General features: G+C 68.2%; 35 protein-coding genes (2 of these 35 running past the window's edge). 13 read left to right on the forward strand and 22 right to left on the reverse strand.

The window, feature by feature from the left end; translation table 11 throughout:
• Positions 1-1,023: the 5' portion of a DUF885 domain-containing protein gene (locus AC07OA_RS11750; RefSeq protein ID WP_494663986.1), read on the reverse strand. It extends 804 nt beyond the left edge of the window; the window shows 1,023 of its 1,827 coding nt (coding positions 1-1,023); its start codon is at positions 1,021-1,023; the stop codon falls past the left edge of the window.
• 95 nt (positions 1,024-1,118) lie between these two features.
• On the opposite strand from AC07OA_RS11750, the gene AC07OA_RS11755 reads away from it, so the two are divergent.
• Positions 1,119-1,688, forward strand: coding sequence for a Uma2 family endonuclease (locus AC07OA_RS11755; RefSeq protein ID WP_494663987.1), 570 nt, complete (start codon positions 1,119-1,121; stop codon positions 1,686-1,688).
• Between the two features lie 174 nt (positions 1,689-1,862).
• Here AC07OA_RS11755 and metH read toward each other — a convergent pair whose 3' ends face one another.
• The 7 genes from metH to AC07OA_RS11790 all read right to left on the reverse strand — a co-directional run bounded on the left by metH (position 1,863) and on the right by AC07OA_RS11790 (position 9,367).
• Positions 1,863-4,532, reverse strand: a complete 2,670-nt coding sequence (gene metH / locus AC07OA_RS11760; protein ID WP_494663988.1) for a methionine synthase — start codon at positions 4,530-4,532, stop codon at positions 1,863-1,865.
• Positions 4,532-5,524, reverse strand: coding sequence for a D-alanine--D-alanine ligase family protein (locus AC07OA_RS11765; RefSeq protein WP_494663989.1), 993 nt, complete (start codon positions 5,522-5,524; stop codon positions 4,532-4,534). The genes metH and AC07OA_RS11765 overlap by 1 nt, the downstream gene beginning before the upstream one ends.
• Before the next feature lie 5 nt (positions 5,525-5,529).
• A complete protein-coding gene (locus tag AC07OA_RS11770) occupies positions 5,530-6,606 on the reverse strand; it encodes a homocysteine S-methyltransferase family protein (RefSeq protein ID WP_494663990.1) in 1,077 nt (358 codons plus the stop codon).
• A complete protein-coding gene (gene metF / locus AC07OA_RS11775; RefSeq protein WP_494663991.1) occupies positions 6,603-7,547 on the reverse strand; it encodes a methylenetetrahydrofolate reductase [NAD(P)H] in 945 nt (314 codons plus the stop codon). Before metF ends, AC07OA_RS11770 begins: the two co-directional genes overlap by 4 nt.
• Entirely contained in the window at positions 7,544-8,521 is a 978-nt protein-coding gene (locus AC07OA_RS11780) for an ArsR/SmtB family transcription factor (RefSeq protein WP_494663992.1), read from the reverse strand. The genes metF and AC07OA_RS11780 overlap by 4 nt, the downstream gene beginning before the upstream one ends.
• A 98-nt stretch (positions 8,522-8,619) precedes the next feature.
• Positions 8,620-8,994, reverse strand: coding sequence for a VOC family protein (locus tag AC07OA_RS11785; protein ID WP_494663993.1), 375 nt, complete (start codon positions 8,992-8,994; stop codon positions 8,620-8,622).
• 1 nt (position 8,995) lies between these two features.
• Positions 8,996-9,367 (reverse strand): winged helix-turn-helix transcriptional regulator, encoded by a 372-nt coding sequence (locus AC07OA_RS11790; RefSeq protein WP_494663994.1) that lies wholly within the window; start codon positions 9,365-9,367, stop codon positions 8,996-8,998.
• A gap of 31 nt (positions 9,368-9,398) precedes the next feature.
• Here AC07OA_RS11790 and AC07OA_RS11795 point away from each other — a divergent pair, with 31 nt between their 5' ends.
• Complete coding sequence (locus tag AC07OA_RS11795; protein WP_494663995.1) at positions 9,399-9,953, forward strand: carboxymuconolactone decarboxylase family protein; 555 nt, start codon at positions 9,399-9,401, stop codon at positions 9,951-9,953.
• Here AC07OA_RS11795 and AC07OA_RS11800 read toward each other — a convergent pair.
• The gene (locus AC07OA_RS11800; protein ID WP_494663996.1) at positions 9,950-10,909 is read right to left on the reverse strand and encodes a 2-hydroxyacid dehydrogenase; all 960 of its coding nucleotides are present in this window, start codon (positions 10,907-10,909) and stop codon (positions 9,950-9,952) included. The genes AC07OA_RS11795 and AC07OA_RS11800 overlap by 4 nt on opposite strands.
• A gap of 217 nt (positions 10,910-11,126) precedes the next feature.
• Between AC07OA_RS11800 and AC07OA_RS11805 the strand changes: the two genes are divergently transcribed.
• Positions 11,127-11,537 (forward strand): hypothetical protein, encoded by a 411-nt coding sequence (locus tag AC07OA_RS11805; protein ID WP_494663997.1) that lies wholly within the window; start codon positions 11,127-11,129, stop codon positions 11,535-11,537.
• Positions 11,538-11,577: 40 nt separating this feature from the next.
• Here AC07OA_RS11805 and AC07OA_RS11810 read toward each other — a convergent pair whose 3' ends face one another.
• Both AC07OA_RS11810 and ettA read right to left on the reverse strand, forming a co-directional pair.
• Entirely contained in the window at positions 11,578-15,360 is a 3,783-nt protein-coding gene (locus AC07OA_RS11810; protein WP_494663998.1) for a beta strand repeat-containing protein, read from the reverse strand.
• Positions 15,361-15,433: 73 nt separating this feature from the next.
• Positions 15,434-17,101, reverse strand: a complete 1,668-nt coding sequence (gene ettA / locus AC07OA_RS11815) for an energy-dependent translational throttle protein EttA (protein ID WP_494663999.1) — start codon at positions 17,099-17,101, stop codon at positions 15,434-15,436.
• A 240-nt stretch (positions 17,102-17,341) separates the two neighbouring features.
• Between ettA and AC07OA_RS11820 the strand changes: the two genes are divergently transcribed.
• The gene (locus AC07OA_RS11820) at positions 17,342-19,723 is read left to right on the forward strand and encodes a TonB-dependent receptor (RefSeq protein WP_494664000.1); all 2,382 of its coding nucleotides are present in this window, start codon (positions 17,342-17,344) and stop codon (positions 19,721-19,723) included.
• A 94-nt stretch (positions 19,724-19,817) separates the two neighbouring features.
• On the opposite strand, the gene AC07OA_RS11825 is transcribed toward AC07OA_RS11820, so the two are convergent.
• From AC07OA_RS11825 to AC07OA_RS11855, 7 genes are all read right to left on the reverse strand, one after another.
• Positions 19,818-23,453 carry a hypothetical protein gene (locus AC07OA_RS11825; protein WP_494664001.1) on the reverse strand — a complete coding sequence of 1,212 codons (3,636 nt, stop codon included), beginning with the start codon at positions 23,451-23,453 and terminating at the stop codon, positions 19,818-19,820.
• Positions 23,454-23,560: 107 nt separating this feature from the next.
• Positions 23,561-26,902, reverse strand: a complete 3,342-nt coding sequence (locus AC07OA_RS11830; protein WP_494664002.1) for a beta strand repeat-containing protein — start codon at positions 26,900-26,902, stop codon at positions 23,561-23,563.
• Between the two features lie 134 nt (positions 26,903-27,036).
• Entirely contained in the window at positions 27,037-31,260 is a 4,224-nt protein-coding gene (locus AC07OA_RS11835) for a beta strand repeat-containing protein (RefSeq protein WP_494664003.1), read from the reverse strand.
• Between the two features lie 104 nt (positions 31,261-31,364).
• Positions 31,365-36,218 carry a beta strand repeat-containing protein gene (locus AC07OA_RS11840; protein WP_494664004.1) on the reverse strand — a complete coding sequence of 1,618 codons (4,854 nt, stop codon included), beginning with the start codon at positions 36,216-36,218 and terminating at the stop codon, positions 31,365-31,367.
• A 129-nt stretch (positions 36,219-36,347) separates the two neighbouring features.
• Positions 36,348-38,459, reverse strand: coding sequence for a calcium-binding protein (locus AC07OA_RS11845; RefSeq protein ID WP_494664005.1), 2,112 nt, complete (start codon positions 38,457-38,459; stop codon positions 36,348-36,350).
• Between the two features lie 368 nt (positions 38,460-38,827).
• A complete protein-coding gene (locus tag AC07OA_RS11850; protein ID WP_494664006.1) occupies positions 38,828-42,385 on the reverse strand; it encodes a M64 family metallopeptidase in 3,558 nt (1,185 codons plus the stop codon).
• Between the two features lie 116 nt (positions 42,386-42,501).
• Positions 42,502-44,931 carry a M10 family metallopeptidase C-terminal domain-containing protein gene (locus tag AC07OA_RS11855; RefSeq protein WP_494664007.1) on the reverse strand — a complete coding sequence of 810 codons (2,430 nt, stop codon included), beginning with the start codon at positions 44,929-44,931 and terminating at the stop codon, positions 42,502-42,504.
• 158 nt (positions 44,932-45,089) lie between these two features.
• Between AC07OA_RS11855 and AC07OA_RS11860 the strand changes: the two genes are divergently transcribed.
• From AC07OA_RS11860 to AC07OA_RS11900, 9 genes are all read left to right on the forward strand, one after another.
• Positions 45,090-47,306, forward strand: a complete 2,217-nt coding sequence (locus AC07OA_RS11860) for a S9 family peptidase (RefSeq protein ID WP_494664008.1) — start codon at positions 45,090-45,092, stop codon at positions 47,304-47,306.
• 101 nt (positions 47,307-47,407) lie between these two features.
• Entirely contained in the window at positions 47,408-48,061 is a 654-nt protein-coding gene (locus tag AC07OA_RS11865; protein ID WP_494664009.1) for a TetR/AcrR family transcriptional regulator, read from the forward strand.
• Positions 48,058-48,567 (forward strand): hypothetical protein, encoded by a 510-nt coding sequence (locus AC07OA_RS11870; protein ID WP_494664010.1) that lies wholly within the window; start codon positions 48,058-48,060, stop codon positions 48,565-48,567. The genes AC07OA_RS11865 and AC07OA_RS11870 overlap by 4 nt, the downstream gene beginning before the upstream one ends.
• Positions 48,568-48,659: 92 nt before the next feature.
• Complete coding sequence (locus tag AC07OA_RS11875) at positions 48,660-49,841, forward strand: hypothetical protein (protein WP_494664011.1); 1,182 nt, start codon at positions 48,660-48,662, stop codon at positions 49,839-49,841.
• Positions 49,842-49,845: 4 nt separating this feature from the next.
• Entirely contained in the window at positions 49,846-51,045 is a 1,200-nt protein-coding gene (locus AC07OA_RS11880; protein ID WP_494664012.1) for a sulfotransferase family protein, read from the forward strand.
• Positions 51,042-52,043: a zinc-dependent alcohol dehydrogenase gene (locus AC07OA_RS11885; RefSeq protein ID WP_494664013.1), complete on the forward strand. Its 1,002-nt coding sequence runs from the start codon at positions 51,042-51,044 to the stop codon at positions 52,041-52,043. The genes AC07OA_RS11880 and AC07OA_RS11885 overlap by 4 nt, the downstream gene beginning before the upstream one ends.
• 31 nt (positions 52,044-52,074) lie before the next feature.
• Positions 52,075-52,482 carry a nuclear transport factor 2 family protein gene (locus tag AC07OA_RS11890; RefSeq protein ID WP_494664014.1) on the forward strand — a complete coding sequence of 136 codons (408 nt, stop codon included), beginning with the start codon at positions 52,075-52,077 and terminating at the stop codon, positions 52,480-52,482.
• 78 nt (positions 52,483-52,560) lie between these two features.
• Entirely contained in the window at positions 52,561-53,343 is a 783-nt protein-coding gene (locus AC07OA_RS11895) for an acyl-CoA thioesterase (RefSeq protein ID WP_494664015.1), read from the forward strand.
• Positions 53,344-53,368: 25 nt separating this feature from the next.
• Positions 53,369-54,973 (forward strand): amidase, encoded by a 1,605-nt coding sequence (locus AC07OA_RS11900; protein ID WP_494664016.1) that lies wholly within the window; start codon positions 53,369-53,371, stop codon positions 54,971-54,973.
• Positions 54,974-55,012: 39 nt separating this feature from the next.
• Here AC07OA_RS11900 and AC07OA_RS11905 read toward each other — a convergent pair whose 3' ends face one another.
• The 4 genes in view from AC07OA_RS11905 to AC07OA_RS11920 are tightly spaced (each overlapping or abutting the next) and all read right to left on the reverse strand, a layout consistent with a single transcriptional unit that may run on beyond the window.
• A complete protein-coding gene (locus AC07OA_RS11905; RefSeq protein WP_494664017.1) occupies positions 55,013-55,177 on the reverse strand; it encodes a hypothetical protein in 165 nt (54 codons plus the stop codon).
• Complete coding sequence (locus AC07OA_RS11910) at positions 55,171-55,731, reverse strand: hypothetical protein (RefSeq protein WP_494664018.1); 561 nt, start codon at positions 55,729-55,731, stop codon at positions 55,171-55,173. The genes AC07OA_RS11905 and AC07OA_RS11910 overlap by 7 nt, the downstream gene beginning before the upstream one ends.
• Positions 55,728-57,236 (reverse strand): right-handed parallel beta-helix repeat-containing protein, encoded by a 1,509-nt coding sequence (locus AC07OA_RS11915; protein WP_494664019.1) that lies wholly within the window; start codon positions 57,234-57,236, stop codon positions 55,728-55,730. Before AC07OA_RS11915 ends, AC07OA_RS11910 begins: the two co-directional genes overlap by 4 nt.
• On the reverse strand, positions 57,233-57,671 hold the final stretch of the coding sequence (locus AC07OA_RS11920) for a tetratricopeptide repeat protein (RefSeq protein ID WP_494664020.1). Its footprint extends 1,070 nt past the window's final position; the window shows 439 of its 1,509 coding nt (coding positions 1,071-1,509); the start codon falls outside the window, past its right edge; it ends in the stop codon at positions 57,233-57,235. The genes AC07OA_RS11915 and AC07OA_RS11920 overlap by 4 nt, the downstream gene beginning before the upstream one ends.

Here is a 57,671-nt window from a genome sequence, read left to right on the forward strand (position 1 = left end):
GCCCAGCGCCTTCATCCGCGCCCCGACGCTGCCCTGGGTCAGGCCCTGGGCCTTCAGCAGGGTGTCCATGCGGGCGAACAGCGCCTTCAGCTGCTCCTGGCCGTGGGCATGGACCTCGTCGGGCGTCATGCGGCTGGTGGTGCCGGCCCGCAGCGCCCAGGCGTAGTAGGCTTCGCCCTGGGGCAGCTTCCAGGCGCCGGCGTCGGAAGTGGCCTTGGCGCGATGGGCCTGGAGCTCGGCGATCTGGCGGTCCATGGCCGGGGCGATCTTGCCCTCGACGATGGCCGTGGCGCGGCGGACGTGGTCGCCGGACATGCCGTTGGTCTTCTTGGCCAAGCCCGCGACCAGGCCCCAATCGGCGACCGGCTGGGCGCGCGCGCCCTTCTGCTGCTTGAGGGTCTTGTCCAGCAGGAAGTCTGGCGCGATCACGCCCAGGGCGCCATCGTGCTTGAGGCGCGCGGTCTCGCCGTCGAGCTGTGCGGCGTAGAGCTCCAGTCGGTGCAGATAGGCCTCGACGTCGGCGGCGCCCGCGATGGCGTGCTGGCTGTCCAGGAAGTCCGGCGTTTCGACGAAGGCGCCGGTGTTCTGGGCCACCACATAGGGCGCGTTGCGATAGGACCACTGGTTGCTGAGGCCGATGGCGTCGCCATAGGGGAAGTCGAAGCCCTCGACGGCCAGGGCGTGGGCGGTCTGGACGACGCCCAGGTCCAGCACGGCGGCGGGGCTGAGGGTCTTGCGGTCCACCGCCTTCATCTTGGCCAGTCGCGCCTTGGCGGTGGCGGCGAGTTTCGCGCGGCCTTCCAGCGAGCGGTCGGTCAGCGAGGCCTTCAGCCCGGCGCGAGCGTCCTTGTCCAAGCCCAGGGCCGAGGCGTTCTCGGGATATTCCCGCATCAGGTCCTCGGCCACCTGGGCCAGCATGGCCTCGATGGCGGCGTCGCCGGAAGCGGTGGCCCGGGCGCTCCCACCGAACGCGGCGGCGGCCGCGCCGAGGGCTAGGACGTCACGACGATTGAACTGGCTCACGCTGGATCTCCCGGATTCGGGAGAAGTGGTAGCGCATAAGACCAGGGCGCACACGCCCCTCCCCGCTCCTCGGCGCCCGTGGTAGGATCGAAGCCATGAACGCACCCGTTCGCCCCCCGCCCGACCTTCCCCGCCGGCTGTTCACCACGCAGGACGTGTTCCGCATGGTCGAGGCCGGGGTGATGCAGTCGGACGAGAACGTCGAGTTGATCGAAGGTGAGCTCGTTCTGATGGCGGCCAAGAAGAACGATCACGAGATCGCCAAGAACGCCCTCAACGAATGGCTGGTGAAGGGGAAGCCGGACGATCAGCGCGTGGGCGTCGAGACCACGCTCTATCTGGCCGAGATGCTCTTCGTCGAACCCGACCTGATGCTGTATCCGCGCCACTTGAAGCCGGAGGAGCTGTCAGGCGGCGACCTCTCGCTGCTGATCGAAGTCAGCGACGACACCCTCTCGCGGGACCTGGGCCTGAAGGCCGGGCTCTATGCCGACCACGGCGTGCGCGACTATTGGGTCGTGGACGTCGAAAAGCGGCGAGTGATCGTCCACCGCGACCCGTCCGACGAGCGCTTCCGCTCCGTGCAGACCTACCCCGCCGACGCCGAGATCGCTCCGCTGCTGATGCCGGAGCTGCGGATGCGGCTGGTTGACTTGCTGGACTAACCCTTCTCCCCTTGCGGGAGAAGGTGTCGGTCGAAGACCGACGGATGAGGGGTCGCACAAACGAAGACCGCCACCACCGGCCCTTCGGCTGATCGCGGCGGTTCTGTTCTTCAACCCCTCACCCGACCTCCTTCGGAGGCCACCCTCTCCCGCAAGGGGAGAGGGATCAGGATGCTAAGCCGCTTCGCCTCGCGCCCGGGCGGCCGGGTCGTAGTTGAGGATCGGCGACAGCCACTTCTCGGCCAGGGCGGTGTCCCAGCCCTTGCGGCGGGCGTAGTCCTCGACCTGGTCCAGATCGACCTTGCCGACGCCGAAATAGTGGCTCTGCGGGTGGCTGAAATAGAGGCCCGAGACCGCCGCGCCGGGGCTCATGGCGTAGCTCTCGGTCAGGATCATGCCGGTGGCGGCTTCCGCGTCCAGCAGCTTGAACAGCGTGCCCTTCTCGGTGTGGTCGGGCTGGGCGGGATAGCCGGGGGCCGGGCGGATGCCCTGGTACTTCTCGGCGATCATCACATCGACGTCGCGCGACTCGTCGGGCGCGTAGCCCCACAGCTCCACGCGGGCCTTGTAGTGCAGCCACTCGGCGAAGGCTTCGGCCAGGCGGTCGGCCAGGGCCGAGGCCATGATGGCGCTGTAGTCGTCGCCGGCGTCCTTGAACTTTTTGACGATCTCGTCCTCGCCATGGCCGGCGGTGACGGCGAAACCGCCCATGTAGTCGGCGCCCTGCCCCACCGGCGCGACGAAGTCGGCCAGGGCCAGGTTGGCCTTGCCCTCGGACTTGTCCATCTGCTGGCGCAGGGTGAACAGGCGCGACAACTCGGTCGTGCGAGTTTCATCCGTATAGAGAACGATGTCGTCGCCGTCGGCCTGGGCCGGCCAGAAGCCGATCACGCCCTTGGCCCCGAACCACTTCTCGGCCACCACCTTGTCGAGCATCTGGCGGGCTTCGCGATAGAGATCGGTGGCGGCCTCGCCGACTACGTCGTCCTCCAGGATCTGCGGGAAGCGGCCGATCAGCTCCCAGCTGGCGAAGAACGGCGACCAGTCGATGAACGGGACCAGTTCCTCCAGCGACGGCTCGAACGCGCGCGTGCCGATGAAGGCCGGCTTGGGCGGCGTGTAGCCGGCCCAGTCGATGGCGTACTTGCGCTTGCGGGCCTCGCCGATGGCGGTGCGGGCCTTGACCGTCTGGCCGCGCGCGTACTGCTCGCGCACTTTAACGTATTCGGCGCGGGTCTCGCCGATCACCCGGTCGCGCTCGGTGGCCGACAGCAGGTTGGAGACCACGCCCACCGCCCGGCTGGCGTCCAGCACATAGGTGGTGGGACCGGCGCGATAGGCCGGCTCGATCTTGACCGCCGTGTGGGTGCGGCTGGTGGTGGCGCCGCCGATCAGCAGCGGCATGGTGAAGCCCTGGCGTTCCATCTCGGCGGCCACGAACACCATCTCGTCCAGCGAGGGCGTGATCAGGCCAGACAGGCCGATCATGTCGACGTTGTGCTTGCGCGCCTCGTCCAGGATGCGGTCGGCCGGGACCATCACGCCCAGGTCGATGACCTCGTAGTTGTTACACTGCAGCACGACGCCGACGATGTTCTTGCCGATGTCGTGGACGTCGCCCTTGACGGTGGCCATCAGGATCTTGCCGGCCTGCTCGCGCGGCTTGCCGGCCTTCTCGGCCTCCATGAAGGGCTCGAGCCAGGCCACGGCCTGCTTCATCACGCGGGCCGACTTCACCACCTGGGGCAGGAACATCTTGCCCGAGCCGAACAGGTCGCCGACCACGTTCATGCCGTCCATCAGGTGGCCTTCGATCACGTGCAGCGGGCGCTCGACCGACAGGCGGGCTTCCTCCGTGTCCTGATCGATATATTCGGTGATGCCGTTGACCAGGGCGTGGGTGATGCGCTCGTTCACCGTGCCATTGCGCCATTCCAGGTTGGCGGTCTGGACCTGGCTCTTGTCGCCCTTGTAGCGCGGGGCCATGTCGACCAGGCGCTCGGTGTTGGAGACGTTGGTGCGCTGCGGGCGGTTGAGGATCACGTCCTCGACGGCCTCGCGCAGCTCGGCGTCCAAGGTGTCGTAGACCGGCAGGTCGCCGGCGTTGACGATGCCCATGTCCATGCCCGCCTCGATGGCGTGGTACAGGAACACCGAGTGGATGGCCCGGCGCACCGGCTCGTTGCCGCGGAAGCTGAACGAGACGTTCGACACCCCGCCCGAGATCCGGGCGTAGGGGCAGCGCTTCTTGATCTCGCGCGTGCCCTCGATGAAGTCGACGGCGTAGTTGTCGTGCTCCTCGATCCCGGTCGCCACGGCGAAGATGTTGGGGTCGAAGATGATGTCTTCCGGCGGGAAGCCCACCTTGTCGACCAGGATGTTGTAGGCCTTCTCACAGATCTCGATCTTGCGGGCGGCGGTGTCGGCCTGGCCGACCTCGTCGAAGGCCATGACCACCACGGCCGCGCCGTAGCGCAGGCACAGCTTGGCCTGCTCGATGAACTTGTCCTCGCCCTCCTTCATGGAGATCGAGTTGACGATGGCCTTGCCCTGCACGCACTTCAGGCCGGCCTCGATCACCTCCCACTTGGAGCTGTCGATCATCACCGGCACCCGCGCGATGTCGGGCTCGGCCGCCATCAGGTTCAGGAAGGTGATCATGGCCTGCTTGGAGTCCAGCAGGCCCTCGTCCATGTTCACGTCGATGACCTGGGCGCCGGCCTCCACCTGCTGGCGGGCGACGGACAGGGCTTCGGTGTAGTTCCCCTCGACGATCAGCTTCTTGAACTTGGCCGATCCGGTGACGTTGGTGCGCTCACCGATGTTGACGAAGACGGGACGCATCAGACGACTTCCTTGGCCCGCGCCACGGCGAGGGCGATCTGGCCATCGAGGAAGTCGCGGAACGCGATCCCCTGGGCCTTCAACGATTTGGGATAGAGCGAGGCGGCGGTCATGCCCGGCAGGGTGTTGATCTCCAGGAAGATCGGGCCGTTGGGCGTGACGATGAAGTCGCTGCGCGAATAGCCACCGGCGCCCACGGTCTTGTGGGCCTTGAGGGCGGCCTCCTGCATGGCGGCGTTGATCTCGGGCGCGAAGGTGGCGGGGCAAATCTCTTCGGTCGTCTTGGCTAGATACTTGCCCACATAGTCGAAGGCGCCGTCGGCCGGGCGGATCTCGACGGGCGGCAGGGCGAACACCTTGCCGTCCTGCTCCAGCACCCCACAGGTGGCCTCGTCGCCGGCCACGAAGGGCTCGATCACATAGGCCTCGCGGGCGGCGGCGGCGTTCAGCTGTTCCAGCTCGGCCGGGCCGTTGACGAAGATCAGGCCATAGCTCGACCCATCGGCCACCGGCTTGGCGACCAGCTTGCCGTATTTCGCCAGGGCGGCCTCGGCGTCGGCCAGCTCGACGGTCGAAGGCGCGACAACGCCGGCCTTGGCCACGGCGGCCTTGGTGGCGATCTTGTCGAAGGCCAGGCGGCTGGACTTGGAGTCCGAGCCGGTGAAGGCCACGCCGCGCGCCTCGCACAGGGCCGCCAGGTCACCGTTCTCGGCCGCGCCGCCGTGCATGCCCAGGAACAGCACACGGTCTTCCGCCTTGGCCTTGTCCAGCGCCGCTTCGATGCCGCCGATGGCCGCGCCTTCGGTGGGCAGGTCGATCTCGAACGGCCGCTCGTGGGCCTGCAGCACGGCGTCGCTGGCCACATAGACCTGGTCGTCCGGCGCCCAGAACCACAGGTCGGCCTCCGGCAGTGCCGTGGCCAGGGCCTTGGCGCTGGCCACCGAGACCAGGCGCTCGCGGCTCATACCGCCGAAGAGGATGGTGGTGCGCATGTGTCTCAAGCCAGCTCGAACGGTTCCAGGCCCGCCAGGCGCATGGCCTTCGGACGCTCGGGGATGGCGCGGGGTTTAACATCCCGCACCTCGTCGGCCACGTGCTTGATGTGGTCCGGCGTGGTGCCGCAGCAGCCGCCCAGGATGTTGACGATGCCGTCCTTGGCCCACTCGTGCAGCTGGTGGCCGGTCTGGTGCGGCTCCTCGTCGTACTCGCCCATGGCGTTGGGCAGGCCGGCGTTGGGATAGGCGGCGACCAGGGTGTCGGCGATGCGCGCCATCTCGGCGATGTGCGGGCGCATCAGGTCGGCCCCCAGGGCGCAGTTGAAGCCCACGGCGAACGGCTTGCAGTGCTTGATGCTGTTCCAGAAGGCCTCGGCCGTCTGGCCCGACAGGGTGCGGCCCGAGCGGTCGGTGATGGTGCCGCTGATCCAGATCGGCAGCTCCTCGTGGCCCTCGTCGCGCAGGTCCATGATCGCCTTGATCGCGGCCTTGCAGTTCAGGGTGTCGGTAATGGTCTCGATCAGGAAGAGGTCCACGCCCCCCTCGTAGAGCGCCGAAACCTGCTCGCGATAGGCCTGGTAGACCTGGTCGAAGGTCACCTTGCGCGCGCCCGGGTCGTTCACGTCCGACGACATCGACAGCATCACGTTCAGCGGCCCGATCGAGCCGGCGACGAAGCGCGGCTTTTCGGGATGCTCGGCCAGCCAGCGGTCGGCCACTTCCCGGCCAATGCGGGCGCCCTCGTAGTTGATGTCGCGCACGGTGGCGGCGTCCAGGCCGTAGTCGGCCTGGGCGATGGTGGTGCCCGAGAAGGTGTTGGTCTCGGAGATGTCGGCGCCGGCGGCGAAATAGGCGTCGTGCAGCTCGGCCACCAGGTCCGGCCGCGTCAGGCACAGGATGTCGTTGTTGCCCTTCATCTGGCCGTCGTAGTCGGCGAAGCGCTGGGCGCGGTAGTCCGCCTCGGTCAGCTTCTTCTTCTGGAACATCACGCCCCAGGAGCCGTCCAGGATCAGGATCCGCTCCTTGGCGGCGGCCTTGAGGGCGGCGATGCGGCCGGCTCGGGTGGAAAGATCGGTCATGCCGCGGCCTCCGAAGGCGCCGGGGCGGCCTCGCGCACGCCCAGCACGCGGCAGATGGCGTAGACGAGGTCGGCCCGGTTGAGAGTGTAGAAATGGAAGTCCGAGAAGCCCTGCTCCTGCAGCTTGGCGCACATCTCGGCGGCCACCGAGCAGGCCAGCAGCCGGCGGGTGTCGGCGTCGTCGTCCAGGCCGTCGAAAATGTTGGCCAGCCAGCCGGGCACCGCCGTCTGACAGGCAGCCGACATCTTCACCAGGCCCTTGAAGTTGGTCACCGGCATGATGCCCGGCACGATCGGGATGGTGATGCCGGCGGAGCGCACCTTGTCGACGAAGCGCAGGAAGGCGTCGGTGTCGAAGAAGAACTGGCTGATGGCCAGGGTGGCCCCGGCGTCGACCTTGGCCTTCAGCACCTCGACGTCATGGTCCAGCGACGGGCTCTCGGGATGCTTCTCGGGATAGACCCCGACCAGCACCTCGAACGGCGCGATGCCGCGGATGGCCGAGGTCAGTTCGGTGGCGTTCTTGTAGCCGTCCTCGCGCGGCACGTAGACGCCGCCGATGCCGCCCTCGCCCGGAGGCGGGTCGCCGCGCAGGGAGACGATGTGGCGAACGCCCGTCTCCCAATACTCGCGGATCACCTCGTCCACCTCGTCGCGGCTGGCGCCGACGCAGGTCAGGTGGGCGGCGGGCTTCAGGGTGGTCTCTTCCAGGATGCGTTTGACGGTCCGGTGCGTGCGCTCGCGCGTCGAGCCGCCGGCGCCGTAGGTCACCGAGACGAAGGCCGGGTCCAGCGGGGCCAGGCGCTTGATCGCCGCCCACAGGTTCTCTTCCATCGCTTCGGTCTTGGGCGGGAAGAACTCGAACGAGACGCGCGGGCGGTCGGTGCGCTCGCCGGCCCGGGCGACCGGGCCGATGACGCGGCGGGGAGTTTGGACGCTCATGCGGCGCTTCTTTCGACTTTGCGGACGGCGGGTCGACGCGCCGTCCAGATCTTCACGGTAAGCCCCTCGGCCGAGGTCGGCGGCAGGGCGATGTTGCTGTCCAGGACCAGGCCGGCGGCCTCGATCCAGGGGACGATCTCGGCGTCGGCGAACCCCAGGCGACGGTGCTGGTGGCTCTCGCGCAGGAACTCGTGGTCGTGCGGGGCGAAGTCGGCGATCAGCAGCATGCCGCCGTCGGCCACCAGCCGCGCGGCCTCGGCCACGGCAGCGGCGGGATCGCCCAGATAGTGCAGCACCTGGTGCACGGTCACCAGGTCGGCGCAGCCGCCCGGCAGGCCAGTGGCGAAGATGTCGCCGTGGCGCAGTTCGCAGTGAACCAGGCCCGCCTTGGCCACCTCGTCGCGGGCGATGTTCAGCATCTGTTGCGACAGGTCCAGGCCCAGGGCCGTCCCGACGCGGCGGCCGAGAAGCGTCAGCATGCGGCCGGCGCCCGCGCCCAGGTCGACCATCTCGTCGAAAGGCCCCTCGCCCGCCGCCTCCAGGATGGCGGCCTCGACCTCGGCCTCGTCGACATAGAGCGAGCGGATCTCGTTCCAGCGCGCGGCGTTGCGGGCGAAATAGGCCTGGGCGCCGGCGGTGCGCTCGGCGCGGACCAGGGCCAATTTCTCGATGTCGGCGCGCGCGACGGGGTCCTCGGGATCGATGAGGTCCAGGGCACGGCCGATCACGCCTCGCCCCGGCGACTTCTGCGCCAGGCGGTAGAACACCCAGGCCCCGTCGGGGAAGCGCTCGACCAGTCCGGCCTCGGCCAGCAGCTTCAGGTGACGCGACACGCGCGGCTGGCTCTGGTCGAGGATCCGGCACAGCTCCAGCACCGAAAGTTCCTCGGTGGCCAGCAGGGCCAGCACCCGCAACCGGGTCGATTCCCCGGCCGCGCGCAGCAGATCCACTACCTGTTCGGACGACACCTTCATAAGGGATATAAAGATATCTTTATGTCCGATTTGGCAAGCTGTTTTCGCGTCGCGGGACCGGTCGCATCCCGGCCGCCCCCACGGCAGGAAGAGGCAAACTATGCCTCGGAGGCGGCCTCGCCGGGCTCCCAAAGCTCGATCTTGACCCCGGCGGGATCGATCAGCCAGGCAAACCGCCCCATTTCGTCGTCCTGACGTCCCGTGGGCTCGACGCCCTGCGCCGCCGCCTTGGCCAGCAGGCCGTCCAGGTCCTCGACGACGAAGTTGATCATGAACGCCGCCTGCGACGGTTCGAAATAGCCGGTATCGGCGTCGAACGGCGACCAGTTCGTCCCGCCCACCGTGGTAGGCTCGAACGCCACCCCGCCCCAGGGCGTGATCTCGAAGCCCAGCACCCGGCCGTACCAGTCACGGACGGCGGCGGGATCGGCCGCCTTGAAGAACACCCCGCCCAGACCCAGCACCTTGGCCATGTCAGCCCTCTTTCCCTTCGCCCAGGTCCGCCGCCCAGGCCTCGGACCAGATCATGAGCGGCCACAGGGCCTGGATCAACTCGGCGCCGCGCGGGGTCAGGCGGTAGCCGCCATTCGCGGCCACCACGCCAGCCGACCGGAGCTCGCCCAGGCGGGCGTTCAGCGTGCCCGGCGGCAGTTCGGCGGCCGCCTGCAGGGCGCGGAAGGTCAGGGCCGCCTCGCCCCGCAGCTCCCACAGGATCCGCAGCGCCCCGCGCCGCCCCAGCAGGTCCAGCGCCGCCATGACCGGCCGGCCGGTCGTGGAGCCGCGCACCGGCGCACCGGGCAGCGGCGCGGTTGCTTCAATTTTTGTAGCGGACTCGGATTTCGCCATGTTACAGATTCTGTAGCACGAGGAGATCGCCATGTCCGCTCACGCCGCCCCGCGCATCGCGCCCGCCCAGCCGCCCTACCCGGCCGCCGTCCAGGCCACGCTCGACCAGTTGAAGACCCCCGGCGACCAGCCGCTGTCGCTGTTTCGCACCCTGGCCCGCGACGCGCGGCTGTTCGCGCGCTTCACCGGCGGCGGCCTGCTCGACCCCGGCCATCTGACCCTGGCCGAGCGCGAGATCGTCATCCATCGGGTCTGCGCCCTGAACGGCGCGGCCTACGAGTGGAGCGTGCACGCCGCGCTCTTCGCCCAGGCGGCGGGCCTGGACAGCGAGCGCCTGGCCGCCACCACGACGCCGGGCGTCGCCGCCTGCTGGACCCAGCGCGAGGCCCTGCTGATCGCCTTCTGCGACGCGGTCAACGCCAAGGCCAACATCGACGACGCCCTGTGGGCGCGGCTGGCAGAGGCCTTCGACGAGGAGGCGCGGATCGAGCTGATGATGCTGGCCGGCTTCTACCGCACGGTCAGCCTGCTGGTGAACGGCCTGAGGCTAGAGCCGGAGGCTTTCGCCGCGCCGTACCCCGGCTAGCCATCCACCGGCGAGGCCAGGGTCTCGCCCTTGAAGAACCGCCGCAGGTTCTCGATCGTCAGCCCGACCATGGCCGGGATGCTGTCCAGGGTGGCGCCGGCCGTGTGCGGGGTCAGCACGGTGTGCGGCACGCCGGCCCAGCGCGAGGCCGGGGTCGGCTCGTGGTCGAAGACGTCCAGCCCCGCCATGCCCAGGCGTCCGTCCTTGAGGGCGGCGATCAGGGCGTCCTCGTCGACCAGCGAGCCGCGCGCCACATTGACCAGCAGGCCCTGCGGCCCGAGGGCCTCGATCACCGCCTGGTCGATCATGTGCCGGTTGCCGGCGTCGGGCCGGGCGCAGACCACCAGGATGTCGCTGTCGCGGGCCAGGTCCAGCAGGCTCTTGGCGCGGGGCCGCTCGGTCTCCTTGGGGCGCGGGGCCCACCACGAGACCTTCAGCTCGAAGGCGTCCAGCCGGCGGGCCACCGCCTCGCCGATATGGCCCAGGCCCACGATCCCGGCCTTGCGACCGCGCAGCCCGTGGCGGGGGCTCATCCGCTCCATGCTGGTCCAGTGGCCGCCGCGCAGCTTCTGGTCGCCCTCGACGATACCGCGCCAGGCGGCCAGCAGCAGGCCCACCGCATGGTCGGCGACGTCGGCGGCGTTCAGCCCCGTGGAATGGGTCACCGCGATGCCGTGCTGCTTGCACCACGGCACGTCGACGCCGTCATAGCCGACGCTGACGCAGGCGATCAGGCCCAGGCGCGGCATCTCCGACAGCAGGTCCTTGGCCAGCACCATTTCGCCGGCATGGACGATGGCCCGCACCTGTCGCCCCGGACCGTCCAGGAAGGCCAGCCGGTCGGGATAGTCCCACAGGCGATGCACCTGGTAGGCGGCCTCCAGCATCGGCTGCAGGGGCATCAGCATCTCGTGGGAGAGAACGATATGGGGCTTGTCGGCGGGCGTCTGTGGCATGCGTTCCTCTATCCGGAGATGGGTCCGTCTCAACGCGACGCAAGCTACTCCAGTTGCGGCCGAGCGCCACCGCCAACCGCTTGTGAATAACGCCTTAGTGTCGTCGTTCGCTGCGCCCAGATGGTCGATGGGACGGCCAAGCTGTGAACCGTGGCCACGCCGAGGGGTTTTGCTGAGCGACGCGCCCGCGTGGACGCGCCTTTCCGGAGGACTCCCCATGATGATCAGAACGCTCGCCGCCGGCGTCGCGCTGGCCGTGCTCGTGTCCGGCGTCGCCTCGGCCGCGCCCGAGGCCAAGCCCCTGCCCGGCGCACCCAAGCAGCCGATCCCCTACAGCCAGCTGGACGCCTATCTGAAGGCCTCGCCCAAGGCCCGGGCCAGCAAGGACTGGTGGAGCGGCTCGGCCTCGACCGGCACGTCGACCGACACCTCGGCCACCCTGCCGGCCACAGCGCCCTCCAGCGACACCGCGGTGAACCCGCCGGCCGCCTCGACCACCATGCCGTCCGACAGCGGCGTCAGCCCGCCCGCCACCCCGCCGGTCCTGCCGGAAGGCTCCAACCCGGCCCCGGGCTCGAACCTCCCCGGCTCGGCCGCCACGCCGGGCGCGCCGGTCGAGCAGAAGTAGACGGACGCCGCGCCCTCGTCCCCGGGGGCGCGGCGTCCAATCAGTTCCAGATCAGCGACGTTCCCTGGGTGGTGACGTGCGAGGCGATCACCCCGTCCAGCAGGATGTCGTCGCCGTTGGAAAACGCCACCACGGTGCTCCCGCCCTGCTGGGTCACCGTCCAGGTCACGCCCGTGCCGGCGAAGGCCGACAGGTTCAGGACGTCGTGGTCGCCATTGGCCCCGAAGTCGGTGATGCGGTCATGGCCGCTGCCCGGACCGAACACGAAGGTGTCCACGCCCGCCCCGCCGGTCAGCAGGTCGTTGCCGCCGCCGCCGGTGATCGTGTTGGCGAGGCCATTGCCGATGAGGACATTGGCCTGGGCGTTGCCGGTGGCGCTAACCGCGGTTCCGAGCAGGACGAGCTGCTCCAGGTTCGCCGACAGGGCGTAGCTGACCGAGCTGGCGACGCTTTCGAAGCCTTCGCCCGCCAGTTCGACGATCACGTCGTTGACGTTGTCGACCCAGTAGGCGTCGTTGCCGACGCCACCGATCATGGTGTCGGCGCCAGCCTCGCCGGCCAGGACGTCGTCGCCGCCCAGGCCGTAGAGGGTGTTGTCCAGGGCGTTGCCGTTCAGGATGTTGGCGCTGGCGCTGCCGGTGGCCGTCAAGGCCACGTCGCCCACGAGCTTCAGCTGCTCGATATTGTCGGCCAGGGTGTAGCTGACGAACGAGGCCACCGTGTCGAAGCCCTGCTCCGACAGTTCCAGGACGGTGTCGCCGACATTGTCCACCCAATAAGCGTCGTCGCCCAGGCCGCCGATCAGCAGATCGGCCCCGGCCTGGCCGTCGAGCACGTTGCTGAGCTCGTTGCCGGTGATGATGTTGGCCAGGGCGTTGCCGACCCCGTTGGCCGCCGAGCCCAGCAGGACCAACTGCTCGACATTGGCCGTCAGGGTGTAGCTGACGAAGGCCGCGACGCTGTCGTAACCCTCGCCGGCCAGCTCGGTGACCACGTCGGTGGTCGAACCCACCCAGTAGGCGTCGTCGCCCCGGCCGCCGATCATGGTGTCCAGACCGCCGTTGCCGACCATGACGTCGTTGCCGTCCAGGCCCGTCAGGATGTTGTTGGAGGCGTTGCCGATCAGCATGTTGGCCTCGGCGCCGCCCGTGGCGTTGGCCGCCGTGCCCACCAGGATCAGCTGCTCGATATTGCCCGACAGTACATAGCTGACCGCCGAGGCGACGGTGTCGAAACCCTCGCCGGCCAGTTCGGTGACCACGTCGCCGGCGTTGTCGACCCAGTAGGAGTCGTCGCCGCCCCCGCCCACCATGGTGTCGGCCCCACCCTCGCCGCTGAGGATGTCGTTGCCATCCAGCCCATAGAGCGTGTTGGCCAGGCCGTTGCCGGTCAGTTGGTTGGCGCCGGCGTTGCCGGTCCCGGTCGTCGCCGCGCCGATCAGGGTCAGCTTCTCCAGCGCCACCCACAGGGTGTAGTTGGCCGAGGCGGCCACGCTGTCGTAGCCCTCGCCGGACAGCTCGACGATGATGTCGTTGGTGTTGTCGACCCAGTAGGCGTCGTTCCCGCCGCCGCCGTACATCCAGTCGACGCCCGCGCCACCGTCCAGGACGTCGTCGCCGTCGCCGCCGTACAGTCGGTCCGACCCGCCCAGACCGTTCAGCGCGTCGTTGGCGCCGCTGCCGGTCAGTTGTTCCCCATTGGCCGTGCCGTTCAGAGTCACGGCGACATAGGTCGGCGCCGATGCGGGCGCGACGGCCACCGGATTAGCGGAGCCGGAGAAGCGGATGAACTCGACATTGTAGAGGGTGACGATCTGGCCATACTGCGTCGTGACCGTGGTCGCGCCATTCGCATCCGTCGCCACGACATAGCTTGCCGCCGGCTCCGAGAAGATAGCGACGTCGCTCCCGGTCCCGCCGTCCATCGTCAGGCTGCCAAGCCCGTAGTAGAGCTGGTCGTCGCCCTCGCCGCCGAGCAGCAGGTCGCCGCCGTCTCCGTAGAGCTTGTCGTTGCCCGCGCCGCCCACCAGCAGGTCGGAGTTGTAGCGGCTGCTGGTCAGCACGTCGTCGAAGGCGCTGCCGTAGACGCCGCTGATGGACTCCAGGATGTCTATCCCCTGGCCGGTGTCCTGCGCCACGCCCGGCCGGGACAGATCCACCGTCACCGCATTGGTCGCATCCCGATAATCGGCGATTTCGCCGCCGGCGATATAGACGCCGCCCGCCATCCGAGTCGCCGCGCTGGTCCAACCGTAGCCGTGCAGCCAATCGTTGCCCGCCCCGCCCGACAGGATGTCCTTACCCTCGGAGCCGCCGTACAGGTTGTCATTGCCCGCGCCACCGACGAGGATGTCGTCTTCACTGCTCCCTTGCAGCAGGTCGTCGCCGTCACCGCCGATATAGACGTGGTTGAAGCTGTCACCCCACAGCCCGACGCCCGCCGGTTTCCCGTAGTAGCTCGCGAAACCCAGATTGTTGGTCGTGAAGGCGGCGGCGTCCGCGTCCAGGAAGGTGACCAGGGTGGTCCACCCGTTAGGCCCGATGGCGCCGTCGGAATCCACCTGCAGCAGGACGTCGTCGCCGGACTGCACCAGACGCGCAAAGCTCAGCTGGAAGGGGTTGTAGTACATCAATCCCCAGTAGTTCAGCAGCGCGCCGAACTCGATGATGTCGCCGTCCCAGCCGGTCGTGAAATCGGTAATGGTGATGTCCGGCGCCTCGTTCAGGCGCCCGGGCAGCCAGATTCTGTCGGTGCCGGCGCCCGTCGTGATGGTCACATGCTCACCGGCGTTATTCAGGCGAATATCGTCACCGCCCGCGCCGGCGTCGATCTGGACGTAGGCATAGCTGTTGGCGCTGAGGATGATGCCGTCGCTTCCATCGCCACCATCCAGCCGGATGTGCTCGACGACCGAACTGTTGTTGCGATAGAGGCTGATACTGTCGCTGCCGTCTCCGCCCTGCAGCCAGTCATCGCCGCCGTCGAGGTCGGCGATCCTATCGTTCCCCGCCCCGCCAGACACGACGTCGGCCCCACGCTGGCCTTCCAGGGCGTCGTCGCCATCGCCGCCATCTAGACGATCGTCGCCATCACCGCCGCGCAACGTATCGGCGCCGCCCAGACCATTGATGATGTCGTCGCCAATGCCGCCGTTCAGGGTGTCGTCGTTCGCCGTACCGGTCAGCGTGCTCCCGGGCACCCCGCCGCCCGCGGGATTGAAACCGCCGAAGTTGTAGGCCGTCAGGCTGGTCGCGGTCGTGTTCTCGAAGACGAGCAGCTGGACGTAGTCGTTGCCGCCGCCGTTGTAGTCGATCTGCAGGACGGCGTCGGCGCCGTCCTGAACCACGCGCAGGTGGCCGCTCGAGAACGGATTGCCGCCGCCCCAGTTCTGGAGCCAGATGTTGAACATCTGCCCCCAGGAGATGACGTCGCCGCCCGCGCCGGCGGTGAAATCGGTGATCGTCAGCGATCCCGGCCAGGTCGGGTTGTAGCCGCCCAGCAGGATGGTGTCCGAACCGGTTCCCGTGGTGATCAGGGTTTCGCCGGAGGTCGCCCTGATCACGAACCGGTCGTTGCCCGCGCCGCCGTCTAGAAGGGCGTAAGAGCCATCGTTGGTCGCGGTATAGTAGATGATGTCGTCGCCGGCCTCGCCGTACACCGCCACGCCATCGACAGGCATGTCCAGGAGCCGGTTGACGGTGAGGGTATCAGCCCCACCGCCACCTTTCAGGATGTCGAAGCCGCCCGAGGAGTCCTCGATCTGGTCGTTGCCGTCTCCGCCCACCAGAACGTCGGAGCCGGATGTCCCCAAAATCAACGCCACGCGCTTTCCCCCAAAGCGAACACAACCTTAGGAAGGGTTCGCATGGGGGAAGCGGGTTGTCCAGCGGCCCCGCTTAGCGGGCGAACTTCTGGAACTTGATGCGCTTGGGGATGAGGCTGTCGGCGCCCAGGCGGCGCTTCTTGTCTTCCTCGTACATCTCGAAGTTACCCTCGAACCATTCGACGTGGCTGTCGCCTTCGAAGGCCAGGATGTGGGTCGCCAGGCGGTCCAGGAACCAGCGATCGTGGCTGATGACCACGGCGCAGCCGGCGAACTCTTCCAGGGCCTCTTCCAGGGCCTGCAAGGTTTCGATGTCCAGGTCGTTGGTCGGTTCGTCGAGCAGCAGCAGGTTGCCGCCGGTGGCCAGGGTCTTGGCCAGGTGGACGCGGTTGCGCTCACCGCCCGACAGCAGGCCGACCTTCTTCTGCTGGTCGCCGCCCTTGAAGTTGAAGCTGCCGACATAGGCGCGGCTGTTAATCTCGCGCTTGCCGACGATCATGATGTCGGTGCCGCCGCTGATCTCCTGCCAGATGGTCTTGTTCGGATCCAGGGCGTCGCGCGACTGATCGACGTACGAGAGCTTCACCGTCTCGCCGACCTTCACGGTGCCGGCGTCGGGTTGCTCGCGGCCGGTGATCAGCTTGAACAGGGTCGACTTGCCGGCGCCGTTCGGACCAATGACGCCGACGATGCCGTTGGGCGGCAGCTTGAACGACAGGTCCTTGAACAGCACCTTGTCGCCGTACTCCTTCTCCAGGCCGGTGACTTCCAGGACCACGTTGCCCAGGCGCGGGCCGGGCGGGATCTGGATGTGGGCCTGGGTCTGGGCGGCGCGGGCGTTCTCCTGCGCGGCGACCATTTCCTCGTACGAGGCCAGACGGGCCTTCGACTTGGACTGACGGGCCTTGGGCGAGCTGCGGACCCATTCCAGTTCGCGGGTCAGGGCGCGCTGGCGAGCCTCGGACTCCGACTGCTCCTGGACGACGCGCTTCTGCTTCTGCTCCAGCCAGCCGGAGTAGTTGCCCTCGTAGGGGATGCCCTTGCCGCGATCCAGCTCAAGCGTCCACTTGGTGACCTGATCCAGGAAGTAGCGGTCGTGGGTGACCAGGATGACGCAGCCCGGGAACTCTTCCAGGTGATGCTGCAGCCAGGCCACGGACTCGGCGTCCAGGTGGTTGGTCGGTTCGTCCAGCAGCAGGATGTCGGGCTTGCTCAGCAGCAAGCGGGCCAGGGCGATGCGGCGCTTCTCGCCGCCCGACAGGCTTTCGATGTTGGCGTCGTTGGGCGGGCAACGCAGGGCGTCGATGGCCATCTCGACCTTGGAGTCGATGTCCCACAGGTCGCGGGCGTCGATGATCTCCTGGAGCTTGGTCATCTCCTCCATCAGCTCGTCGGAATATTCCACGCCGAGCTGGTTGGCCGCCGCGTTGTAGCGGTCGAAGATCTGCTTGTCCTCGCAGTCGGCGATGACGTTGCCCCAGACGTCGAGCGTGGGATCCAGCACCGGCTCCTGCGGCAGGTACCCGCGCTTGATGCCTTCGGCGGCCTTGGCCTCGCCCGAGAATTCCTTGTCGATCCCGGCCATCACCTTGAGCAGGGTGGACTTACCCGAACCGTTGACGCCGACCACGCCGATCTTGGCGTCGGAATAGAACGACAGCCAGATGTTCTCGAAGACCTTCTTGCCGCCGGGATAGGCCTTGGTCAGGCCTTGCATCTGGAAAATATATTGCTGAGCCATGGCGGGCGTCGGCCTCTTCGTATCGGGATCGGGGGTCGGGCGCTCAGATAGCCTTCGGGACGGGATTCCGCAATGTTCCCCTGCCCGGCGAGCCGCGACAGGCTGTCATGGCTTCGTCGCCGTTCCGTCGACCAGCCGACACGGAACTGTCGGCGCGCTGTCGTCGAGCGCTGTTACCCGAGCTTTCCAAGCCGGCGCCGCTTCCTCCCCTTTTGAGCGCCGGCGTGGGGATACCTGATCATGAAACGACACCTCATGCTGGGCGGCGCCGCGTGCGCTCTGCTCCTGGCCACGCCGCTGATGGCCATGGCCGCCGAAACCGCCGCCACGCCCGCCCCCGCCGACGCCGCCCCGGCCGCCGACTCCACCGAGGTCGAGGCGATCATCGTGCTGGGCCAAGGCCAGAGCCGCCAGGTCCAGACCATCAGCACCACCCAGATCGAGACCCTGGCCGCCGGCTCCAGCCCGCTGCGCGCGGTCGAGAAGCTGCCGGGCGTCAGCTTCCAGTCGGCCGACGCCTTCGGCGCCTACGAGTGGTCGACCCGGATCGCCATCCGCGGCTTCGACCAGAGCCGCCTGGGCTTCACCCTGGACGGCGTGCCGCTGGGCGACATGAGCTACGGCAACTACAACGGCCTGCACGTCAGCCGCGCCGTCACCAGCGAGGACCTGGGCCGCGTCGAGCTGGCGCAAGGCGCCGGCGCCCTGTCGGTGGCCTCGACCTCGAACCTCGGCGGCACGCTGCAGTTCTTCACGCGCGACCCGTCCAAGGAATTCCACGTCCAGACCAACGCCACGGCCGGCTCGGACAACATGTACCGGGTGTTCGGCCGTCTCGACACCGGCGCCATCGAGGGCCTGGGCGGCCTGCGCGCCTACGTCTCGGCCGTCGACCAGAAGGCCGACAAGTGGAAGGGCGGCAGCGAGCAGAAGCAGCGCCAGTTCGACGCCAAGGTCGTGCTGCCGCTGGGCGACACCGGTTCGCTGACCGCGTTCTACAACCACTCCGAACGCCGCGAGCAGGACTACCAGGACATGTCGTTCGACATGATCAAGCGCCTGGGCCGCGACTGGGACAACTTCCAGCCCGACTGGAACAAGGCCATCGGCGTGGCCACGGTGCTGAACAACCCGGCCTACTACGCCGGCCCAACCCCGGTCCTCAGCGGCGGCTACTGGACCGGCGTGGGCACCAACCCCTACGCCCAGTACGGTGTGGCCACTCCGGACGACGCCTATTACGCCGGCGCCGGCATCCGTGACGACGACATCTACGCCGTCACCTTCAAGCACGACCTGGGCGAGACGGCCCGGTTCGACCTGACCGGCTACGGTCACAAGAACCAGGGTCAGGGCCTGTGGTACACGCCCTACACCGTCAGCCCCGGCTACGGCACGGCCGGCTCGAACGCCGCCCCGCTGTCGATCCGCACCACCGAGTACGACATCGACCGCAAGGGCCTGATCGGCAACATCTATGTCGACCTGGGCAGCCACGCGATCAGCGCCGGCTTCTGGACGGAAGACAACGACTTCCACCAGGCCCGCCGCTTCTACGCCGAGACCATCTCGGCCCCGTCGCGCGATCCGCTGGACTTCCAGTCGAACCCGTTCGCCACCTCGTGGGAATACAAGTTCAACACCAAGACCACGACCGGCTACGTGCAGGACGTGTGGACGGTGACCGACGCCCTGAAGGTGAACTTCGGCTTCAAGGCCCTGAAGGTCGAGAACGAGATCAAGTCGATCGTCGGCACCGTGAACGGCAAGATCCAGTCCAAGGACAGCTTCCTGCCGCAGGTCGGCGCGGTCTATGACCTGAACAACGGCTTCGAGCTGTTCGCCGGCTACACCGAGAACATGGCCGCCTACGTCTCGGCCGCCACCTCGGGTCCGTTCGCCTCGCAGAACCAGTCGGTGGTCGACTACATCCGCGACAACCTGCAGCCGGAAACCTCCAAGACCATCGAAGGCGGCGTCCGCTTCAAGAACGCCCGCTTCCAGGGCGTGGCGGCGATCTATCACGTCGACTTCGAGAACCGCCTGGACAGCGCCAGCACGGCTCCGCCGATCCTGGGCCTGCCGGCCGTGCTGTCGAACGTCGGCGCGGTCGAGACCAAGGGCATCGAGCTGGCCGGCCAGTTCCGCGTGACCGACGCCTGGTCGCTGTACGGCTCCTACGCCTACAACGACTCCACCTACAAGGACGACGTCCCCGGCGCCGGCGGTACGGTGGCCATGCACACCGAAGGCAAGGACGTGGTGTTCACGCCCAAGAACCTGTTCAAGGCCTCGCTCGGCTACGACCAGGGAACCGGCTTCTTCGGCAATCTGGGCGTCAGCTACACCAGCTCGCGCTGGTACACGTTCGAGAACGACGGCGGCAAGGTCGACGGCTTCACCGTCGCCGACCTGACGGTGGGCTACCGCTTCGACGGCGGCGACAACGCCTGGCTGCGCGGCCTGGAGATCCAGGGCAACGTCACCAACCTGACGGACGAGGACTACATCTCGACCGTGGGCTCGGGCGGCGCGGCCAAGGCCGACCCGACCGGCCAGGCCATGACCCTGCTGCCGGGCGCCCCCCGCCAGGCCTATGTGACGATCCGCAAGACGTTCTAAGTCCTGCCCCCGCGCTCGGTCATGCCGGGCGCGGGAAGGTCCGCGATCACGAGAGGCCGCCGTTTCGCGAAAGCGGGACGGCGGCCTTTTCGCGTCAGGCCCAGATCAGCGACGCGCCTTGCGTGGTGACGTGCGAGGCGATCACCCCGTCCAGCAGGATGTCGTCGCCGTTCGAGAAGGCCACCAGGGTGTCGGAGCCCTGCTGGGTGACGGTCCAGGTCACGCCCGTGCCGGTGAAGGCCGACAGGTTCAGTACGTCGTGGTCGCCGCCAGCCCCGAAGTCGGTGATGCGGTCGTGGCCGCTGCCCGGACCGAACACGAAGGTGTCAGCCCCCGCCCCGCCGGTCAGCAGGTCGTTGCCGCCGCCGCCGGTGATCGTGTTGGCCAGGCCGTTGCCGATCAGCACGTTGGCCTGGGCGTTGCCCGTGGCGCTGACTGCGGTTCCGAGCAGGACGAGCTGTTCCAGATTGGCCGACAGGGTGTAACTCACCGAAGACGCCACGCTCTCGAACCCTTCACCCGCCAGTTCGACGATGACGTCGTTGACGTTGTCGACCCAGTAGGCGTCGTTGCCGATCCCGCCGATCATGGTGTCGGCGCCCGCCTCGCCCGCCAGGACGTCGTCGCCGCCCAGGCCGTAGAGCGTGTTGTCCAGGGCGTTGCCGTTCAGGATGTTGGCGCTGGCGCTGCCCGTCGCGGTCAGGGCCACGGTCCCGACCAGCTTCAGCTGCTCGATATTGTCGGCCAGGGTGTAGCTGACATAGGAGGCCACCGTGTCGAAACCCTGCCCCGCCAGCTCGACCACCACGTCATTGACGTTGTCGACCCAGTAGGCGTCGTCGCCCAAACCCCCGACCAGACGGTCGGCGCCACCGGCCCCGTCCAACACGTTGTTGAGCGCGTTGCCGGTGATGACGTTGGCCTGGGCGTTGCCGGCCCCGTAGGTGGCCGCGCCCAGCACGAACAGCTGCTCGATGTCGGCGCTCAGGGTGTAGTTGGCGAAGGCCGCGACGCTGTCATAGCCCTCTCCGGCCAGCTCGGTGATCACGTCGCCGCTGCTGTCGACCCAGTAGGCGTCGTTGCCGGCGCCGCCGATCATGATGTCCGCGCCGCCCTCGCCGCTCAGCACGTCGTCGCCGTCCAGGCCGTAGAGGGTGTTGGTGATGGCGTTGCCGATCAGCATGTTGCCGGTCGCGTTGCCGATCGCCGTCTGCGCCGACCCCACCAGGATCAGCTGCTCGATATTGGCCGACAGGGTATAGCTGACGAACGAGGCGACGGTGTCGAAGCCCTCGCCGGTCAGTTCGGTCACCACGTCGCCGGCGTCATCGACCCAGAAGGCGTCGTCGCCGCGTCCGCCCACCAGGGTGTCGGCCCCGTATCCGCCGTCCAGGATGTCGGCGCCGTCCAAGCCGTAGAGGGTGTTGTTTCCGGCGTTGCCGACCAGGGTGTTGTCGGCCGCGTTACCCATGCCAGTGATCGCCCCGCCCACCAGGATCAGGTTCTCGAGATTGGCCCCCAGGGTGTAGTCGAAATAGGCGTTGACCGTGTCGACGCCTTGGCCGGCCTCCTCGGCGACCACGGTCAGGGCGCCCGCGACCCAGTAGGTGTCGTCGCCCGTCTGGCCCAGCAGTTGGTCCCGACCGCTGCCGTCCCAGAGGATATCGTCTCCGGCGCCGCCCTCCAGCCAGTCGTCGCCCGCGCCACCGAACATCTGGTCAGCGCCATCGCCGCCGTACATGACGTCCGCGCCGGCCTCGCCGTAGAGGATGTCGTCGCCGGCCCAACCCCAGACGCCGTCGTCGCCGTCGCCGGCCCGGATCACGTTGACGCCGTCGGTCCCCACCAGCCCGTCGCGGAAAGCGCTGCCGACGATGTTCTCGAGGCCGCTCAGGGTGGCCGAGAATAGCCCGGTGGCGCTGGAGGCCCCGCCCTGTTGCAGGTTGACGGTCACGCCTTCGATCGCGTCGGCGAAGGTGACGGTGTCGACGCCGTCGCCGCCGCTCAGCGTGTCGCGGCCCAGGCCGCCGTTCAGCACGTCGTCGCCGCCTCGGCCTTCCAGAACATCGTCGCCGCCTAGGCCGCTCAGCGTGTCGTTGGCGACGCCGCCGATCAGGTGGTTGGCCTGGGCGTCGCCCACCAGGGTCCGGGGCGCGAGGCTCAGCAGGACGATGCTGGGTCGCAGCGCCTCGACCTGGACGTTCTTCACGCGGATGCTGTCGAGCGCCGACAGCTGGATCACCACGTCGGCGCCGTCCTGAACCAGGCCCAGGATCTCGGAATAGCCATGGTCGTCGTCGCTGAGGTCGATCTTGTCCTGGCCGACGACAAAGTCCTCGATCACGTCGTGGCCGTTGCCTTGGATGAACCAGAACACGTCCGCGCCCGCGCCGCCCGTCAGGCTGTCGGCGCCTTGGCCGCCGTCCAGGATGTCGGCGCCGGCGCCGCCGTTCAATTGGTCCGTGCCGTCCTCGCCGACCAGATAGTCGTCGCCGTCCTTGCCGCTGATCTGGTCGTCGCCGCTGCCCCCCAGGATCAGGTTGGCCTGGGCGTCGCCGGTCAGGGTGTCGTTGAACGCGGAGCCGAGCAGACCCTCGATGCTCAGCAGCGCCGTCGAGGCCTGGCCGCCGATCGATTGAGCGGTGGTCTTCTCCAGAGTGATCGTCACGGCGGCGGTGGCGAACCGGTAGTCGACCATGTCGTAGCCGGCGCCGCCGACGAACGTCGCCGCGCCGCTCCCCGCCATGAAGGTGTCGTCGCCGGCTTCGCCGTAGAAGCTCTCGACACCGTTCCCGGCCAGGATCAGGTCGTCGCCCTCGCCGCCCATGACGGCCTGCACCGTATGGCCGCCGCGACCGTCATAGAAGTCGTTGTGGTCGCCCAGCTCGATCAGCCCGTCGATCGTGCCGGAATTGACCAGCACGTCGTCGCCCCGGCCCAGGAAGATCCGCCCGGTGATCGTCCCCGAGTTCTCGACCGTGCTGGCCTGGCTCTCGGGCGAATTGTCGTTGTTGTTCTCGCGGAGCGCGTAGTCGCCGCGGATCGTGCCGGAATTGACGATGTGGGTGTCGCCCATGCCGAAGAAGGCGATGGCGGTGGCGTAGGACGTGGTGGTGTCGGTGTCTTCGGCGACGATCTGGCCGGTATTGATCACCGTTCCATTGCCGTTGGGTAGCGAGATCGCGTAGGCGCCGCTGCCCTTGCCTTCGGAATAGGCGTAGACCAAGCCGCTGTTCACCACCTCGCCGCCATTGGCCAGATAGAGGCCGAAGGTGCTGCCGCCGGCGCGCGCGGTGATCTGTCCGCTGTTGTCCACCAGCGGACCGTCGCCGTCGAGACGGGGGCGCCAGGTTTCGAACGCGATCGCCTGGCTCTTGGCCTCGACGGTGATCGAGCCGGTGTTGATCAGGCTGGGCGACCAGGAATTGGCGCGAATGACATAGGCGTCGCCGCCCATCGCACTCACATATATCGAGCCGTGGTTCTCGATCTTGTCGCCGGTCCAGAATCTGTGGGTGGCCACGCTGATCAGCTCGATCGTGCTGTAGACCGCCACCGGCGCGACGAACCGCAGGTCGCCGTAGTTGATCAAGTTGATGGGCGCCGCCGAGTGCGGATCGCTGTACGGCGGCGTCATCAGGAACGCCTTGTTGCCGTTGTATTCGTCGCTGTACGTGAGCTCGAGGGGGCCGGCCGGAATGGTCGTGTTCTTGTCGACCAGGATACTCATGAATCTTCCCCCAAACGCCACGGTACGCGAGCTTGACCGTTCTAGCGACGCCGTGACGGGCGCGCCAGATACAACCTTCGGCATTCATGATCCGCGACGCGGGCCGATCAGTTCCAGATCAGCGACGTCCCCTGGGTGGTGACGTGCGAAGCGGTGACGCCGTCCAGCAGGATGTCGTCGCCGTTCGAGAAGGCCACCAGGGTGTTTGACCCCTGCTGGGTCACCGTCCAGGTAACCCCCGTGCCGGTGAAGGCCGACAGGTTCAGCACGTCGTGCGCCCCGCCCGAACCGAAGTCGGTGACCCGGTCGTGGCCGCTGCCCGGCCCGAACACGAAGGTGTCCGCGCCCGCTCCGCCGGTCAGGACGTCGTTGCCGCCGCCGCCGGTGATGGTGTTGTCCAGGCCATTGCCGATCAGGACGTTGGCCTGGGCGTTGCCGGTGGCGCTGACAGCGGTCCCGAGCAAGACCAGTTGCTCCAGGTTCGCCGACAAGGTGTAGCTGACCGACGAGGCCACGCTCTCGAAGCCCTCGCCCGCGTTCTCGACGATGACGTCGCCGGTGTTGTCGACCCAGTAGGCGTCGTTGCCGATCCCGCCGATCATCGTGTCGGCTCCAGCCTCGCCGGCCAGGACGTCGTCGCCGCCCAGGCCGTAGAGGGTGTTGTCCAACCCGTTGCCGTTCAGGATGTTGCTGCTGGCGCTGCCGGTAGCCGTGACAGCCACGGTCCCGACCAGTTTCAGCTGCTCGATATTGTCGGCCAGGGTGAAGCTGACGAACGAGGCGACGGTGTCGAAGCCCTGCCCGGCCAGCTCGACCACCACGTCGCCCGCGTTATCGACCCAATAGGCGTCGTCGCCCAGGCCGCCGGCCAGGCGGTCGGCGCCGGCCTGGCCATCCAGCACGTTGCTCAGCTCGTTGCCGGTGATGATGTTGGCCTCGGCGTTGCCGATGCCGTTGCGGGCGGTTCCCAGCAGGGTCAGCTGCTCGATATTGGCCGCCAGCGTCAGATCGACGAAGCTGGCCACGCTGTCGAAGCCCTCGCCCGCGGCCTCCACCAGCACGTCGGTGGTCGCCCCCACCCAATAGGCGTCGTTGCCCGCGCCGCCGATCATGGTGTCCAGGCCGCCGTTGCCGGCCATGACGTCGTTGCCGTCCAGGCCGGTCAGCACGTTGCTCGACGCGTTGCCGATCAGCATGTTGCCGTCCTTGTTGCCGGTGGCGTTGGCCGCCGCGCCCACAAGGACCAGTTGCTCGAGATTGGCGCTCAGGGTGTAGCTGACCGACGAGGCCACCGTGTCGAAGCCTTGGCCCGAGACCTCGATGACCACGTCGCCGGCATTGTCGACCCAGTAGGCGTCGTCGCCGAAACCGCCCACCAGGGTGTCGGCCCCTGCCCCGCCGTCCAGGGTGTTGCCCAGGGCGTTGCCCGTGATCCGGTTGTCGCCGGCGTTGCCCACGCCATAGGCCGCGCCGCCATACAGGAACAGCTGCTCGAGATTGGCGCCCAGGGTGTAGCTGATCGCCGAAACGACGGTGTCGCTGCCCTCGCCCGCCAGCTCGGTGACCACGTCGCCGGCGTTGTCGACCCAGTAGGCGTCGTCGCCCAGGCCGCCGATCAGGGTGTCGGCGCCGAAGCCGCCGTCCAAGGTGTCGTCGCCGACGCCGCCCTCCAGGCGGTTGTTCTGGCTGTTGCCGACGATGGTGTTGTTGAGGGCGTTGCCCTTGCCGTTCAGCGCGCTGCCCAGCAGGGTCAGGTTCTCGACCTCCGACCCCAGCATGTAGTCGATGCTGGACCTGACCGTATCGACGCCTTGGGCGCCCAGCTCGACCACCAGGTCGTTGGTGCTGTCGACGACGTAGATGTCGTTGCCCAGGCCGCCTTCCATGCGGTCGGCGCCCGCGCCGCCGTCCAGTTCGTCGTCGCCTGCATAGCCGAGCAGCGTATCGGCCCCGCCCGCGCCGAAGATCACGTCCGAGCCGTCGGCGCCGACGATCACATTGGCTCGGTCGTCGCCCGTCAGCAGGTCGTCATACCCCGAGCCGATCAAGTTCTCGAAATTGCTGATGGTGTCGACGCCGCCGCCGCCGGTGTTCTGGGCGAAGGTGTTGGCCAAGCTGACCGTCACGCCCACGCCGTTGTACAGCATGTTGTAGCTGAGGGTGTCGCCGGGCCCTTGCCAGACCTGCGAGCCGACCGAGCTCTCGCCGGTGGTTCCGCCGTCGATCACGTCGGCGCCGGCGCCCGAATAGATGGTGTCGTTGCCGCCGCCGCCGGAAATCTGGGCGCTGCCCAGGCCGCTGGAGCGGATGACGTCGTCCCCCTCGCCGCCGCTCATCACGGCGCTGACGTCGGCATAGCTGCCCAGCAACTCCAGGAAGTCGTCGCCGGCGTCGCCGTTGAAGATGTAGTGCTCGCCGTGGTTGGCCGTTCCGAGGACTCGCAGCGAGTCCTTGCCGTCTCCGCCGGAGAGGGTGTCGCTGCCGTAGCCCCGGATCTGAATGAGGTCGTCGCCGGCCCCGCCCTGCAGTGTGTCGTCGCCCAGGCCGCCGTCCAGAACGTCGGCTCCGTCGCCGCCCTGGAGCAGATCGTTACCCACCGTGCCGAACAGGTGATCGGTATCGACGCCGCCGGTCAGGGTGATCCCCGCCGCGTTGGCGCCGCCCAAGGGGTCGATGCCGTTGAAGGAAGCCGCCGTCAGGGCGCTGGACTGAACGCCGATCAGCCGGCTGATGGTGGCGTAGCCGTCGTAACCCGGCAACGGCTGGCTGACCTTGACCTGCACCAGGGTGTCGGCGCCGGACTGCACTAGGCGCACCAGCCCCGCGGCGAAGGGATTGGAGGTTCCGTTCCATCCCAGGCCCAGCAGCGTCGGGGCGAGGTCGAGGCGATCCGAGGACGCGCCCGTGATCTGGAAGTCGGTGATCGTGCCGACCGAGCCGGTCACCGTTTCGACCTGGTCCAGCCGGACGAAGTCGTGCCCCGCGCCCAGGGTGATCTCCGCGTTGGCGCGAAGCAGATCCACGACGTCGTCGCCCGTACCGGCGCTGACCGTGACTTGCCCCCGCGTCGCCCCCACCGAGATCCGGTCCGACCCGGTCCCCAGATCGACCAGGAAATTGGTCGCGCCGGTATTGCTGAACAGCACGACGTCGTCGCCGCCGTCGCCGCCATAGATCTGGATCAGGTTGGAGTTGGTGTCGCTGCTGGCCCAGATCGTGTCGTCGCCGGCGCCGCCATAGGCGCTGTCGTCGCCGCCGTACTGGAGCTGCAGGAAATCGGCGCCGCCGTCGCCGTTGAGTACATCGTTGCCGGCGTCGCCCGAGATGTTGTCGGCGCCGTCGCCACCGCTCAGGGTGTCGTTGCCGTCCTTGCCCGAGATGTAGTCGATATCCGCGCCGCCAACGAGCACGTCGTTCCCCGACGTCCCGTTGATAGTATTGATCGGCATAGTCCCAACGCCCCCAACCCCGGGTTCGCCTCACTGACGGCGAACACCAAACCTTTTCGCAACTCTAGGCGGCGACGCGGCCCTCGGCAATCCGGCGTCGCGCGAAAGGCGACCGACGTTCGCCGAGGCCGCGATCAGTTCCAGATCAGCGAGGTTCCCTGGGTGGTGACGTGCGAGGCGATCACCCCGTCCAGAAGGATGTCGTCGCCGTTGGAGAAGGCCACCACGGTGCTCCCGCCCTGCTGGGTCACCGTCCAGGTCACGCCCGTGCCGCCGAAGGCCGACAGGTTCAGGACGTCGTGGTCGCCGTTGGCGCCGAAGTCGGTGATCCGGTCGTGGCTGCTGCCCGGACCGAACACGAAGGTGTCCACGCCCGCCCCGCCGGTCAGCAGATCGTTGCCGCCACCGCCGGTGATGGTGTTGGCCAAGCCATTGCCGATCAGCACATTGGCCTGGGCGTTGCCCGTGGCGTTGGCCGCCGTGCCCACCAGCACCAGCTGCTCCAGGTTGGCCGACAGGGTGTAGCTGACCGACGAGGCCACGCTCTCGAAGCCTTCGCCCGCCAGTTCGATGATGACGTCATTGACGTTGTCGACCCAGTAGGCGTCGTTGCCGATACCACCGATCATGGTGTCGGCCCCCGCCTCCCCGGCCAGGACGTCGTCGCCGCCCAGGCCGTAGAGCGTGTTGTCCAGGGCGTTGCCGTTGAGGATGTTGCTGCTGGCGCTGCCGGTAGCCGTCAGGGCCACGTCGCCCACCAGCTTCAGCTGCTCGATATTGTCGGCCAGGGTGTAGCTGACGAACGAGGCGACGGTGTCGAAGCCCTGCCCCGCCAGCTCGACCACCACGTCGCCCGTGTTGTCCACCCAGTAGGCGTCGTCGCCCAGGCCGCCGACCAGGCGGTCGGCGCCGGCCTGGCCGTCCAGAATGTTGTTGAGGTCATTGCCGGTGATGACATTGGCGTCGGCGTTGCCCGTACCGTTGGCGGCCGAGCCCAGCAGGTACAGTTGCTCGACATTGGCCGTGAGCGTGTAGCTGACGAAGGCCGCGACGCTGTCATAGCCCTCGTTCGCCAGCTCGGTGACGACATCCGTGGTCGAGCCCACCCAGTAGGCGTCGTCGCCCCGGCCGCCGATCATCGTATCGAGCCCGCCGTTGCCGACCATGACGTCGGCGCCGTCCAGACCCGTCAGCACGTTGTTCGACGCGTTGCCGATCAGCATGTTGGCCTCGGCGCTGCCGGTGGCGTTGGCCGCCGTGCCGACCAGGATCAGCTGCTCGACATTGGCGCTCAGGGTGTAGCTGACCGAGCTGGCCACCGTGTCGAAGCCCTCGCCGGCGTTCTCCACCACCACGTCGCCGACATTGTCGACCCAATAGGCGTCGCCGCCCTGGCCGCCGGCCATGGTGTCTGCCCCGCCCTCGCCGCTGAGGGTGTCGTTCCCGTCCAGGCCGCAGAGGGTGTTGGCCAGGCCGTTGCCAACCAGGATGTTGTCGGTCGAACCGCCCGTCCCGACCAGCGCCCCGCCGATCAGGATCAGCTGCTCGACATTGGCCGACAGGGCGTAGTCGACAGAGCTGGCGACCGTGTCGAAGCCTTTGCCCGCCGCCTCGACGATCACCGCGCGGCTGTCGCTCACCCAGTAGGCGTCGTTGCCCGCCCCGCCGGCCAGGCGGTCCGCGCCCAGGCCGCCGGTGATGGTGTCGTCGCCGGCCCCGCCGTCGAGGAGGTCGTCGCCCGCGCCGCCGAACAGTTGGTCGACGCCGTCGCCGCCATAGACCCAGCCCTTCTGGACGCCCAGCCGGCCGTCGAACACGTCCGCGCCGCCGCCCATCTCGACCACCCCGTCGATCGTACCGCTGTTGTCGATGCGGTCCACGCCGGCGGCCAGCTCGATCCGCCCTTGGATCAGGTTGCTGTTGATGAGGTGGAAGCTGGGAGTGTAGGAGGCGCTATAGACCCCTGACTTGATGTGCAGGGCCACAGGCGCCGAAATCGTCCCTGTATTGGTCAGGGTGACGGAAGAATTGTATTCGATCCAGATCGCCGTCGCCGCGCCGGTGGCGCTGGTTGCGCCGGTCCCCGGGCCGCTTGCCAGGATCACGCCCGAATTGAAGTATTCGACCGCGTTACGATCATCCTGCGATGTGATCGACACCGTGACGACCGTGGGAAGTCCCCTGTAGTCGACACTGCCGACATTCGGGTCGAAGGCGTCGGAACGGACATCGATCAAGCCGCTGTTGTTGAACGCCGTGGAGAGCGCCCACAAGGCGACACCGCGCGCCGATCCCATCGCGGCCCGCACGACGATGCTGCCCTGGTTATCGACCGAGCCCAAGGATGCGCCCACGGCGCCGGTCGCGCCATAGACCGTGATGTCTCCAAAATTGTTCAGTCGGGCGTCCGAAATCACGTTCACGCCGTAGGCGAAGCCGGCGTGGTCCTCGACATAGATTTCGCCGTGATTGATCACGGTCCGGAAGTTGTTGAAGGGGCCGCCGACGGCCGCGGTGGAGCCGAGGACATTGGACCCGGCTTCGCGGATGCTGACCAAGGCGCCGTAGTTGGTGACGTCGATCAGCGCGTAGGACGTGATCACCGAACTGCCCGTCGCCGAGACCCAGGTCTCCTCGGGGTTCACCGTGATCGGCTGGGTGAGCTCGTACCCGTCGAGCACCAGGACGTTGCCGGTGAAATCGAGCCCCGCCGCTGCGCCTGGAACCGGCGCGGGCGCACCGCTGACCGCGTCCAGCCCACCGCCGGTAGCAGTGGAATTGGTCGCCACCACGCCGGCGCCTGACACCAGCACGGTGCGGCCGTCCAGGGCGTAGCTGTGATAGACCACGCCGTCGACCGTCTGGTCGGCGCCGGCGATCCAGGCGCCCACCAGCTCGACCCGGTCGGTGGCCGCCGTGGTCACCAGCAGCTGCTTCTCGCCGCCGGTCAGGGCGACGATGTCGACCGAACGCACGATCAGCGACTGGCCGCCGCCCATCACCACGCGCTCGATCTCCTTCAGCGCGCCGGCCTGCAGGATGGTCGCGAGATCCAGGCTCCGACCGCCACTCGGCAGGACCAGGGTGTCGAAACCCGCCCCGCCGTCGATCAGCGAGAAGCCGAAGTCGCCGGCCTCGATCCGGTCGTCGCCGAAGCCGCCGAACGCCTGGTCGCCGCCCTGGGTGACGATGCGGTCGTTGCCGTACTCGCCATAGAGACCGTCATTGCCGGCGCCGCCGATCAGGACGTCGTCGTTGCCCCCGCCCATCAGCAGATCGTCGCCGCCGTTGCCCTCCAGGCGGTCGGCGCCGTCGTCGCCGGCCACGACGTCACGGCCCGCCGAACCCAGGAAGGTGTCGTCGCCCCACCCCAGGTCGACGACGCCATCGATCGTGCCCGTGCGGGTGTCGACGCTGTCGGCGCCCTCCTCCATGTAGATGTCGCCGACGATGGTCCCCTTGTTGACCAGCACGTCGTCGCCGCGGTCGAGATAGATCAGGCCCTCGATCCGGCCGGTGGCCTCGTTGGTGACCAGTTCGACGCTCGACTGGGCCGTCGTGGCGTTGAAGTCCGCCGCGATGGCGATGTCGGCCTTGATCAGGCCCGAGTTGCCGACCGTGATGGGCCGGGAATTGTGCGCCAGGTAAAGCGCGATCGAAGGCGCGTCGCCCACGCTGCGCGCCTCGATGCGGCCGGCGTTGTCGACCCCCGTCGCGGCCGGACCGTCGCCGCCCATATAGACCGCGATCACCGTCGTCTTGCCCTCGACCAGGATCGAGGCGTCGGCGCCGTTCGTCACGAACCCGCCGTTGAACAACATGTATCCGATCGCCAGGCCGTTCAGCGACTGCACGGCGACGAGGCCGTTGTTCACGTAGTCGGTCGAGGTCCAGCTCCGCAGAAAGGTGGCGCCGCCCTGCCCGTCGGCTCGGACATAGATCGAACCGTTGTTGTCGATCTTGGTGTCGGTAAAACCGACCGTCGCGGTGGTGACGGCCGCCCCGGTCTCAAGCACCATCACACCATTGTTGATGGCGCTAGTCACATAGCCCCACCGGCCGATCGAGTTCAGGGTGGAGACGTCGGTGGTGACCGTGCTCCAGATGACTCCGTTGTTGATCAACGGACCCAGATTATTCTGGAAGTCGCCCATGAACAGGTAGGCCAAGTCCACGGCATAGAGATATTGGCCGGTCGCCACGGTGTAGGAAAATGGCTGAACGACCGGCACGGTCATGTTCGGCGCGCCGGGCGGCGACCCCGGCGAGGGGATGATGCTGTCCACCGGCGCGGCGGCCGACTGGGCGGGACGCGCGTGCGGCGCGGGCGCGCCCTGGCTGTAGTCGACGATACGCATGTTTCCCCCAACGCTCGGGGAATCCGCGAACACCCCTAACTCAACCTTGCCGACACCCTAGAGAACGAACAGGGCGAGGTGAAGCTTCCTCGCCCTGGCCGCGATCAGTTCCAGATCAGCGACGTTCCCTGCGTGGTCACGTGCGCGACCGTCACCGCGTCCAGCAGGATGCTGTCGCCGTTGGTGAAGGCCACCAGGGTGTTGGAGCCTTGCTGGGTCACCGTCCAGGTCACGCCCGTGCCGCTGTAGGCCGAGAGGTTCAGGACGTCGTGCGCGCCGCCCAGGCCGAAGTCGGTGACCCGGTCCTGGCCCGAGCCGGGACCGAACACGAAGGTGTCGGTCCCCGCGCCGCCGGTCAGCACGTCGGCGCCGCCGCCGCCGGTGATCACGTTGTCCACGGCGTTGCCGGTGATGGCGTTGGCCTGGGCGTTGCCCGTGGCGTTGGCCGCCGTGCCCACCAGCACCAGCTGCTCCAGGTTGGCCGAGAGGGTGTAGCTGACCGAGGAGGCCACGCTTTCGAAGCCCTCGCCGGCGTTCTCGGTGATGACGTCGCCGGTGTTGTCCACCCAGTAGGCGTCGTTGCCGGTTCCACCGATCATGGTGTCGGCTCCGCCCTCGCCGGCCAGGACATCGTCGCCGCCCAGGCCGTAGAGGGTGTTGTTCAGGCCGTTGCCGTTGACGATGTTGGCCGTGCCGTTGCCGGTGCCCGTCAAGGCGACCGTGCCGACCAGCTTCAGCTGCTCGACATTGTCGGACAGGGTGTAGCTGACGAACGAGGCGACGGTGTCGAAGCCCTGGCCCGCCAGCTCGACGACCACGTCGCCGGTGTTGTCCACCCAGTAGGCGTCGTCGCCCGCCCCGCCGACCAGCCGGTCCGCGCCCGCCTGGCCGTCCAGGACGTTGCTCAGGGCGTTGCCGGTGATCACGTTGGCCAGGGCGTTGCCCGTGCCGTTGGCCGCCGAGCCCAGCAGGGTCAGCTGATCCACGTTGGCCGACAGGGTGTAGCTGACGAAGGCCGCGACACTGTCATAGCCCTGGTTCAGACCCTCGGTGATGACGTCACCGGTGTTGTCCACCCAATAGGCGTCGTTGCCCGCGCCGCCGATCATGGTGTCGGCCCCGCCCTCGCCGCTCAGCGTGTCGTTGCCGTCGAGGCCCGTCAGGACGTTGTTCGAGGCGTTGCCGATCAGCATGTTGGCGTCGTTGTTGCCGGTGGCGTTGGCCGCCGTGCCCACCAGGATCAACTGCTCGGTATTGGCCGACAGGGTGTAGCTGACATACGAGGCGATGGTGTCGAAGCCCTGGCCGGCCAGCTCGGTGACCACGTCGCCGGTGTTGTCCACCCAGTAGGCGTCGTCGCCCAGCCCCCCGGCCATGATGTCGGCCCCGGCTTGGCCGTTCAGGGTGTTGCCCAGGGCGTTGCCGGTCAGGCGGTTGTCCTGGCCGTTGCCGATGGCGTTGGTCGCCGACCCGACCAGCACCAGCTGCTCCAGGTTGGCGCCGAGGGTGTAGTTGATCGCCGAGGCCACGGTGTCGTAGCCCTGCCCCGCCAGCTCGGTGACCGTATCGCCGGCGTTGTCGACCCAGTAGGCGTCGTCGCCCAGGCCGCCGGTCATGGTGTCGCCGCCCTCGTTGCCGTTCAGGGTGTCGTTGCCGTCGTTGCCGGTCAGCGTGTCGTTGCCGAGGCCCCCCAGCAGGGTGTCGGCCGCGCTCCCGCCCTTGAGGGTGTCGTTGTACTGGCTGCCGATCACGCGCTCGATGGCGATGAAGTGGTCGGACCCGTTGCCGGTGGCGAAGCCGTAGGCCATCTCGACCGTCACCGCGCCGGTGGCGTTCTGGTACGACAGGGTGTCGTTGCCGGCCCCGCCGAAGATGGTGTCGTCGCCGGCGCCGCTGATGAAGGTGTCGTCGCCGACCCCGCCGTCCAGAACCATGCCGTGCGTGGTCGTCGCGCCGCCCTGCACGCCGTGGGTGATGGAGACATTCAGCGTATAGGTGTCGCCCGCGGTGAGGGTCGAGCCGGTGTAGGGACCAACGGCGATGTAGTAGGTGCCTGCCGTGTTGAAGGCGTAGCTCAGATAGCTGTCGCGGCTGCTGGTGCTGCCCGGATCACCGTCGCCGTCGTCGTCGGACGCGATCTGTGTGCCGGCGCTGTTGTACAGCCGCACGACGCTGTCGAAGCCCGAGGTGCCGTCGATGTCGAACACCCCGACGTCGCCCGCCTGCACCGTGAAGCTGTAGTACTCCATGCCGCCGCCGTTGGCCGTGCCCTTGACCGTGGAGTGCGGGATCGAGGAGGAGCTGTCGATGTTGGCGTTGGCCACGAGGTCGAACGTGCCGTTCAGCGCCACGGCGGTGGCCGTGGAGATGTTGGCCGTCGCGGCCGCCTTGACGACGTCGGGCGCCGAAACGGTGGTATAGATGCCGGCCACGAAGGTGTCGTTGCCGAACCCGCCCCGCGCCTCTTCCAAGTTGGCCAGGGTGTCGTGGCCGATCGAGGCGCCGTCGGCGACGCCGGTCAGGAAGTTGACCGTAACGCCCTGGAACTCCTGCGAGAAGTCCAGCAAGTCGATGCCGTCGCCGCCATTGATCGCGTCGTCGCCCAGGCCACCGGTCAGGGTGTCGTCGCCGCCGTCGCCGAAGACCTGGTCCGAGCCGCCGTTGCCGTCGATATAGTCGTTGCCCGCGCCGCCATGGATGACGTCATTGCCGCCCACCGCCGTGGTCGTCTGGGCGATCGTCAGCGTGGTCTGGACGGTGATCGGCGTGGCGCCGGTCGAGATCACGCGCGCGGCGACCACGTCGGAGGCCGTCGTCGACAGCCCGGTCAGGTCGGCGTTGAACTGCAGGCCGAACGGCGTGGAGATCAGGGCCGAGGCCGGAATGGTCTTCACCACGGTCCCGTTCAGCAGGATCTCGACCCGCGCGACCAGCGTCGGATCGATCGTGGGCGCCACTAGGCCGGCGGTCAGTTGGGACGGGGTCAGGACTCGCTCGGCGGTGTTGTTGGACAGGCCGTCGTCCACCAGGTCCAGCGCCGGTAGCGAGGCGCCGTTGCCCAGGCCCAGCGCCCGGATCGTGGCGTTGTACGAGTTCAGCAGGATGCTGACCTCGTCGTTATAGGCCCCGCCGTTGGGCGCGCCGTCCGAGATGAAGAACACGTAGTTCGAGCCAGTCGGGCTCTGCTGCAGGGCATCGGCGGCCACCTGCAGGCCGAGATCGTAGTAGGTGCTACCGCCGACCTGCAGCGAGCGTAGCGACTCGACAACGTCGACCACGCCGTCGCTGTCGGCGTCTTCCCCGGCCTGGCCGGTGTAGACCAGGCTGCTGCTGTCGTCGAAGATCACCAGGTTGACGCGGGTGCTGCCCAGACCGGCGGCGATCAGCGACTGGTTCAGGGCCGTGTAGCTGGCGATGGCCCCGTCCAGCAGCGTGTTGGCGTCGCCGTCGCCGTTCAGGTCGGGCACCGTCTCGCTGCCCGAGAAGCTGTCGGACATCGAGCCGGAGACGTCGATCACATAGACGATGTTCAGCGAGGTCGAGGTGGGCGCCTGCGAGCCCACATAGCCGATGACCGAGGTCGAGCTGTCGGGATCGAAGCGCGCGCCGGTCAGGCTGATGGCGATCGGATGTCCGCCGACGGAACCGGTGGCGGTCGAGCTCTGGCTAGGCGAGAAGGGCTCGTCGCCATAGAGGACGTCGTTGCCGTCCTCGCCGTTGATGGTGTCGCCGCCGGCCCCGCCCAGGGCGGTGTCGTTGCCGGCGCCCATGTTGAGGGTGTCCGTGCCGCCGGCGCCGTTGAAGGTGTTGCTCCCGGCCGAGCCCGTCAGGGTGTCGGCGCCCTCGCCGCCGTAGATGTTCTCGATCTCGTAGAGCGTGTCCGTGCCGATGCCGGCGCCGGTGGCCGAGCCGGTGGAGGTGGCCAGGGTGGCGGTGATGGCCGCCGTCTCGCCCAGATACCAGGCCCAGTCCGAACCGTTGTCGCCGTCGAGGGTGTCGTTGCCCAGCCCGCCGGTCAGGTAGTCCTCGTTGTCGCCGCCGTAGAGGTTGTCATTGCCGGCGCCGCCCTGCAGGCGGTCCGCCCCTTCCTCGCCGTAGAGGGTGTCGCCGGCGTCGCCGCCATCGATGACGTCGTCGCCTTCGTTGCCATAGATAGTGTCGTTGCCGCCCAAGCCGGAGAGGGAGTCGTTGAACAGGCCCCCGTACAGGGTCTCGCCGTTAGCCGTGCCCGAATAGGTGTAGCCCGTCGTCAGATCGACGACCGTCCCGTCGGCGAAGCGGAGCTTTTCGATGACCGAGTCACGATCGGAGTGCTGGTCGGAAATGGTGATCGAGGTGTTGGTCGGGATGTAGACGACTGAAAGGCTGCTGCTGTTGATCTGGAGGCGGATGTCGCTGGGATTGATGCCCGCCCCAAAGAGCAGGGTGTCGATGCCGCCGTCGCTGCCGTCGTAGATGCTGTCGGCGCCGTCGCCGATGTTCCAGACATAGATGTCGTCGCCGCCATTGCCGCGCAGGTTGTCGTTGCCGATCCCGCCGGTGATCGTGTCGGCGCCGGCGCCGCCGCGCAGGGTGTCGGCCCCGCCTCCGCCGTTGAGCTTGATCGCCTGGGTCGCCGTAAGAGTTGCGGCGTCGTAGGTGTCGTTGAAGGCGCTGCCGATGAACACTTCGGGGGAGTCGTAACCCAGGTTGCTGCCCAGGTAGGTCGACGTCCAGTTGATGCCTACCGTCGCCGCGCTGGTGTCCAGCGTGTCGTAGCCGACGCCCAGGATGATGGTCAGGCTGTCGCCGACGTTGACGGTCGTGACCTTGACGATGTCGTCGCCCGCGCCCGCATCGACTTGGTCGCTGCCCCCCGACAGGTTGATGACGTCATTCCCGCCCAAGGCGTTGATGATGTCGGCGGACGTGGAGTCGTTGATGGTCTCGGCGGAATCCGTCCCGGTGATCGTAGGCACGCTGCACCCCCTCGGCGTGGTTAACGGTTCCGAGGATACAAGCAGAGGTGAAGCTCAACCTAAAGCGATTTCACCAAAGAATCTTCCACCTTAAGGACTCGCCCGCTCTCGACGGGCGAGTCGCCTAAATCAGGCCCACACCAAGTTGTCTGCGCCCTGGGTGAGCCCGCCGATCATGACGTTTTCAAGAAGGACGCTGTCGCCGTTGGTGAAGGAAACCAGGGTGTCGGCGCCCTGCTGGGCGGCGCTCCAGGTCACGCCCGTGCCGGTGAAGGCCGACAGATCCAGCACGTCGTGCGCGCCGCCGCCGCCGAAGTCGGTGATGCGGTCATGGCCGTCGCCGGCGCGGAACACGAAGCGGTCAGCCCCAGCGCCGCCCGCCAGCAGGTCGTCGCCGCCGCCGCCGGTGATCGTGTTGTCCAGGCCGTTGCCCACGATGACGTTGCCCTGGGCGTTGCCCGTGGCGGCGGTCGCCGTGCCCAGCAGGACCAGCTGTTCGAGGTTGGCCGACAGGGTGTAGCTGACCGAAGAGGCCACGCTCTCGAACCCTTCGCCGGCGTTCTCGACGATCACGTCGCCTATGTTGTCGACCCAGTAGGCGTCGTTGCCGATGCCGCCGATCATGGTGTCGGCCCCGCCTTCCCCGGCCAGGACGTCGTCGCCGCCCAGACCGTACAGCGTGTTGTCGAGCCCGTTGCCATTCAGGATGTTGGCGCTGGCGCTGCCGGTTGCCGTCAGGGCCACGGTCCCGACCAGCTTCAGCTGCTCGATATTGTCGGCCAGGGTGTAGCTGACGAACGAGGCGATGGTGTCGAAGCCCTGCCCCGCCAGTTCCACGACGGTGTCGCCGATGTCGTCCACCCAGTAGGCGTCGTCGCCCAGACCGCCGACCAGGCGATCCCCGCCGCCCTGGCCGTCCAGGACGTTGTTCAGCTCGTTGCCCGTCAGGGTGTTGGCGCCGGCGTTGCCCGCCCCGTAGGTGGCCGCTCCCAGCAGGAACAGCTGCTCGACATTGGCGCTCAGGGTGTAGTCGACCGAGCTGGCCACGCTCTCGAAGCCTTCGTTCGCATTCTCGACGATCTGGTCGCCGGTGTTGTCCACCCAATAGGCGTCGTTGCCGATCCCGCCGATCATGGTGTCGGCCCCGCCCTCGCCGCTCAGCACGTCGTCGCCGCCCAGGCCGTAGAGGGTGTTGTTCAGGCCGTTGCCGTTGAGGATGTTGGCGCTGGCGCTGCCCGTCGCGGTCAGGGCCACGGTCCCGACCAGCTTCAGCTGCTCGATGTTGTCGCTCAGGGTGTAGCTGACGAACGAGGCGACGGTGTCGAAGCCTTCGCCGGCGTACTCGGTGACCACGTCGCCGATATTGTCCACCCAGTAGGCGTCGTTGCCCAGGCCGCCATACAGCTCGTCGGCGCCCTCGCCGCCGTCCAGGACGTCGTCGCCGTAGCCGCTGTCGAAGAAGTTGGCGGCGGCGTCGCCGGTCAGATGGTCGCCGTAGTCCGAGCCGTACAGCCCCTCGACATTGCTGATCCGATCCAGGCCCAGCCCGGTGTTCTGCGCGACGGCGGTGACCCGCAGGTCGATGTTCAGGCCGACGTCGGCCAGCGAATAGTCGACATAGTCGATGCCCGCCCCGCCATCGATGATGTCGTCGCCGGGACCGCCGTCCAGCAGGTCGTCGCCCGCGTCGCCATAGATCCTGTCGTTGCCCTCGGCCCCGGCCAGCAGGTCGTCGCCGCCGCCGCCGTGCAGTTCGTCGGCCGAGCCGCCGGCCAGCAGGAAGTCGTCGAGGCCGCCGCCGAACACCGTCGACATGGCGTTGCCCAGATAGATCAGTTCGACGTTGCTGATGTTGAACGCGCCGGCCTGGGCGCCTTGGTCGAGATAGATCGTCCGGTTGAAGTCGTAATATTCGAAGTTGACGATATCCACGCCGTCGCCGCCGTTGATCGTGGCGGTGAAGGCGATGTTGGTGGCCTCCTCGATCTCGAAGAGATCGTCGCCGATGCCCCCGTCGACGGTGTCGCCCGCCCCGACCAGGATCTGGTCGTCGCCGGCGCCGCCATAGACCATGTCGGCCCCCGACTCGCCCCAGAGCAGGTCGTCGCCGTCGTCGCCATAGATGGTGTCGGCGCCGCCGTAGCCGACGATCAGGTCGTCGCCGGCGTTGCCGTGGATCGTGTCGGCGAAAGCCGTCCCGGTCAGGGTGTCGGCGCCGCTCGTGCCGTTCTGGATCGCCATCGTCTTCCCCCTCTGAAACTCAAACCGTACTGGCCCCGTCGCTAGGCGAGTCGCCGGGGCTTGTGAAAATCAGTCGTCGATCACGACCATGCGGATGTCTTGAAGGCAGTCCTGGTCCGACCGTGGTCGGGCGACGCCGCGCGGGCCGCGGTCGGATCGAAACCGACCGCTTCGCCAGGCTCGATGGCAAGCGTGCAACCGACAAGCGCGCACTTAGAACTCATGTCACCCCCGACACCTTAAGCTGCATCACACAATTTCAAGCAGAAGGACAGAGCTCAGCGACATGATAGCGATAGTAATTCGCTTTCGACGCGCGGCGATGGAGAAGTTCCACGTGATTTCGCCCCTGACGTGTGGAGAACTATCTACATCCAGACCAACCACTGGCCTTGCTGGACCACGTGACTGGCCAGCACCGCGTCGAGCAGGACATTGTCGCCGTTGCTGAACGAGACCAGGGTGTCGGCGCCCTGCTGGGCGACGCTCCAGGTGGTGCCCGTTCCGCTGAAGGCCGACAGGTCCAAAACGTCGTGCGCGCCCCCGGCGCCGAAGTCGGTGATGCGGTCCTTGCCGGATCCCGCCCCGAACACGAAGCGATCGACGCCGGCGCCGCCGGTCATCACGTCGTTGCCGCCCAGGCCGGTGATCACGTTGTCCACGGCGTCGCCGACGAGAATGTTGGCCAAGGCGTTGCCGGTGGCGTTGGCCGCCGTGCCCAGCAGCACCAGCTGCTCCAGATTGGCCGACAGGGTGTAGCTGACCGAAGAGGCCACGCTCTCGAACCCTTCGCCCGCGTTCTCGACGATCACGTCGCCGGTGTTGTCCACCCAGTAGGCGTCGTTGCCGATGCTTCCGATCATGGTGTCGGCGCCCGCCTCGCCGGCCAGGACGTCGTCGCCGCCCAGGCCGTAGAGGGTGTTGTTCAGGGCGTTGCCGTTGAGGATGTTGGCCGTCGTGTTGCCGGTCGCGGTCAGGGCGACCGCGCCGACCAGCTTCAGTTGCTCGATATTGGCCGCCAGGGTGTAGCTGACGAACGAGGCCACCGTGTCGAAGCCCTGGCTCGCCAGCTCCACGACCACGTCGTTGACGTTGTCGACCCAGTAGGCGTCGTCGCCCAGGCCGCCCACCAGGCGGTCGGCGCCGGCCTGACCGTCCAGCACATTGTTGAGGTCGTTGCCGGTCAGGATGTTGCCGACCGCGTTGCCGATCGCATTGGCCGCCGCGCCCAGCAGGGTCAGCTGCTCGATATTGGCGCTCAGGGTGTAGCTGACGAAGGCCGCGACGCTGTCATAGCCCTCGTTCGCTAGCTCGGTGATCACGTCGCCGGCGTTGTCCACCCAGTAGGCGTCGTTGCCCGTCCCACCGACCATGGTGTCGGCGCCGCCCTCGCCGCTGAGCACGTCATTGCCCTCGAGGCCGGTCAGGGTGTTCGCCCCCGTCGTGCCGATCAGCATGTTGCCGTCGGCGTTGCCCGTGCCCGTCACGGCCGAGCCCGTCAGCTTCAGTTGCTCGACATTGGCGCTCAGGGTGTAGCTGACCGAGGACGCCACGGTGTCGAAGCCCTCGCCGGCCAGTTCGACCACCACGTCGCCGGCGGCGTCGACCCAGTAGGCGTCGTCGCCCTGGCCGCCGCGCATCGTGTCGGCGCCGCCCCCGCCGTTGATGGTGTTGCTCGCCGCGTCGCCGGTCAGGGTGTCGGCGAAGGCGCCGCCGATCAGGTTCTCGAAGCGGATCAGGCTGTCGCTGCCGGCCCCGCCGGTGTTCTGCACGCCGGTCAGGTTCAGATTGACCGTCACCCCGGCCGTCGCGGCGGCGTAGCTGACCGTGTCGATCCCCGCCCCGCCGTCCAGCACGTCGTTGCCGACCGAGGCGTAGACCAGGTCGACGGCGACACCGCCGGTCAGGGTCGAGCCCGAGGCGCTGGCCCGCAGGATCGCGTGCTGCAGGTCCACGGTCCAGGTCACCGTCTGCTGCAGGTCGCTGCGGTCGCCGCGCACCCAGTCGGTGGTGTCGGCGGCCAGCACGGTCACCTGGTGCGTGCCCGAGGCGATGTTGAAGTCGGTCAGCTTCAGATTGGCGCCGCCGCCCGACAGGCTCGCGCCGTCAACCGACCAGGTCAGGTTGATGATCGTGGGGTCGATCACGGTCACGGAGATGGCGGTCGGATCGACCAGGGTAGAGGTGTTGGCCGTGAAGTGGTCGATCGGATCGACCAGGGCGTAGAAGCGGTGGATGAACTCCTCGCGCGCCACGGCGTCGAACGGCTGGCCGTTGGAGCGCATCTTGGAATTCAGAGATGGCCGATAGATGCCGTGATCGGCGTAGTTCCCGCCTTCATAGGCGCCGATCACCCCGACGCCGGGCTGGTCGTAGCCGAGCCACTCGGCCCATTTGGCGGCGGTCGAATCCTTGGTCAGGTTGGCCGAGGTCGGCTCGCTGCCGGTGTAGACCGAGTCCGGCTCGTCGCCGTTGAGATAGTCGTACTCGTCGCCCAGCCAGCCGAAGGCGTGGCCGATCTCGTGGACGGCCACGTCGTTGGAGAAGCTGTTACCGGCCGCGTAGACCGCGTAGCGACCGAAGCTGGCCGCGCCGCCGTAGCGGTCGCTGTTGACCGCAACGAACACCATGTCGGCCGTGATGCCCAAGGCGTCGAGCGACCCATTGAGCGCCGCCGTGGCCAGGGCGTCGTCCACATAGAGCGCGCGGTCGGGTCCGCTGCCTGAGCCGTAGCTGGAGCCCAAAGCCGTGTCGCGGGTGACGCCGTCGTTGGGGATGTCGGCGCCCGACTCCGTCGACGGGATCTCGATGATGTAGACGTTGAAGTAGTTGCTGTAGCGGTCGAACGGCTCGTTCACCTGGCCGCCGGTGAACATGTAGTTGATCAGGCTGGAAGCGTCGGCGCGGAACTCGTCCAGCTGAGCGGCCGTATAGCCCTCGGCCATGATCACGATGTTGATCCGGTTGTCGGCCGAGCCGCTGTCGACCAGCTCGACCACCGGATAGGACACCGAATACTCGCTCTTGTCCGAGAACTGGAGGGTCTCGATGCTGGTCAGGGTGTCGACGCCCTCGGCGCCGCTGACGGTGAACCCGGTGCTGGTCCTCGTGACGGTGTAGGCCGAGCGCAGGCCGGAATAGATCGCGGTGTCGGAGCCCGCCCCGCCGTTCAGGATGTCGTTCCCGGCGCCGCCGGTCAGATAGTCGCTGCCGTCGCCGCCGTTCAGCGTGTCGATCCCGGCGCCGCCGTACAGATAGTCGCCGTCGCCGCCGCCGTTCAGCGTGTCGTCGCCATCCTCGCCCGACAGCGAGTCCCACCCCGCCATGCCGTTCAGCGTGTCGTTTCCCAACCCGCCGCGAAGATTGTCACCCTCCCCGGCTCCGGTCAGGGTGTCGTTCCCGGAGCCGCTCAGGAAATTGTACACCTCGACGTTCGTGACCGAGCCGGACGCCACGCCGCCGACGGTGATCGTGTTGACCGCGCTGATGTTGGAGCCGTCGAAGACGATGGCGGCGGTCCGTTCGGCGTAGAACAGGGTGACGCTGTCCCATCCCGCTCCGCCGTCGACCGTGTCGTTGCCGCCGTCGATGGTGGGATAGTAGCTGCCGATATAGCCCAGCCCCGGAGTGCTGGACGCCACCCCCGTGGCCAGCACGTCGTTGCCGTCGCCGCCCGACAGGGTGTCGGCGCCGCGCCCGCCGATCAGGATATCGGCGCCGTCGCCCCCGGTCAGGACGTCCACGCCGGCGGCGGAGGAATACTCGAAGGAGTCGCCCTGAATGTAGTCGTCCCCGGCGCCGCCGTTCAGCTGGTCGTTACCTCCCAGGCCGGTGATGACGTCGTTGCCGCCATTGCCGTTGATCAGGTCGTCGCCCGACGAGCCGTTCAGCGTATTGCCGCTATCGGTGTCATTGATGGTGGTCATACGCGCCCCCGCAGCGTCCCAGGGCACAGTGCCCCAGGGCCAGGGCGGCGACAAGCGCTACACGTCAGGTTGCGCGATTTCGATCCGACGAAAGGGCCTTCCTAGGCCTCTTCGCGTCAGTTCCAGATCAGCGAGGTCCCTTGGGTGGTGACATGCGAGGCGGTGACGCCGTTCAGCAGGATGTCGTCGCCGTTCGAGAACGCCACCAAGGTGTCGGAACCCTGCTGAGTGACGGTCCAGGTCACGCCCGTGCCGGTGAAGGCCGACAGGTTCAGCACGTCGTGGTCGCCGTTGGCCCCGAAATCGGTGACCCGGTCATGGCCCGAGCCAGGCCCGAACACGAAGGTGTCCACGCCCGCGCCACCGGTGAGGACGTCGTTGCCGCCCAAGCCGGTGATCGTGTTGTCCAGGCCATTGCCGACGAGGACGTTGGCCTGGGCGTTGCCGGTGGCGCTGACCGCCGCGCCCAGAAGGACCAACTGCTCGAGATTGGCCGACAGGGTGTAGCTGACCGAGGAGGCCACGCTCTCGAACCCTTCGCCGGCGTTCTCGACGATCACGTCGCCCACGTTGTCGACCCAGTAGGCGTCGTTGCCGATCCCGCCGACCATGGTGTCGGCGCCGCCTTCCCCGGCCAGGACGTCGTCGCCGCCCAGACCGTACAGCGTGTTGTCGAGGCTGTTGCCGTTCAGGATGTTGGCGCTGGCGCTGCCGGTGGCTGTCAGGGCCACGGTCCCGACCAGCTTCAGCTGCTCGATGTTGTCGGCCAGGGTGTAGCTGACGAACGAGGCGATGGTGTCGAAGCCTTGGCCGGCCAGCTCCACCACCACGTCGCCGACATTGTCGACCCAGTAGGCGTCGTCGCCCAGCCCGCCGACCAGGCGATCCGCGCCGCCCTGGCCGTCGAGCACGTTGCTCAGCTCGTTGCCGGTGATGACATTGGCGCTGGCGTTGCCGACGCCGTTGGCCGCCGCGCCCAGCAGGGTCAACTGCTCGACATTGGCGCTCAGGGTGTAGCTGACAAAGGCCGCGACGCTGTCGTAGCCCTCGTTCGCCAGTTCGGTGATCGTGTCGCCGACATTGTCGACCCAGTAGGCGTCATTGCCCGCGCCGCCGATCATGACGTCGGCCCCGCCTTCGCCGCTGAGCACGTCGTTGCCCTCGAGGCCGGTCAGGGTGTTGGTCGCGGCGTTGCCGATCAGCATGTTCGCCTCGGCGCTGCCGGTGGCGTTGGCCGCCGGGCCGACCAGGATCAGCTGCTCGATATTGGCGCTCAGGGTGTAGCTGACCGAGCTGGCCACGGTGTCGAAGCCCTCGCCCGCCAGTTCGATGACCACGTCGCCGCTGTTGTCGACCCAATAGGCGTCGTCGCCCAGCCCGCCCGAGAGCGTGTCGGTTCCGATCCCGCCGTCGAGGATGTCGTTGCCGCCCAGGCCGTTCAGCACGTCGTTGCCGGCCCCGCCCGTCAGGCGGTTGACCAGGGCGTTGCCGGTGATGGTGTCCACGCCCGAGCCGCCGATGGCGTTCTCGATGGCCGCGCCCTTGGCGATCGCCACGTTGCCGACCAGGCCGCCGACGCTGGAGAAATAGCCTTCGCGCAGGTCGATGGTCTGGGCCACGCCGAAGCCCGAGAAGTCGAAGGTGTCGTTCCCGCCGGCGTCCCAGGCCGCGAAGATCAGCTTGGCGCTGGCGCTGGTGGCCAGGAACCACGGCCGGTCGGCGGTGGAATTGAAGCCGTAGACCGTGTCGCCCGTGCGGGTGTTGGTGTTGACCCCGTATTCCTTCTGGGCGGCCGAGATGTCGTCGAGCATCGGCGAGGCGGCGTAGGCGCCGCGATAATCGGCCCCCGTGTCGGTCTCGTCGAAATAGCTCATCACCGTGTACTGGAGGGAGTCCTCGTAATACTCGGCGTTGTTGGCGTAGGTGATCTCGACGCCTTCCTCGGCGTTGTAGTCGCCCGGATGGGCCAGGCCGATCGCGTGGCCCAGCTCGTGCACCAGCACCAGGGCGCCGTAATTGCCCGCCGTCGGATTGCGATTGTAGCTGAGGGTGCTGTTGACCCAGACGTCGCCCGAGCTCGATCCGAAGCTGGGATCGCCGGGATATTCGGCGAAGGCCGCCGCCCCGTCCACGCCCGTGGAATAGTTGGCCAGCAGGATCGAGGCCGAGTTGGAATAGGCGCCCTCGCCGCTGGTTCCGCTGCCCACCCGCACGAAGGTGATGTTGGCCACGTCGCTCCAGGCCTGCAGGGCCAGCTCGGCCTGGGCGATCTGGGCGGCGCCGAACCGGCTGAAGCCGCCCGCGTCCTCGGGCATGCTCGACGGCGCGGAGGAGCGATAGGCGTAGGTGACCGTGTAGGACACGCCCAGCGCCGCCGACCATCCAGGCTCGCCCCCGACCAGATGCAGACCGGCCTGGTCGATGGTCATGCTGGTCTTGCCGTTCGACGCGGTCCCGCCGCGCTGGTCGGCGTTCAGAAACGCCTGAGGACCGACGTCGCCGGTCGCGACCGTGAAATACGCGGCCTGATCGCTGGTGTTACGCACAGTTACGCTTCCCTGGTTGTCCGACGTCCCCCGCCAACCATGCCTGATCGTCTACCACGAGACGGGCGCATGACCACGTGACACGCTGTCGCCTAACACGCGAGGTCTTCATATTTCCCTGCTGACAACGGCGGCGCTTGCCCATAGCGTCCCGCGCCATGATCAAGCCCTCGCTGATGGCCATCGCGGCCTGCCTCGCCCTCTCCTCGCCGGCTCTGGCGGACAAACTGACCCCGGAACGCGTCTTCGCCGACCCGTCCCTGTCGGGTCCCACGGCCAAGGGCGTGGCCCTGTCGCCGGACGGCAAGCGGGTCACCTATCTGAAGGCCAAGCCCGAGGCGGCCAACGTCCAGGACCTGTGGGCGGCCGACGTGAAGGGCGGCGAGCCCTACCGCCTGATCGATTCGGCGGCCCTGTCGTCGGGCGACAAGGAACTGTCCGAAGCCGAAAAGGCCCGCCGCGAACGCGCCCGCGTCTCGTCCCGCGGCATCGTCGAATACAGCTGGGACAAGCAGGGCCGCTTCATCCTGGTGCCACTGGACGGCGACCTCTATCTGGACAGCGTCGCCGACGGGAAGGTCAGCCGCCTCACCGAAACGCCGGGCGACGAAGTCGACGCAAAGGTCTCGCCGAAGGGCGGCTTCGTCTCCTACGTCCGCGACCAGAACCTCTACATCAAGCCGCTGACGGGCGGCGCCGAGCGCGCCCTGACCACCGAGGGCAAGGACGCCCTGTCGTTCGGCACGGCCGAGTTCGTGGCCCAGGAGGAGATGGACCGCTTCACCGGCTACTGGTGGAATCCCAGCGAGACCAGCATCGCCTACACCCGCGTCGACGAGAGCGGCGTGGACATCATTCCGCGCGCCGACATCGGTCCGAACGGCGCCACCATCGTCGAGCAGCGCTATCCGCGCGCCGGCCGCCCCAACGCCGTGGTCGACCTGTTCGTGCAGGACGTGGCCTCGGGCAAGACCGTCCAGATCGACCTGGGCGCGAACAAGGACATCTACGTCGCCCGCGTCGACTGGTCGGCCGACGGCAAGACCCTCTACGTCCAGCGCCAGACCCGCGACCAGAAGACCCTGGAGCTGATCGCCTACGACCCGGCCACGGGCAAGGGCAAGACGATCCTCACCGAGACCGACGCCCACTGGATCGAGCTGAACGACGACTTCACGCCGCTGAAGGACGGGACGTTCCTGTGGTCGTCGGAGAAGTCCGGCTACAACCACCTCTATCACTACGCCGCCGACGGCAAGCTGATCGCCCAGGTGACCAAGGGCGACTGGCCGATCACCGCCCTGGAGGGCGTCGACGAAGCCCGCAAGGTGGCCATCTTCGCCGCCTCGATCGAAACCCCGATCGAGCGCCGGATCTACGAAGTCTCCTACGCCAAGCCGGGCAAGCCCAAGGCCCTGACACCGGCCGGCGGCTGGTGGAGCGCCAAGGTGGCGGCGGCCGGCGGCGCTTTCGCCGGCGGCTACAGCGATCCCAAGACCCCGCCCCAGACCGCGCTCTACGACGCCTCGGGCAAGCGGGTGCGCTGGATCGAGGAAAACAAGCTGGCCGAGGGTCACCCCTACTGGCCCTACGCCTCGACCCTGTCGGTTCCGGAGTACGGCACGCTGAAGGCGGCCGACGGCGAGGTCCTGAACTACGAGATCCTCAAGCCGACCAATTTCGACCCGACCAAGAAGTATCCGGCCATCGTCTCGGTCTATGGCGGCCCGCACGCCCAGACGGTCAGCAAGAGCTGGCAGAGCGTGCGCGAGCGTCCGTTCCTCGAGGACGGCTACGTGGTGTTCAAGCTGGACAACCGCGGCAGCGCCAACCGCTCGGCCAAGTTCAAGCGGGCTCTCGACCGCCGCATGGGCACGGTGGAGGTCGACGACCAACTGGTCGGCGCCAAGTTCCTGGCCGGCCTTCCTTACGTCGACGCCGACAAGCTGGGCGTGATGGGCTGGTCGTACGGCGGCTTCATGACCCTGATGCTGATGACGGCTCCCGACACCCCGTTCAAGGCCGGCGCCTCGGGCGCCCCGCCCACCGAGTGGGGCCTCTACGACACCCACTACACCGAGCAGTTCATGGGCAAGCCGGAGGAGAACAAGGAAGGCTACGCCAATTCCGACGTCCTCAACCGCCTCAAGAACCTCAAGCCCAACAGCCTGCTGCTGCTGCACGGCATGGCCGACGACAACGTGATCCTCGAGAACAGCACCCGCCTGATGGCGGCCCTGCAGAAGAGCGCCACGCCGTTCGAGCTGATGCTGTATCCGGGCGAGCGTCACAGCGCCGGCAGCGGCAAGTCCAAGGGCCTCCACGTGCTGGACACCCACCTGGACTTCTTCGACCGCAAGCTGAAGGGCCAGTAAGGCCTTCGCCCCGCGTTGCCATCGCTTAGATGGCATGCACTATCTAGCACGCCGGATTCCCCTGGAATCCGGCGTGTTCTGTTTGCGAGGAGCGGTATTCGATGAGTCTGGCCGAACCCGCGCCGGCGCGGCGCAAGCGGCGCTCGCAGGAGGAGATCACCGCCCTGATCCTCTTGGCGGCCGAAGAGGAGTTCAAGCGCAGCGGCTTTTCCGGCGCCACCACCGCCGCCATCGCGGCCCGCGCAGACGTGACCGAGGCCCAGCTCTTCCGCTACTACCCGTCCAAGGCCGAGCTGTTCCACGAGGCGGTGTTCGAGCCGCTGAACCGGCATTTCTCGGACTTCATCGCGCGCGGCCAACAAGAGGCCTGGTCGGGCGAGACCCGGCGCGAGAAGGCCCGGCAGTACATCGTCGAACTGAAGCAGTTCATGGAGGGCCACTCCAGGATGCTGATGTCGCTGATCGTCGCCCGCACCTATGGCGGCCCGGCCATGGGACCCGGCGCGCGGGACGCCGGCGAGATCGACAGCCTGCAGGCCTATTTCGAGCGTGGCGCGGCCACCATGGCCATCCGGGTCGGCGACCGGCCCAGGGTCGATCCCAAGCTGATGGTGCGGGTGTCCTTCGCCGCGGTGCTGGGCTGCGTGCTGTTCAAGGCCTGGCTGTTCCCGGGCGAGCTGGCCGGCGAGGAGCGCATCGACGACGCCATCATCGACTTCGTCCTGGACGGCATCAACGCCGAGGTCGAGCGATGAGCCTGCGCCGGCCGGCCTCGCGTTTCGACCCCGGCCAGGGCCTGCTGCGCGCCGAACACTTCCAGACGGCCTACGCCACCAACGACATCGACCGGGCGTGCGAGGTCTTCGCCGAGCGCTTCGGCATCGGCGAGTTCCGGCGCCTGGAAGGCCCGCTGAAGGCCGGCGGCACGATCCGGGTCGAGCTCGCCTGGGTGGGCACGATCATGTACGAGCTGCTGACGGCCAGCGGCCCGGGCTCGGACATCTATATGGGCCGCCTGCCCCCGGGACCGGACTTCGCCCTCGCCCACCACCACCTCGGCTACCACATCGCCGACGACGCCCAGTGGAACGCCCTGATGGCGCGGGTGGAGGCCGGCGGCCACGCCATGCCGCACCTCAGCCACAACCCCGGCTTCATGAAGAGCTGCTTCGTAGACGCCCCCGAGTTGGGCCACTACCTCGAATACATCTGTCCAGAACCGGCCGGCCTGGCCTTCTTCGAGACCGTGCCGGGAAACTAGAGCCTCCCTCCCCCATTGCGACACGATAGATAGTATGCACTATCTATAACGCGAAGCCGCGAAGACGGCCGCTTTCCGGGGAGGTCCGCACCATGACCCAGCAGAACGTCGCGCCGCCGATCCTGGGCTATCTGGGCGAACTGGAAGGCGCGGTCGCCGAGCTGGCCAACACCTGGCGTCCCGAAGACCCGGCCTATCAGGCCGACCTCCATCGCCAGGCGATGATGAGCCTGTCCTACAGCTACTTCGCCTATTTCCACGCCGACGCCGAACACCCCGACTGGGCCCCGCTGTGGAACCCGGTGTTCACCCTCCAGCCCAATCCCGACGACATCTATCTGTACAGCCCGATCCGGGGCGACCTGACCTATCGGGTCAGCGGTGATCGCGGGACGGTGAAGATTCTCAGCTTCACCACCCAGCGCTTCATGTCGGGCATGGTCGACGACATCTCGCAAATCGGCGGCCACAACGAGATCGACGACGCCGACATCACCGTCGGCGCCGACGGCCGGTTCTCCGTGATCTTCAGCGCCGTGCGGCCCGCCGGATACGAAGGCGACTGGGCGCCGATCCATCCGGAGGCCACCGGCATGATGGTGCGCTTCCGCAGCTACGACTGGGAGACCGAGGTCGATCCGACGATCTCTATCGAGTGCCTGAACCCCGTCCCGCCCAAGCCCCGGCTCACGCCCGACCAGATCCACGCCCGCATCGTCGAGATGGCGAAATTCCCGGCCCGCAAGACCCGCAGCTACTACCGCATGCAGAACGCGGTGAAGGCCAAGGTCGGCTTCAATGTCTTCGATCCGGGCAAGCTGGCCGGGGCCCTGGCCAAGCAGGTCTATTGGCCGGCGGTGTTCCAGTTCGAGGACGACGAGGCCCTGATCATCGAGACCGACCTGCCGGCTCGTCGCCCCTATCGGAACATCCAGCTCAACGATCCCTATTTCAACGCCCTGGAATATGTCTATCGGCTCTCCAGCCTCAACGGCCACAGCGCCAAGGTCGGCAGCGACGGCCGCTTCTATGCGGTGATCGCCCTGACCGATCCGGGCGTGCCCAACTGGCTGGATCCGGCCGGCTACAAGGAAGGCGGCATCTACGGCCGCTGGTTCGACTGCGACAGCGCCCCGACGCCGACGATCAAGCGGGTCAAGCTGGCCCAGCTGCGCGACCACCTGCCGGCCGACACCCCGGTGGTGACTCCGGAAGAGCGCGCCGAGGAACTGCGGCGGCGCGTTCGCGCCTGCCAGCGCCGTCGCCGGTGGTAGCGCCATGGTGACCATGACCGAACGGTTCGAACCGCCCGCGCGATTCTGGGACGCCGAGGACCAGGCCCACGACCTGGCCATCGTCCAGGCCGGAAGCGACGACTTCGGCGGGCAGGACTATCGCGAGGGTCTGCGAGTGCTGCTGCTGTCGATGGACCGCGATCCGCGCTTCACCCCGCGCGGCCGGCGCATCGCCTGGGGCAGCGTGGTCGGCGCCCTGACCGCCCGCGCCAACGCCATCGCCTCGATGAAGGCCAACCCCGGCTTCGACGCCCGGCCGCTGGTCCGCCCGATCGTCATCACCGGCATTCCGCGCACCGGCACCACCGCCCTGCACAAGCTGATGGCCGTCGATCCCCAATTCCAGGGGCTGGAGACCTGGCTGAATCTCTCGCCCCAGCCGCGTCCGCCGCGCGAGACCTGGGAGGCCGATCCCCTGTTCCAGGACGCCGCCGCCCAGCTGGCGGCCCGGTACGCCACCGTGTCCGGCGCCGCGGCGGCGCACGAGATGGCGGCCGCCGAGGTGGACGAGTGCCTGTTCGTCCTGCGCCAGGGGTTCGTGTCGAACCTTTGGAACAGCGGCTGGTACGCCGCCGGCTACGACGCGTGGTGGCAGAACCAGAGCGAGCTGGCCGCCTACCGGCACTACGCCCGCGTGGTCCAGCTGGTGGGCTGCCGCGAACCGGGCAAGCGCTGGCTGCTGAAGAACCCCGGCCATGTGGCCAATCTGGACCTGGTGTTCGCCGTCTTCCCCGACGCGGTCGTGATCCACACCCATCGCGATCCGGCCAAGGCCGTGCCGTCGCTGTGCTCTCTGCTGATGAAGAGCCACGCCCTGATGGACGAAGGCCCCGCCGACGTCCGCGCCCGTCTCCTACTGGCGCGCGAAACCGAGAAATGGGCCAAGGCCGTGGCCGACGCCGACCGGGTGCGCCGGACCCGGGGCGACCAGATCCTCGACGTGGTCCAGGCCGACCTCCACCGCGCGCCGATGACGGTGATCGAGAGGATCTACGCCTTCGCCGGCCTGGACCTGACACCGGAAATCCGCGCCGCCATGCAGGCCCGCATCGCCGCCGATCCGGAAGGCCAGCACGGCGCCCACCGCTACGACATCGCCGACTTCGGCATGACGCAGGACGCGATCCGCGAGCGCTTCGGAGACTACGTGCAGCGCTTCGACCTTGTGGGAAGTCGTCGATGAAGGCCGTGGTCTATCCCGGCGCCGGCGCGCCGCTGGTCGTCGAGACCCTGGCCGATCCAGAACCGGGTCCGGGCGAACTGGTGATCAGAGTCCACCGCTGCGGCGTCTGCGGCACCGACCTGCACATGACCGAGGGCCACGCCTTCCAGTTCCCCGCCCGCACCGTGCCCGGCCACGAATATGCCGGCGAGGTGGTGGCGATGGGCGCCGACCTCTCAGGCTGGCGGGTCGGCGACCGGCTGACGGCCCTGCCCTCCACCGGCTGCGGGCGCTGCGAGGCCTGCGCGCACGGCAATCTGGTGCTGTGCCACGACGCGCCGGGCGTGATGGGCGGCATGGCCGAATACATGCGCGTGCCCGCCGTCGTGGCGGTGAAGCTGCCCGATACCTTGTCCGAGGCCGACGGAGCCCTGGTCGAGCCCTTGGCCGTGGCGCTGTACGGCGTGCGGCAGTCCAACCTGCGCCCCGGCGACCGGGTGCTGGTGCTGGGCGCCGGCTCGGTGGCCCTGTGCGCCATCTGGTGGGCGCGGCGGCTGGGCGCGGGACGGATCGTCGCCGCCTCGCGCTCGGCGCGCCGGGCCGAAATGGCCCTGGCCATGGGCGCCGACGGCTTCGTGGCCTTCGGCGACGACGAGGCGGCGCGGGTGGTCGAGGCGCTGGGCGGCCCGCCGGACATCGTGCTGGAATGCGTCGGCAATCCCGGCTTCCTGGCCAAGGGCGTCCAGCACGTGCGCAAGTTCGGCCAAGTGCTGTCGATGGGCTTCTGCACCGCGCCCGACACCCTGGTCCCAGCCATGGCGGCGATGAAGGCGGCGACGCTGATGTTCCCGGTCGGCTATACCCTGGCCGACTTCGAGCGGGTGGCCCGCGAGATGGATCGCGGCCATGCCGATCCCAAGATGCTGATCTCCTCGGTGATTCCGCTGGACGCCGTCCCGGCGATGTTCGCGGCCCTGCGCGGGCCAAATCTTGAAACCAAGGTGCAGGTCTGCCCGTGATGGCCGACGACGCCCGCCCCCGGAGAAAACCATGACCCAGGCCAATCACGACGTCGCGCGCGCCTTCTTCGCGGCCCTGTCCGGCGGCGCCCTGCCCGACGACCTGCTGATCGATGACATGACCGCCTGGACCACCTCGTCCGGGGTCCATTCTCCAAGGGCGCGCTATCAGGGCGGCGTGAAGCTGCTGGCCTCGATCTTCGCCGAGGGTCCCACCTACGACATCGACTCCCTGACCGCCGAGGACGACCGCGTGGCCGCCGAGGTGCGGATGCGGGGGACGCTCTCCAACGGCGAGGCCTATGGCAACACCTATGTCTTCGTGCTGCAGGTCCGGGATGGCCGCGTCGCCTCTGTGGCCGAGCATTTCGACCCGGGTCCCGTGCGGGAAAAGCTGGGCCCGCTGCTGCAGGCGGTGATGGCCAAGGCCGCCTCCTGACGGCTTTCGCCTCTGGGCGTTTGACTTCCGTAGCGAAAGAAGACGAACCTTCGCGTGCGAAACAACGAAAGCGTACGCGTGACCTCCTATACCGACCTGATCGCCGCCCTCGCGCCTTCCGAGACCGGCTTTACCGCCCAAGTCACCGACGACTGGCGCCAGGGCCGCACCACCTATGGCGGGCTGTCGGCGGCTCTGTGCCTGGAGGCGGCGCTGAAGGCCGCGCCCGACGCCCCGCCCCTGCGCTCCGGCCAGTTCGCCTTCGTCGGCCCGGCGGCCGGCGAGCTTTCGATCCGCACCGAAGTGCTGCGCCGGGGCAAGTCGACCCTGTTCATGGGCGTGGACCTGATTGGCGAGCAGGGCCTGGCCACCCGGGCGATCCTGACCTTCGGGACGGCGCGGGAGTCGCGCCTGGCCCATGTCGACCTGCCCGCTCCGCCCGCCGTCTCCCCAGACACGGCGCCGGACTTCTTCCCCGCCGGCGGCGGTCCCAACTTCACCCAGCAGTTCGACTTCAAGACCGCCGGCGGCACGCCCATCGGCCGCCCCGGTCCGCCCGACTTCCTGGTCTGGATCCGCCACAAGGACCCCGCCGCCCGCTCGCTGGCGGCCCTGGTCGCCCTGGCCGACGCCCTGCCGCCGGCGGCGATCACCCTGTTCCCCGAGCGCGCGCCGATCTCGACCATGACCTGGTCGCTGGACGTGCTGGCCGACGTCCCGGCCGACGACGACGGCTGGCGACTGATGAAAAGCCGGGCCGACACCGCGCTGGAAGGCTACAGCGCCCAGGACATGGCGGTGTGGAGTTCGGACGGAACGCCGTTGATCGTTGCGCGACAGAACGTGGCGGTGTTCATCTGAGGCCCACGACAATCGGGGGCGAAACGTGATCCGGAAGACCTTGCTGATCAGCGGCGCCTGCGCCGCGCTGCTGGCCAATGCCGTTCAGGCGCAGACCAACGCGCCCGCGCCCTTCAAGCCGGCCAGGATTCCCGATGCGCCGCCCCCGAACGTCTCGATGAGCGATCTCCAACGGCAGGCCGCCGAGACCGCCAATGAAGCTTCCCAGCGCGCGACGCAGAACGCCCTGGAGACCATCGCGGCGCGCAACCCTCAGCTCCACGCCGTCATCGCCCTGAACCCGCGCGCCCTGGCCGACGCACGGGCGCGGGATGCCGAGCGCCAGGCCGGCAAGGTCCGAAGCCCGCTGCACGGCGTGCCGATCTTGCTGAAGGACAATATCGAAAGCGCCGACGACACGGCCACAACCGCCGGTTCCCTGGCGCTGAAGGACAATGTCACGGGGCGCGACGCCCCCCTGGTCAAACGTATGACCGACGCGGGCATGGTGATCCTGGGCAAGGCCAACCTGTCGGAATGGGCCAACATCCGCTCGAGCCATTCGATCAGTGGCTGGAGCGCGGTGGGCGGCACGGTGCGCAATCCCTATGTGCTGGACCGTAGCGCTTGCGGCTCGTCCAGCGGGTCGGGCGCTGCGGTGGCGGCGGGCCTGGCTCCGGCGGCCATCGGCACCGAGACCGACGGCTCGATCACCTGCCCCGCCGCGATCAACGGTCTGGTCGGCCTCAAGCCCACGGTCGGCCTGGTCTCGCGCACCCACATCGTGCCGATCAGCCACAGCCAGGACACCGCCGGCCCCATGACCCGCACGGTCGAGGACACCGCCCGCATCCTGACCGTCATCGCCGGCTCCGACCCCGCCGACGTGGCGACCAAGGAGGCCGACGCCCGCAAGAGCGACTACGCCAAGGCCCTGGACAAGAACGCCCTGAAGGGCGTGACCCTGGCCGTCGCCCGCTTCTACACGGGCTATTCCCCGGGCACGGACGCGGTCTTCGAACAGGCGCTGAAGGACCTCCAGGCCCAGGGCGCCAAGCTGGTCGACGTGAAGGAATTCGACGAGGGCCCGATCGGCAAGGCCGAGGGCGTGGTGCTCTATACCGAGCTCAAGGTCGACCTGAACGCCTATCTGGCCTCGACCGACCCCGCCAAGGTCAAGACCCGCACCCTGGCCGACCTGATCGCCTTCAACGACGCCACGCCCAAAGAGATGGAGTGGTTCGGCCAGGAGAGCTTCATCAAGGCCCAGGCGACCAAGGGCTATGACGATCCCGAGTACAAGCAGGCCCTGGCCGACTCCAAGCGCCTGGCCGGTCCCGAGGGCATCGATAAGATCCTGAAGGCTGCCGGCGCCATCGCCATCGTGGCCCCCACCACCGGACCGGCCTGGACCATCGACCCGCTGAACGGCGACCACTACGGCGGCTCGTCCACCACCCTGCCCGCCGTGGCCGGCTATCCGCACCTGACCGTGCCGATGGGCGATGTCGGCGGCCTGCCGGTGGGGCTCAGCTTCATCGGCCCGGCCTGGAGCGAGGCGCGGCTGATCGGCCTGGGCTACGCCTATGAACAGGCCACGCTGAAGCGCAAGGAACCGGCGTTCCTCAAGACGGTGGTTCCGGAGAAGTGAAACGAAAAACCCTCTCCCGGCGGGAGAGGGTTCGAGGGCTCAGACCTTCGGCCGGATCACATCCACCGGCGGCGGTGGCGGAGTCACGCGCGAAGGGTCCATCGGCAGCGGCGACGGGGCCTGGACCGGCGGCGGATAATAGGCCGGGCCGCAGGCGCTCAGGACCGCCAGCGCCGCGCCCAGCAGCAGGGTCGTCCTCAGCATCCCGACCGTCCGTAGCCGTCGCGCGGGTCGGGACGCGGGCCGGAGCTCAGGCCGCCGTTCGAGCCCAGGCCCAGGCCTTCGCGGAAGCAGCGGTTGTCGGCCCGGGGGTCCCAGTACTGGGTCGAGCCGTCCGGCGCCCGATAGGCCCAGCGTTCGCCCGTGCGGCCGCTGCGGCCGGACACGGCCACATCGCCCGGCCCTTCGGAGCTGACCCGATAGGCGTCGCCCGACAGCCGGTCGACGGCGCAGGATTCGGTCACGCCGGGACGGCTGAGATCGCCGCGCAGCGCCGCCGACGAGCCGGTGTCACGATTGAAGGCCGAGACCTCGGTTTGGCCCTTGCCGCCGACGAACACCTGGGTGCCGGTGGCGCGGTCGTAGGTCATGATGTCGGGCGCCTCGCCGGCCAGGGGCGCGCCGCAGGGCATGGGCCGGTTGTTACCGCCGCCGTAGCCGGCGCCGGGCGGCGGTCCGCGATCCTGGGCCGAGGCGAGGCCGGTCAGGCCGGCCTGGGCGATCAAGGCGGCCATCAGGCCGACGGCGAGCTTGCTCATCGCGAAGTTCCCCCGTTGGAGGTCGGGCACTGGGCCTGCACCGGCGGGCCGGATGCAGACGAGGCGTAGCAGGGCGGCTGGTAGGGCTGAGGCGAGCCCGGGCCCACCGGACCGCCGGCGGCGGCCGAGGCGTCCAGGACGTCCGCCGGGCCGCCGGCCAGGCTTCCCCCGGCCAGGGCGGGCGTGGCCACGCTGGCGGTCTCGATGGCGGCGGGCCAATAGGCGTCGAAGTCCTGGCGCGAGCGGTCGCGCGGCGTGCGGAACAGCTCAGGCGCTTCGAACCAGGGCTGGCAGGTCAGCTTGCCGTCGAAATAGCCGGTGATCAGGGCTTCGCAGCCGCCGGGCTTGGCGTAGACGCGGTTGTCACGGGCCCGCACCTGGGCGCCGTTGTCGGCGAACAGGCCCGCGCGCATGACCCCGGCAATGGCGTTGTCGGCGGCGTTGACCGTGCCCGAGCCGGCATAGATGCCGACGTCCGTGGCCTCCAGCTTGCCGTCCATCACCCGCACGTCGGCGTTCTCGACCACCACGGCCCAGTCGGCGTCGCGGACCACCGGACGCAGCAGCACCGTCTCGTCGCCGCCGCCCACATAGATGCCGCGCGAGAAGCCGTCGACATAGAGGCCGTCGATCTGCACCAGCTGCGAGCGGTTCATGCCGGCCAGCACGAAACCGGCCGAGTTGCGGCTGCGGCTGGAACCCGTCCAGTCGCCCAGGCGGATGACGCGCATGTCGCGGATGCGGCTGTCGTCGCCGGCCTCGAAGGCCGCGCCCAAGGCGGTGGCGGCCACCTCGACATTGTCGGCCATGACCGTGCCGGTGGCCTTGACCACCGCCTGCCGCGTGCGGCCGATGAAGGTGGTGTTGGCGACTTCCAGTCGGCTGTCGCTGAGGTCCAGGGCCGAGCCGTCGCCGTCGTAGCGGACGACCACGTTCTTCAGGGCCAGTTCGGTGGCGCGGCCGGTGATGCACGAGGCCGAACCGGCGCGCAGGGCCTCGATGCCCACCCCTTCAATCACCACATAGGCGACGCCGGGCGCGATGCGGATGCAGGGCTGGTCGACGGGCGCGACCAGGATCGGATTGCCGCGCGAGGGTGTGTAGCCCTCGACCACGATGGTCACCGAGCGGGTGATGTTCAGCGAGTCGACGCAGGCGCCGCCGCCCCGCGAGCGCAGGGTCAGGGTGTCGCCGTCATAGAGGCGCTCCAGCACCTCGCTGACCTCACCCGGATAGGACCGGTCGCAGTCCACCCAGGTGCGGTAGCGGCCGCCCTTGCCGTAGCCGTAGCCCGTGCCGTAGCGCGGCTTGTGCTTGCGGACGTGCTTGACCCGGCAACCGCTCGACAGGTTCGGCTCCAGCAGAAGGCCGAAGCAGGGACGGATCTGCTGGTCGATCTTGGCGTCGGGCGAGCCGGCGACGGCGGGCGCCGCGCCCAGCATCAGGCCGGACACCGCGAGGGCCCACACCGCCAGGGCCCCGACGAGCTGACGCAGGCGGATCATCGGTAGTCCCTTTCGGCATAGGGCTGGGGCCGCTCCGCGGCGGCGCGCGGCGGCCGCGAGACCTGCGACAGCAGTTGCTGCAGCCGCCAGACCGACGGCTTGAACCCGGCCAGGGCGCCGTCCAGCTGGTAGACCACGGCCTTGGCGCGATCCTGGTCGGCCACGCCCTGCAGGCCCAGCGAGAAGAACGTCGACATGGCGTACTTGGCCTCGGCCGACCCTTGGCGCTCGGCCTCCTCGTACCAGTGGTAGGCCCGAGCGTAGTCGCGCGGCACGCCCACGCCCTCGGAATACATCACCGCCAGCACCAGCTGGGCCTTGGACGAGCCGTTGACCGCCGCGTACTGGATCGCGCGGACCTTCTCGATGCCGCTGAGGCGGCCGGTGATCGGCCGACCGATCATCGCCTGGAAGGTCTGGGCGTCGTTCACGCTC

The sequence above is a fragment of the Caulobacter sp. GW821-FHT09B08 genome (genome assembly GCF_059418225.1).

Bases quoted from the DNA above. Each gene is read 5' to 3' on its own strand.
- AC07OA_RS11770 (WP_494663990.1), bottom strand. From the start codon at position 6,606: ATGACCGATCTTTCCACCCGAGCCGGCCGCATCGCCGCCCTCAAGGCC.
- AC07OA_RS11765 (WP_494663989.1), bottom strand. From the start codon at position 5,524: ATGCGCACCACCATCCTCTTCGGCGGTATGAGCCGCGAGCGCCTGGTC.
- AC07OA_RS11915 (WP_494664019.1), bottom strand. From the start codon at position 57,236: ATGATCCGCCTGCGTCAGCTCGTCGGGGCCCTGGCGGTGTGGGCCCTC.
- ettA (WP_494663999.1), bottom strand. From the start codon at position 17,101: ATGGCTCAGCAATATATTTTCCAGATGCAAGGCCTGACCAAGGCCTAT.
- AC07OA_RS11830 (WP_494664002.1), bottom strand. From the start codon at position 26,902: ATGCCGATCAATACTATCAACGGGACGTCGGGGAACGACGTGCTCGTT.
- AC07OA_RS11910 (WP_494664018.1), bottom strand. From the start codon at position 55,731: ATGAGCAAGCTCGCCGTCGGCCTGATGGCCGCCTTGATCGCCCAGGCC.
- AC07OA_RS11845 (WP_494664005.1), bottom strand. From the start codon at position 38,459: ATGGCGATCCAGAACGGCACGAGCGGCGCCGACACCCTGACCGGGACG.
- AC07OA_RS11790 (WP_494663994.1), bottom strand. From the start codon at position 9,367: ATGGCGAAATCCGAGTCCGCTACAAAAATTGAAGCAACCGCGCCGCTG.
- AC07OA_RS11890 (WP_494664014.1), top strand. From the start codon at position 52,075: ATGACCCAGGCCAATCACGACGTCGCGCGCGCCTTCTTCGCGGCCCTG.
- AC07OA_RS11780 (WP_494663992.1), bottom strand. From the start codon at position 8,521: ATGAAGGTGTCGTCCGAACAGGTAGTGGATCTGCTGCGCGCGGCCGGG.
- AC07OA_RS11870 (WP_494664010.1), top strand. From the start codon at position 48,058: ATGAGCCTGCGCCGGCCGGCCTCGCGTTTCGACCCCGGCCAGGGCCTG.
- AC07OA_RS11865 (WP_494664009.1), top strand. From the start codon at position 47,408: ATGAGTCTGGCCGAACCCGCGCCGGCGCGGCGCAAGCGGCGCTCGCAG.
- AC07OA_RS11860 (WP_494664008.1), top strand. From the start codon at position 45,090: ATGATCAAGCCCTCGCTGATGGCCATCGCGGCCTGCCTCGCCCTCTCC.
- AC07OA_RS11875 (WP_494664011.1), top strand. From the start codon at position 48,660: ATGACCCAGCAGAACGTCGCGCCGCCGATCCTGGGCTATCTGGGCGAA.
- metF (WP_494663991.1), bottom strand. From the start codon at position 7,547: ATGAGCGTCCAAACTCCCCGCCGCGTCATCGGCCCGGTCGCCCGGGCC.
- AC07OA_RS11755 (WP_494663987.1), top strand. From the start codon at position 1,119: ATGAACGCACCCGTTCGCCCCCCGCCCGACCTTCCCCGCCGGCTGTTC.
- AC07OA_RS11820 (WP_494664000.1), top strand. From the start codon at position 17,342: ATGAAACGACACCTCATGCTGGGCGGCGCCGCGTGCGCTCTGCTCCTG.
- AC07OA_RS11825 (WP_494664001.1), bottom strand. From the start codon at position 23,453: ATGAGTATCCTGGTCGACAAGAACACGACCATTCCGGCCGGCCCCCTC.
- metH (WP_494663988.1), bottom strand. From the start codon at position 4,532: ATGCGTCCCGTCTTCGTCAACATCGGTGAGCGCACCAACGTCACCGGA.
- AC07OA_RS11785 (WP_494663993.1), bottom strand. From the start codon at position 8,994: ATGGCCAAGGTGCTGGGTCTGGGCGGGGTGTTCTTCAAGGCGGCCGAT.
- AC07OA_RS11850 (WP_494664006.1), bottom strand. From the start codon at position 42,385: ATGACCACCATCAATGACACCGATAGCGGCAATACGCTGAACGGCTCG.
- AC07OA_RS11905 (WP_494664017.1), bottom strand. From the start codon at position 55,177: ATGCTGAGGACGACCCTGCTGCTGGGCGCGGCGCTGGCGGTCCTGAGC.
- AC07OA_RS11880 (WP_494664012.1), top strand. From the start codon at position 49,846: ATGGTGACCATGACCGAACGGTTCGAACCGCCCGCGCGATTCTGGGAC.
- AC07OA_RS11885 (WP_494664013.1), top strand. From the start codon at position 51,042: ATGAAGGCCGTGGTCTATCCCGGCGCCGGCGCGCCGCTGGTCGTCGAG.
- AC07OA_RS11835 (WP_494664003.1), bottom strand. From the start codon at position 31,260: ATGCGTATCGTCGACTACAGCCAGGGCGCGCCCGCGCCGCACGCGCGT.
- AC07OA_RS11805 (WP_494663997.1), top strand. From the start codon at position 11,127: ATGATGATCAGAACGCTCGCCGCCGGCGTCGCGCTGGCCGTGCTCGTG.
- AC07OA_RS11800 (WP_494663996.1), bottom strand. From the start codon at position 10,909: ATGCCACAGACGCCCGCCGACAAGCCCCATATCGTTCTCTCCCACGAG.
- AC07OA_RS11795 (WP_494663995.1), top strand. From the start codon at position 9,399: ATGTCCGCTCACGCCGCCCCGCGCATCGCGCCCGCCCAGCCGCCCTAC.